Origin of the sequence: Streptomyces sp. NBC_00986 (assembly GCF_045162565.1) — a bacterium.
Taxonomy (GTDB): domain Bacteria; phylum Actinomycetota; class Actinomycetes; order Streptomycetales; family Streptomycetaceae; genus Streptomyces.
Genome location: NZ_CP108733.1, coordinates 7,516,659 through 7,574,329, shown reverse-complemented (window position 1 = coordinate 7,574,329; position 57,671 = coordinate 7,516,659). Strand labels below are relative to the sequence as shown.

Sequence of the window (57,671 nt, the reverse complement as noted above, 5' to 3'; positions counted from 1 at the left end):
GCAGAGACGACTGAACCGAGCGGGTACGCCGACGCGGTACCGGGCGCCCGGTACCGCGTCCGTCCCTCCGGTCGCGTCCGCGGGCGGTCAATTCGGTTGCCGGTACGACCGGGCGCGGCCGAGGATCCCCGGATGAACCTCTCCGCCAAACCCGTCCTCACCGGCGAGAAGACCGTCCTCCGTCCCTTCACCGCGTCGGACGCCGATCCGATGTGGCGGTTGATCCAGGACCCGGAGGTCGTCCGCTTCACCTTCGGGCCGTCGACCGAGCTCACCTTGGAGCGGCTGCGTTCCGTCTACGGTGCCCGGGCCACCCAGTCCGACCGCCTCGACCTCGCCGTCACGGACCCCGCCACCGGTGAACTTCTGGGCGAGGTCGTCCTGTTCGAATGGGATCCCGCCGCCCGCAGCTGCACCTTCCGCACCCTCATCGGGCCCCGTGGCCGCGGCCGGGGCATCGGCACGGAGGCGACCCGCCTGATCCTCGGCTACGGCTTCGAGCAACTGGGCCTGCACCGCGTCCAGTTGGAGGTCTACGGCCACAATCACCGGGCCCGGCGGGTGTACGAGAAGGTCGGGTTCGTGGTCGAAGGCGTGCGGCGCGAGGCTCAGTTGCGGGACGGTGAGTGGGTCGACGAGGTGGTCATGGTCGTACTGGATCGCGGGTGGAGCGTGCATCGCGGGTATCCCGAGCCCGCCCTCAACTCCACGGCTCGATGACCGTCACCCCCGCCCCCGGTGCCGTGCCCATCGCGGCGAGGGCGGCCGGTGTCTCGTCCAGGGTGATGGTGGCAGTGGCGAGGAGGTCGGGGCGGAGTACTCCCGAGCGGACCAGCTCCAGCATGGGCGGGTAGGTGTGGGCCGCCATGCCGTGGCTGCCGAGGAGTTCGAGTTCCAGGGCGATCGCGCGGGCCATGGGGACGGGGGTCGTGCCCGACGGGGAGGGCAGGAGGCCGACCTGGATGTGGCGGCCCCGGCGGCGCAGGCCGTTCACCGAGGCGGCGCAGGTCGCCGGGGAGCCCAGGGCGTCCAGCGACAAGTGGGCGCCACCGCCTGTCAGTTCGCGTACCACCTGTGCCGTGTCCGGGGTGCTCGCGCTGTCCACGCACTCCGCCGCCCCGAACTTCCTTGCCAGCGCGAGTGCTTGGGGGGAGATGTCCACCGCGATGACCTTGGCGCCCGCAGCCGCCGCGATCATCACCGCCGACAGACCGACTCCCCCGCAGCCGTGCACCACCACCCACTCCCCCGGCGCGACCCTGCCCCGCTGCACCACCGCGCGGAACGCCGTCGCGAACCGGCAGCCCAGTGAGGCCGCCGTCGCGAAGGTCATCTCGTCCGGCATCGCCACCAGGTTCACGTCGGCGTGGTCCAGGGCGACGTACTGGGCGAAGGAACCCCAGTGGGTGAAGCCTGGCTGGGTCTGGCGTTCGCACACCTGCTGGTCGCCGGCGGCGCAGGCGGGGCAGGTTCCGCAGGCGCACACGAACGGGACGGTGACTCGGTCGCCGGGGTGCCAGTTCGTCACCCGGGTGCCTACCGTTTCGACCACGCCGGCGAGTTCGTGGCCCGGTACGTGCGGCAGGGTGATGTCCGGGTCGTGGCCCTGCCAGCCGTGCCAGTCGCTGCGGCAGAGGCCGGTGGCTTCTACCCGGACGACTACTCCGTGGTCCGCGGGGTGGGGGGTGGGTACGTCACGTACTTCGGCGGGTTCACCGTATTGCTCGAACACCACCGCTTTCATTGGGGCTCCCATCGCCGTTGTTTTCTGCGGGTACGTCGTGGCTGGTCGCGCCGTTCCCCGCGCCCCTGAAGGGGCGCTCCTCCTCAGCCTCTCTCAGACCGAACCGGTCGTGGAAGCGTCGCAGCGGGCCCGGTGCCCACCAAGTCGCCCTGCCCGTCAGTTTCATCACCGCCGGGACCAGCAGGCTGCGGACGATCATCGCGTCCATCAGTACCGCGAGGGCGATGCCCAGGCCCAGCATCTTGGTGTTGGTGACCCGGGAGGTGCCGATCGCGATCATCACCACCGCGAGGATGACGGCGGCAGCGGTAATCAGGCCGCCCGTGCGCTGGAGGCCGTGGCGGACCGCCTCGTTGTGGTCGCCCGTGCGGTCGTACTCCTCCTTGATGCGGGAGAGCAGGAACACGCCGTAGTCCATGGAGAGTCCGAAGGCCACGCAGAACATCAGGACCGGCAGGGTGGTCTCTATGGAGCCGGTGCTGGTGAAGCCGAGGAGGCCGGAGAGGTGGCCGTCCTGGAAGACCCAGACCACCGCGCCGAACATCGCCGTGAGGCTGAGCGCGTTGAGCAGGACCGCCTGGATCGGGATCAGGACGCTGCCGGTCAGGAGGAAGACCAGGAGCAGGGTGACGACGGCGATGAGGGCGGCCGCCCAGGGCAGGCGGGTGGCTATCGCGTGCTTGGAGTCGACCAGGACGGCCGCCGTGCCGGTCACCTTGGTCGTGAAGGGGGCGTCCGTGGCGCGCAGGTCGCCGACCAGGCGCTGGGCCGCGGCGTCGACCGCCTCGCCCTTGGGCAGCACCGTGAAGTACGCCGAGTCGCCCTTCACAAGGGGGCCGTCCACCCCGGCCACCTCGGGGAGTTGAGCGATCTGGGACTTGAACGCGGTGTACTCCGCCTGTGTCGCCTTCCCCTCGGCGAGCACTTCGAGACCGCCGCCGGGGTTGCCCGGGAAGCCGTCGCGGATGTGCTGCTGCACGACGTGCGACTCGGCGCCCGAGGGCAGTTGGCGGTCGTCCGCGGTGCCGAACTTGACGCCCAGGAAGGGCAGTCCGAGGAGGACCAGCACGGCTGCGGTGGCAAGGGCGAAGAAGGGGGCCCTGCGCATCACCAGGCCCGCTGTGCGGGCCCAGCCCGTGCCCTCCTCGCCGGAGACCTTCGCCGGTCGGCCTCGGCGGAACAGGCCCCGTAGATCGAGGGAGTTGACCCGGTGGCCGAGCAGCAGGAGGGCCGCCGGGAGGAGGATCAGGGCGGCCGCCGCGGCCAGGAGCACCACGGCGATGCCCGCGTAGGCGAAGGAGCGCAGGAAGTACATCGGGAAGACGAGCATCGCCGCCAGGGAGACCGCGACCGTGAGGGCGGAGAAGAGCACCGTGCGGCCGGCCGTGCGCAGGGTGGTGGCGATGGCCGTCAACGGGTCGGCGCCGGTGGCCAGTTCCTCGCGGAAGCGGCGGACGATGAACAGGGCGTAGTCGATGGCCAGTCCGAGGCCCAGGGCCGTCGTCAGGTTCATCGCGAAGACCGAGACGTCCGTGAACTCCGTGAGGCCGCGCAGCACCGCGTTCGTCCCGAGGATCGCGACGATGCCGATGCCCAGGGGCAGCAGGGCCGCGATCGCGGAGCCGAAGACCATCACCAGCAGGAGCAGGGTCACCGGCAGGGCGATCATCTCGGCGCGGGCCAGGTCCTCCTTGATGATCGTCTGCATCTCGTGGCGGACCGCGACGATGCCGCCGACCTTCACCTTTACCGGGCCGTGCGTGCCCCGGAGGGTGGGGGCGATGCGGTCCAGGGTGTCGTTCGTCGCCTTCTCGTCGCCCGTGAGATGGGCGGCGATGAGCGCCTCGTGACCGTCCTTCGCGCGCAGGGCGGGGGACTTGGTCCGCCAGTACGAACCGACACCTGTGACGCCCTGCTCGCTCTCCAGCCGTGCGGTGAGGCGGTCGGCCTCGGCGATGACCGCCGGGTCGTCCACCGAGGCGCTGCCCGAGTCGACGAGCAGCAGGAGGTTGGGCTGCGAGGCCGGGAACTCCCGCTCCAGGGCCTTGGTCGCGTACGTCGACTGGGCGGTCGGGTCCTCCCAGCCGCCGCTGCCCAGCCGGTCGGCGACTCCGCTGCCGGCGACCACGGCGAGCGCGGTGAGCACCAGGGCCACGAGCAGCGACAACCGGGGGCGGGCGGTCACGAAACGCGTCCATCCCCCGAGCCGCGGTGGGCTGTTGACTTCGGTCATCGTGCGGTGCTCCCCTTCACCTTGACCCGGCCTCCGCGCAGAGCGGTGGCATAGGTCGGCACTGCAATAGAATGGGAAACACGAGACACCGCTCGCGTTTCGCCGGAGCACCAGAATGCGAGCGACCACTCGCGTTTGTCAACGCCGTTCGGAGAGCTGGGGATAACTCGTGTCCGTGGACCAGGAGAAGGCCGGCCCCCGCCGCCAGGCCCGCGGCGAGCGCCGCATCGCCCAGCTGCTGGAGGCCGCCGCCTCCGTCTTCTGTACAACGGGCTACACCGCGTCCAGCACCAACGCCATCGCCCGCGAGGCCGGCGTCTCACCGGGCACGCTCTACCAGTTCTTCCCGAACAAGGAAGCGATCGCGATCGAGCTGGGCGACCGGCTGCTGCACGAGATGCGGGACATGTACGGCGAGGCGCTCGCCCCAGTCGACCCGGCGACCCCGCTGGAGGAGGCGGTCGGCGGGGTGGTCGACCGTTTCACCGCCTTCAACTGCCGACACCCGGTGTTCTTCGCCCTGATGCACGGCCCGGACATCCCCGGCCGGCTCGCCGAGGAGCACGACGCGCTGCACGCGAACCTGCTCGCCGGGATAGAGACGGTGATCGCGGCGTTCCTGCCCGGCGCCCCCGCCGCCGACGTCACCCGCACCGCCCGCATGTGCCTGGGCCTCTACAAGGCCGGCCTCGAACTCGTCCTCTCCCACGAGGGCGCCGAGCGCGAGGCCTACGTCCGGGAGTTGAAGAACGTCCTGATCCGCTATCTGGCACCGATGGTCGCGGCGGCACAGGGCACGGCGTGAAGGACAGCAGGGGGCGACCCTGAGGGGTAGCAGGGCACGACCTGAAGCGCGAACCCCGACCCCTCGCACCACGGCCCCGCCCCGCACCCCCAGCCTTACGCCGTAGAGGTCGCCGATCACCCGTACGCCGATGGCCATGGCCAGGACGGCCGTCCCGGACTGCGGCATGCGGCGTATCTACCATAAAGTGCCGGTAAATCTGCCCTGTAGGAGTACGAGGGGATTTGCCGTGACCTACTCTCCGCCGCCCGGTCCGCCCCGGGCCCGCATCCCCGGGCCGCAGCAGCCGCCGCCGACGTACCCCCAGATCCGCACCGGCCTGTGGAAGCACTGCCTGGGCGGCGGGCTGGCGCTGTGGGTGCTGACCGCGCTGGTCACGTACGCGACCAAGAACACCACCCTCCTGCCGACGCTGATCCTGCTCGGCAGCTTCCTGGTGCCGGTGACCTTCGTCCTGTGGGCGTACGAGCGGCACGGGCGGGACCTCGGCGTCAGCGTGATCCTGGGCTGCTTCCTTACCGGTGGCACGCTCGGGGTGCTGGGCGCCTCGGTAATGGAGTACTACCTGCTGCACCCCTCCTTGTGGATGTTCGTCGGCGTCGGCCTCATCGAGGAGGCCGTGAAGCTGGGGGCACTGATGTTCGTGCTGCGCCGACAGCCCCGGCTGCACGGGATGCGCGCAGGGCTGGTGCTGGGCGCGACGGTCGGCTTCGGGTTCGCGGCCCTGGAGAGCGCCGGTTACGCGTTCAACGCGGCCGTCTCCACCAAGGGCATCGACCTGCGGGCACTCCTGGAGACCGAGATCCTGCGCGGGGTCCTCGCCCCCTTCGGGCACGGCCTGTGGACGGCGATCGCGGGTGGCGTCCTGCTCACGTACCGGCAGTTGAACGGGCGCTTCCGTTTCACCGCCCCGGTCGTCGGCACGTATGTCGGCGTCTCCTTGCTGCACGCCCTGTGGGACTCGACGCACGGCATCGCCATCTGGCTGGTGGCCCGGCTGTCGAGCACGGGCCTGGACAAGCAGCTGTTCGCCCAGGGGTACATCCCGAGCCCGACCGACCAGCAGGAGCATCTGTTCACGCTGTTCTCAGTGGGCGGGATGGTGCTCGTGGCCCTGTACGGCATCACCTGGGTGCGGTCGCTGGCCCGGCGCGATCCCTCTTGGAGAAATACCCCCTAGGGGTATAACCTGGGGGCAGAGTGAGCCACCGTGGGCCACTCCCACCCCGCACGCCTCCACGAGGAGAACGACATGACCGCCCAGACCGACACCCAGGGTTCCGTCACCACCGTCTACAAGGTGAGCGGGATGAGCTGCGGACACTGCGAGGGCTCCGTCTCCGGCGAGATCTCCGGGTTGCCCGGCGTCACCTCGGTGAAGGCCGTCGCGTCGACCGGCGAGGTCACCGTCGTCTCCGCCGCCCCGCTCACCGACGAGGAGGTCCGCGCGGCCGTGGACGAGGCGGGCTTCGAGCTCGTCGGCCAGGCCTGAATCACCAGCGCCCCTAAGGGGCGCGGGGAACTGCGCGACCAGCCACGACGGCGCCGCAGACGACCGACGGCACATCGCGGCACTCCCAGTGGAACGCCCCCGCACGACACTTCCGTTTTTCGACCGGGCCGTGCCGACCAGCTGATACTGGCTCCGTGCGGTCCGGTCCGATGTCTGGAGTCCGGACATGACCAGCACCACCACGATCGGTACCACCGCCGAGACACCCATAGCCGCGGCCCCCGAATCCGCCGCGGCCGAGGTCGAGTTGCTCATCGGCGGGATGACCTGCGCCTCCTGCGCGGCCCGTGTCGAGAAGAAGCTCAACCGCATGGACGGCGTCAGCGCCACGGTCAACTACGCGACAGAGAAGGCCAAGGTCAGCTACCCGGCGGGTATCCAGATCGCCGATCTCATCGCGACCGTGGTGAAGACCGGGTACACCGCCGAGGAACCCGCGCCGCCGGAACCGGAGACCCAGGACACTCCCGAGGACGCCCCGGATCCCGAACTCGCCTCCCTGCGCGAGCGGTTGAGCGTCTCCGCGCTCCTCGCCGTGCCCGTCGTGCTGCTCTCGATGATCCCGGCCCTCCAGTTCGACAACTGGCAGTGGCTCGCGCTCACCCTCGCCGCGCCGGTCGTCGTCTGGGGCGGACTCCCGTTCCACAAGGCCGCGTTCACCAACGCGCGGCACGGCGCCGCGACCATGGACACCCTTGTCTCGGTCGGCACGCTGGCCGCGTTCGGCTGGTCGCTGTGGGCGCTGTTCTTCGGCGACGCGGGCATGGCCGGCATGCACGACGAGTTCCGGCTCACCGTCTCGCGTACGGACGGCGCCTCGACGATCTACCTCGAAGTGGCCGCCGGAGTCGTCGCGTTGATCCTGCTGGGCCGCTATCTGGAGGCCCGCTCCAAGCGCCGTGCGGGCGCGGCCCTGCGCGCGCTCATGCAACTGGGCGCCAAGGACGTCGCCGTACTGCGGGACGGTCGTGAAGTACGGCTGCCCGTGGCCGAGTTGGCGGTCGGCGACCGTTTCGTCGTACGTCCCGGGGAGAAGATCGCGACCGACGGCACCGTCGTCGAGGGCACCTCGGCGGTCGACGCGTCGATGCTGACCGGCGAGTCGGTACCGGTGGACGTGGCACCGGGTGACACGGTCACCGGCGCGACGGTGAACGCCGGCGGGCGACTCGTCGTAGAAGCGAGCCGTGTCGGGTCGGACACCCAACTCGCGCGGATGGCGCGGCTGGTGGAGGACGCGCAGAACGGCAAGGCGGAGGTGCAGCGGCTCGCGGACCGGATCTCCGGGATCTTCGTGCCGGTGGTGCTGCTGATCGCGGTCGGCACGTTCGGGGTGTGGCTCGGAGTCACCGGCGATGTGGCCGCCGCGTTCACCGCCGCCGTCGCCGTGCTGATCATCGCCTGCCCGTGCGCGCTGGGCCTGGCCACCCCGACCGCCCTCATGGTCGGCACCGGCCGCGGCGCCCAGCTCGGCATCCTGATCAAGGGCCCCGAGGTCCTGGAGTCCACCCGCCGCGTCGACACGGTCGTCCTCGACAAGACCGGCACGATCACCACCGGCCGCATGACCCTCCAGGAGGTCTACGTCGCCGAAGGCACCGACGAGCGGGAGCTGCTGCGGCTCGCGGGCGCCCTGGAGCACGCCTCCGAGCACCCGGTCGCGCGGGCCGTCGCGGCGGGCGCGGAGGAGCGGGTCGGACCGCTGCCGTCCGCCGAGCGCTTCGAGAACGTGCCCGGGCGCGGCGTCCGCGGCCGCGTGGAGGGCCGTGAGGTGGCCGTGGGGCGCCTCTACGACGATCTCCCGAAGGAGTTGGCCCGCGCCCGCTCCGAGGCCGAGAGCCGCGGACGTACGGCCGTGGTGGTCGGCTGGGACGGAACCGCGCGCGGAGTCGTCGCGGTCGCCGACGCGGTCAAGGAGACCAGCGCGGAGGCCGTACGGCGGCTGCGGGCCCTCGGACTCACCCCGGTACTGCTGACCGGCGACAACCGAGCGGTCGCGGAAGCCGTGGCCGCCGCCGTCGGGATCGACCCCGGGGACGTGATCGCCGAGGTGCTGCCCGAGGACAAGGTCGCTGTCGTACGACGGCTGCAGAGCGAGGGGCGGAGCGTCGCCATGGTCGGCGACGGCGTGAACGACGCCGCCGCGCTCGCCACCGCCGATCTCGGGCTCGCGATGGGCACCGGGACGGACGCGGCGATCGAGGCGAGCGATCTGACGCTGGTGCGCGGGGACCTGCGGGCGGCCGCGGACGCGATCCGGCTGTCCCGGCGGACCCTCAGCACCATCAAGGGCAATCTCGTGTGGGCTTTTGGATACAACGTGGCGGCGCTTCCGTTGGCCGCCGCGGGAATGCTGAATCCCATGATCGCCGGGGCCGCGATGGCCTTCTCGTCGGTGTTCGTGGTCTCCAACAGCCTGCGACTCCGGACATTTCGCTGAAGTTCCGCAAAGTTACCGGGAGTTACGGGAAGCTGAAGTAAGAGTCCCCCTAGAGACCGAGGACGGCCTCACATAAGCTCTTCACAAGGCTCGCGCATCATCCTTACGCTGGGGCCCCGACCACGACATCGGGGCTCTTGCGCACCTAACGGACATATGCAAGAGACGCAGATCACAGTGATGTGAACGTAACCATCGAAGGGGTTCGAAGGTCTAAGTTGACGATGTCAGCAAGCGTCTTGGGGGGCGCGAACTGGCATCTGAGGATGTCTTGGGGGACTTCCTCAGAGATGCGTTGCCGGGGCACGTGCAACGGGGAGCTTTGAGCGGCCCTCCCGACGTGCGATGTCCCGGCAGATCGCACACATCACTGGCTCCACCCAGTAGTACGAGGAGTTTTGCTCGTTCTACTCAACGAGGCTCAGCTTGATCGAGCCTCGGCAGTACGCAGTACAGCGATTCAGGCGCTGGTTCTCTAAGACGCCCGGCCGGATCCCGTGGGGGGAATCCGCACCGGGACATGGGAAGGCGCCCTGTACGCCGGCCCGTGGGGGGACCGTCGGCAGGGCGCCTTCTTCCCCTCTTTTTTCGAGCTCGGTTCGCCTCCGGGGCGCCAAAGCCTGTGTTGAGAGCGCGATCGTGCTCGACCCTTCGGGCCTCCGCGCGTTCGCGCTCTCAACACAGGCGCGCCCCTTCGGCTCACTCGCCGACGTGGGGCGAGGGGGTCGAAAGGGCGCGGTCTTGCTCTGGTCCGGAGCTTTGCCGTGGTGCAGTGATCCGGAGTTGTTGCTGTGCAGCAGCGCCGCGTTCCCTTCGGGACGCCGGGCACTGCTGCTTTTAGGGGCGCGGGGCTGTATCGATGTGCGGCTCCGCCGCGCGGGCGCGACCAGCCCCCACCGGGCCCGCGGTAAACGAACAACGGACCCAGCGGGGTTTTTGGCGTAGCGCTTCAGCGACCCTCGACCGGCACGAAGTCGCGCTCGACGACGCCCGTGTAGATCTGGCGCGGGCGGCCGATACGAGAACCCGGCTCCTTGATCATCTCGTGCCACTGGGCGATCCAGCCCGGGAGGCGGCCCAGGGCGAACAGGACCGTGAACATCTCGGTCGGGAAGCCCATGGCCCGGTAGATCAGGCCGGTGTAGAAGTCGACGTTCGGGTAGAGGTTGCGCGAGACGAAGTAGTCGTCCGACAGCGCGTGCTCCTCGAGCTTCAGCGCGATGTCCAGCAACTCGTCGGACTTGCCGAGGGCCGAGAGGACGTCGTGCGCCGCCGCCTTGATGATCTTCGCGCGCGGGTCGAAGGACTTGTACACCCGGTGGCCGAAGCCCATCAGGCGGACGCCGTCCTCCTTGTTCTTCACCTTGCGGATGAAGGAGTCGACATCGCCGCCGTTGGCCTGGATGCCTTCCAGCATCTCCAGGACCGACTGGTTGGCGCCGCCGTGCAGCGGGCCCCACAGCGCGTTGATGCCGGCCGAGATCGACGCGAACATGTTGGCCTGCGAGGAGCCGACGAGGCGGACCGTGGACGTGGAGCAGTTCTGCTCGTGGTCCGCGTGCAGGATCAGCAGCTTGTCGAGCGCGGAGACGACGACCGGGTCGAGGTCGTACTCCTGCGCCGGCACCGAGAAGGTCATGCGCAGGAAGTTCTCGACGTAGCCGAGGTCGTTGCGCGGGTAGACGAACGGGTGGCCGATCGACTTCTTGTACGCGTACGCCGCGATCGTCGGAAGCTTGGCGAGCAGCCGGATCGTGGAGAGGTTGCGCTGCTTCTCGTCGAACGGGTTGTGGCTGTCCTGGTAGAAGGTGGACAGCGCCGAGACGACCGACGACAGCATCGCCATCGGGTGGGCGTCGCGCGGGAAGCCCTTGTAGAAGTTCTTGACGTCCTCGTGCAGCAGGGTGTGCTGCGTGATGTCGTTCTTGAACACGGTGAGCTCGTCGACGGTCGGCAGCTCGCCGTTGATCAGCAGGTAGGCGACCTCCACGAACGTGGAGCGCTCGGCCAGCTGCTCGATCGGGTAGCCGCGGTACCGGAGGATGCCCTGCTCACCGTCGAGGTAGGTGATGGCGGATTTATAGGCGGCGGTGTTCCCATAGCCGCTGTCCAGCGTCACCAGACCGGTCTGGGCGCGGAGCTTCCCGATGTCGAAGCCCTTGTCGCCGACGGTGCTGTCGATCACCGGGTAGGTGTACTCGCCGTCGCCGTACCGCAGTACTACAGAGTTGTCGCTCACGTCATCCCTCACCGACGTTGTGCCTCTTCTTCGAGGTTGCCCTGACTGTCTCTACCATCCCCCATTTGGCGCAGGAGAGTGCACTCGGGGTCGACCATTGGGCCTATTGGCGGCACTGAGTGCCGCCAACCTGCTCATCCTGCCCCCTCCACCCCGGCATCTGGAAGTGCTGTGTGACCTTCCTGACTCATTTGATCGATCATTTTTTGTGATGAGTCCGGCGGCGAGCCCGAACACCTGCGCTCACGGGCCCGAGAGTCTGAAGTCCAGTGCCGTGCAGCGCCTGCCCGCCGACACCGTACGGACCGCCTGACCGATCGCCTTGCGCGAACCTACGAGGACGACCAGCTGTTTGGCCCGGGTCACGGCCGTATACAGCAGGTTCCGCTGGAGCATGGTCCACGCGCTCGTGGTTACCGGGATCACGACGGCCGGATATTCACTGCCTTGCGAACGGTGAATGGTCACCGCGTACGCGTGCGCCAACTCGTCCAGTTCATCGAATTCGTACGGAACCTCCTCGTCCTCGTCCGTCAGCACCGTGAGGCGCTGGTCCACCGGGTCGAGTGAGGTGACGACGCCTACCGTGCCGTTGAAGACGCCGTTCGCGCCCTTCTCGTAGTTGTTGCGGATCTGAGTGACCTTGTCGCCGACGCGGAAGACCCGGCCGCCGAACCGCTTCTCGGGGACGTCGGGGCGGCCGGGCGTGATCGCCTGTTGCAGCAGGCCGTTGAGGTTGCCCGCGCCCGCCGGTCCCCGGTGCATGGGCGCGAGCACCTGGATGTCCCGGCGCGGGTCCAGCCCGAACTTGGCCGGAATCCGCCGCGCCGCCACGTCCACGGTGAGCCGGCCCGTCTCCTCCGTGTCGTCCTCGACGAAGAGGAAGAAGTCCTTCATGCCGTCGGTGACGGGGTGTTGGCCGGAGTTGATCCGGTGCGCGTTCGTCACCACGCCCGACTGCTGGGCCTGGCGGAACACGCGCGTGAGGCGTACGGCGGGGATCGGGCCGCCGTCGGCCAGCAGGTCGCGCAGCACCTCGCCGGCGCCGACGCTGGGGAGTTGGTCCACGTCTCCGACGAAGAGGATGTGGGCCCCTGGGGGCACGGCCTTGACGAGCTTGTTGGCGAGGAGCAGGTCGAGCATGGAGGCCTCGTCGACCACGACCAGGTCGGCGTCCAGGGGGCGGTCCTTGTCGTACGCCGCGTCGCCGCCGGGCTTGAGTTCCAGTAGCCGGTGGACAGTTGAGGCCTCGGCGCCGGTGAGTTCGGCGAGGCGTTTCGCTGCGCGGCCGGTGGGGGCGGCGAGGACGACCTTGGCCTTCTTGGCGCGGGCCAGCTCGACGATCGAGCGCACGGTGAAGGATTTGCCGCAGCCTGGGCCGCCGGTGAGGACGGCCACTTTCTTGGTCAACGCGAGCTTGACGGCGGCCTCCTGCTCGGGGGCGAGTTCTACGCCGGTACGGGCCTTGAGCCAGGTCAGTGCCTTGTCCCAGGCCACGTCGTGGAAGCCGGGCATGCGGTCCGCGTCCGCGCGGAGCAGGCGGCGGAGCTGGGCGGCGAGGGAGAGTTCGGCGCGGTGGAAGGGGACGAGGTAGACGGCGGTGACGGGGTCGGGGCTGCCGTCGGGACCGGGGACCTTTTCGCGTACGACACCGGGGTCGCCCGACTCCTCGTCCGGCAGGGCGAGTTCGGCGAGGCACTCGATGACGAGGCCGGTGTCGACCTGGAGGAGTTTGACCGCGTCGGCGATGAGGCGCTCTTCGGGGAGATAGCAGTTGCCCTGGTCGGTGGCCTGCGAAAGGGCGTACTGGAGGCCCGCCTTGACGCGCTCCGGGCTGTCGTGCGGGATGCCGACGGACTGGGCGATCTTGTCGGCGGTGAGGAAACCGATGCCCCAGACGTCGGAGGCGAGACGGTACGGCTGGTTCTTCACTATCGAGATCGAGGCGTCGCCGTACTTCTTGTAGATGCGCACCGCGATCGACGTGGACACCTCGACGGTCTGGAGGAAGAGCATGACCTCCTTGATCGCCTTCTGCTCCTCCCAGGCCTCGGCGATCTTCTTCGTCCGCTTGGGGCCGAGCCCGGGAACCTCGATGAGGCGCTTGGGCTCGTCCTCGATGATCTGCAGGGTGTCCAGGCCGAAGTGCTGGGTGATGCGGTCGGCGAAGACGGGGCCGATGCCTTTGACGAGGCCTGAGCCGAGGTAGCGGCGGATGCCCTGGATGGTGGCGGGGAGGAGCGTTGTGTAGTTCTCCACGGTGAACTGCTTGCCGTACTGGGGGTGCGAGCCCCAACGGCCCTCCATGCGGAGGGATTCGCCGGCCTGGGCACCGAGGAGCGCGCCTACGACGGTGAGGAGATCGCCGCCGCCTCGTCCGGTGTCGACTCGGGCGACTGTGTAGCCGTTGTCCTCGTTGGCGTAGGTGATGCGCTCCAGGACGCCTTCCAGGACGGCGAGTTGGCGCTCGCCTGTGGGGTTACCTCGATTTGCCGCCTGGGTGGACATGGTTCGACGGTACCGGCCGGGTGTGACAGGGGGGTGGGGTCAGGGGTGGGAGTGGTGTTTCAGGGCTTCGACGAAGGTGGTGAAAGTGGGGGTGGGGAAGGTGAGGGTGGCTCTGGAGGGGGTTTTCGTGTCGCGGACCGCTACTTGGGTGGGGGTGTTCGCAATCTCCCAGCCGCTGTCCCGGAACGGCAGGCGGGGGAAGCTCGTGTGGTGCGAGCTCGCAGCGGCTTGAGGGGGCTTCGACGTTGAGTGACGTGCGGGGCGCCCAGCCTCAGGAGAGGTAACCCGCAGAAGTGTGACACTCCTGCGGAAAGTGTCACACTTCTGCGGGGAGGGTCCTCTCCGGCGGGGACGGGCCAAGGGCCGCACCGCTCACGTGGCCGTGTTCGGGCTGTGGTCGGGATGCCTGGCATCTCTGTGGGCATGGAGATCAAGGCGCCACGTTTGTTAGCGTGCGGGTCGAGGACACGCGAAGACACGGCCCGGTACGGGTTAGTCCGGGCAGCGCCGAAACGCGCCGAACACCTCACTTCGCCGGCGGCCTCCGTGTACGGGACTGCCAACGCCAGGTGTGACCTGTGTGTCCCTTTCTCTGTCGTTGCGCGAGGAAGGGACGGCCGGCATGCCGTATCCACACGTGATCGTCATCGGCGCGGGGCTGGGCGGGCTCTGTCTCGCACAGGGCCTGCGCCGGCGGGACATCGGATTCTCGGTGTACGAACGGGACGTCGACCTGGTGTCCCGTCAACAGGGCTATCGCATCCACATCGACACCCACGGGGACAGCTCCCTGGCCGACTCCCTGCCCCCGGAGCTGCACCGGCTGTTCCGGGCCACGGCCGGGGTGCCACTGCCGCGCACGCCCGTATTCGACAGCCGGCTGCGGCAGTTGGCCGTACTGGAGGGGGACGGAGGCACTCATCTCGCGGTCGACCGGCTGACGCTGCGTCGGATACTGCTGACGGGGCTGGAGGACGCCGTCACGTTCGGCAAAAGATTCACCCACTACCGCACCGGGGCGGACGGCCGGGTCGTGGCCTGCTTCGGCGACGGGACCGAGGCGAGCGGCGATGTGCTCGTCGCCGCGGACGGGGTCAACTCCCCTGTACGCCGTCAGCATCTGCCGCACGCACGGGTGGTGGACACGGGCCTGCGGCAGCTGTACGGGAAGGTGCCCCTCACGAAGACGACCAGGCCCCTCTTCCGGGAGGAGATGTTTGCCGTGTTCACGCCGGTCATCGGACCGGAAAGGCAGTTCGTCGGCATCGCCCCGGTCGAATTTCCCGAGCCGCCGAGACGGGCAGCCGGCCGTCTCGCGCCGATGGCGGCCCTGGACGACAGCGCGGACTACATGACGGTCTCCTTCGGTTCCCACCGGGATCATCTCCCGTACGACGACGCCCAGTTGCGGACAATGACCGGATCCGAACTGCAGCGGGCAACCCTCCGGCTGATCGAGGAATGGCACCCGCAGGTCCGCCGGATCATCGAACACTGGATTCCCGAAAGCGTCTTCCCCCTGACCTTGCGCACCAGCGTGCCCATCCCCGCATGGCACCCGAGCCGCGTCACGCTGCTCGGAGACGCTGTCCACGCGATGAGCCCGGCAGGCGGGATCGGCGCGAACACCGCCCTGCGCGACGCCGGCCTGCTCGCCGCCGCGCTGGGGAAGGCGGCCCATGGCCGGCCGGTCATCGACGCGCTCGCCGACTACGAATCCGTGATGACCGGATATGGATTCGACGCGGTGCGCACCTCGGCCGACAACGGACGGCGCATGCTCGGCCAGGACCCATTGCCGGGGTCCTGACAGCGTCCGGGCCCAGAGGGCCGTCACGGGCACGATGGCGTCGACGCTCGCGGGTTCTCTGTCGGCGCCGGCCGGCACGGACCACGGGTTCACGTCGGAGGTCGGCTGCACCGGCATCGCGTCCTACGACCTGACCAGCCCACCTGACCAGCCCCTACGGGAGGCCGATCACGTGAGCGACGTATGACCGGCAGCGGTCCTGCACGGGTGGAAACAGCCGCCGCACACCCGACGCTCCGATGAGCAGGGTTCATCACGATCGGGTCTCAGAGGTCGGCCGGGGGCTTGATTTACTCCCGTGTAATCGATTCCAATCCTCCGTGTAATCGATTCCACGAGGAGGTGGAACGGCGATGGCGAGCATCAAGGACGTCGCCGCCGAGGCCGGGGTTTCCGTGGCCACGGTGTCGCGGGTGCTGAACGACCATCCGTCGGTCAGTGACGACGCACGCACGCGTGTGCTGGCCGCCGTAGAGGCGCTGGGCTACCGCCCGAACGCCGTCGCCCGTTCGCTGCGCACCGATCAGACCCGCACCCTCGGCCTGGTCATCAGCGACGTGCTCAACCCGTACTTCACCGAACTGGCCCGCTCCGTCGAGGAGGAGGCCCGGGCGCTCGGGTACAGCGTCATCATCGGCAACGCCGACGAGCGGCCGGAGCTGCAGGACCACCACGTGCGGACGCTGCTGGACCGGCGTATCGACGGACTGCTCGTGTCCCCCGCCGACGGCGGCTCCCCCGGCATGCTGGACGCCGCCCGCGCCGGGACCCCGATGGTGTTCGTGGACCGGTGGATCCCGGGCCTGGACGTGCCCGTGGTGCGGGCCGACGGACGGGCCGCCATCCGGGATCTCGTCGCCCACCTGCACGGGCTCGGACATCGCCGGCTCGCCATCATCGGCGGCCCCGCTGCCACCACCACCGGCAGTGAGCGCGTCGCCGCCTTCCGGGACGCGCTGGCCGAGTACGGGATTCCGCTCCCCGACGTCTACATCGGGCAGGGCGACTTCCAGGCCGAGAGCGGGCGGCGGGTGACTGAAGGGTTCCTCGATCTGCCCGAGCCGCCCGAGGTCGTGTTCGCCGCCGACAACCTGATGGCCCTGGGTGCCCTGGACGCCGTACGCGCGCGTGGGCTGCGGGTTCCGGAGGATCTCGCGCTGGCCGCGTTCGACGACATCCGGTGGTTCGTGCACACCGATCCGCCGATCACCGCGATCGCCCAGCCGACCGGTGACCTGGGGCGGGCCGCCGTGCGTGCGCTCGTCGACCGGATCGAGGGGCGGGCGCCGCAGTCCGTCACCCTTCCCGCCCGGCTCGTCGTACGCCGGTCCTGCGGCGAGCCGGCTGCCGCGCGGTCCCCCGCCCTGCCGAACCCCGCCCAACCTCCTGCTCGGCCGGACCCCGCCCAACCCCCGGGGCCGCCCGACCTCACCTCATCACCTTCTCGGCCGGACCCCACCGAACCTCCCGGCCCACCCAACCCCGCCTCGCCCGCTCCCCGGTCGGACCCCGCGCACTCCCCCACGCGGCCCGACCTCGCCTCATCCCCTCCCGAGCCGAACCCCGACCACCCCCCAGTTCAACCTGTTCGAAGGAGCCAGTCGTGAGCAACCAGGACGAGTTGCTGCGCATCGAGGGCATCCGCAAGACCTTCCCCGGTGTCGTCGCGCTGGACGGCGTCGACTTCGATCTGCGTCGGGGTGAGGTCCATGTGCTGCTCGGTGAGAACGGTGCCGGCAAGAGCACCCTCATCAAGATGCTCTCCGGCGCCTACCGCCCCGACGGCGGCCGGATCGTGGTCGGTGGCGAGGAGGTGCGTATCCACAGCGCGCAGGACTCCGCGCACCTCGGGATCGCCACGATCTACCAGGAGTTCAACCTCGTTCCCGATCTGACGGTCGCCGAGAACATCTTTCTGGGGCGGCAGCCGCGTCGCCTCGGGATGATCGACCGGAAGCGGATGGAGGCCGATGCCGCCGTCCTGCTGGAGCGGGTGGGTGTGAACGTCTCGCCGCGCGCTCGGGTCCGTGAACTCGGTATCGCGCGGCTCCAGATGGTCGAGATCGCCAAGGCGCTCAGTCTCGACGCGCGCGTGCTGATCATGGACGAGCCGACCGCCGTGCTCACCTCGGAAGAGGTCGAGAAGCTGTTCGCGATTGTGCGCCAACTCCGCGCGGACGGGGTCGGGATGGTGTTCATCACCCATCACCTGGAGGAGATCGCCGCCATCGGTGACCGCGTCACCGTCATCCGGGACGGGAAGTCCGTCGGGCAGGTGCCTGCCTCCACGCCCGAGGACGAGCTCGTACGGCTCATGGTCGGGCGGTCGATCGAGCAGCAGTATCCGCGTGAACGGGCCGACGCCGGCGCCGCGTTGCTCTCCGTCGAGGGGCTCACCCGGGACGGGGTCTTCCACGACATCAGCTTCGAGGTGCGGGCCGGTGAGGTCGTCGGTATCGCCGGACTCGTCGGGGCCGGTCGTACCGAGGTCGTACGGGCTGTCTTCGGGGCCGACCCGTACGACCAGGGTGCCGTCACCGTCTCCGGTGGGCTCGTCCCCAGGCACGACGTCAACGCGGCCATGGCGGCCGGGATCGGGCTCGTCCCCGAGGACCGTAAGGGGCAGGGGCTTGTCCTGGACCAGTCCGTGGAGGAGAACCTCGGGCTCGTCACCATGCGGGCCGCCACCAAGGGCGGTCTTGTCGACCTCAAGGGGCAGCGGGTCGCCGCCGCGCGGATCGCGAAGCAACTGGGCGTACGGATGGCCGGACTCGGCCAGCAGGTGCGGACGTTGTCCGGCGGCAACCAGCAGAAGGTCGTCATCGGCAAGTGGCTGCTCGCCGACACCAAGGTGCTGATCCTCGACGAGCCGACGCGCGGCATCGACGTCGGCGCCAAGGTCGAGATCTATCAACTCATCAATGAACTCACCGCCGGTGGTGCCGCCGTGCTCATGATCTCCAGTGATCTGCCCGAAGTTCTCGGCATGAGCGACCGGGTGCTGGTCATGGCCCAGGGGCGCATCGCCGGCGAACTCTCCGCCGAACAGGCCACGCAGGACTCCGTGATGGCACTCGCCGTCAGCACACCCGGCACATCAACCGAAGCGACTACCGCTCAAGCAACTACCGCTGTGGAGGGCCACCGTGGCCACTGACACGCTCAAGAGCACGCCGGGCGCGAGTGGCGCCTCGGGGATCCGCCGACTGCTCCTGGACAACGGGGCGTTGACCGCGCTCATCGTCCTGGTCATCGCCATGTCGGCGCTGTCCGGCGACTTCCTGACCACCGACAACCTCCTCAACGTCGGTGTCCAGGCGGCCGTGACCGCCATCCTCGCCTTCGGCGTCACCTTCGTGATCGTCTCGGCGGGCATCGACCTGTCGGTCGGTTCGGTGGCGGCCCTGTCGGCCACCGTCCTCGCCTGGAGCGCCACGCAGCACGGCGTCCCGGTCTTCCTCGCCGTGATCCTCGCGATCGCCACGGGCATCGCGGCCGGTCTCATCAACGGTTTCCTCATCGCCTACGGCAAACTCCCGCCGTTCATCGCGACGTTGGCGATGTTGTCGGTGGCGCGCGGTCTGTCGCTGGTCATCTCGCAGGGTTCCCCGATCGCCTTCCCGGACTCGGTCTCGCACCTCGGTGACACGCTGGGCGGCTGGCTGCCGGTGCCGGTCCTGGTGATGATCGTGATGGGGCTCATCGCGGCCTTCGTCCTCGGCCGGACCTACATCGGCCGGTCCATGTACGCGATCGGCGGCAACGAAGAGGCCGCGCGCCTCTCGGGGTTGCGCGTCTCCAAGCAGAAGCTCGCGATCTACGCCCTGTCCGGTGTCTTCGCAGCCGCCGCGGGCATCGTCCTCGCCTCCAGGCTCTCCTCCGCGCAGCCGCAGGCGGCCGACGGTTACGAGCTGGACGCGATCGCGGCGGTCGTCATCGGCGGCGCCTCCCTCGCGGGCGGCACCGGCAAGGCGTCCGGCACGCTCATCGGCGCGCTGATCCTCGCGGTGCTGCGCAACGGCCTCAACCTCCTTTCCGTGTCGGCCTTCTGGCAGCAGGTCGTCATCGGTGTCGTGATCGCGCTGGCGGTCCTGCTCGACACCGTGCGCCGCAAGGCGGGCGCAACTCCCGCCTCCGGTACGGGCGGTGGCAACAAGGGCAAGCAGGCGACGACGTACGCGCTCGCGGCCGTCGTCACCGTGGCGATCGTCGGCGCTACCTCCTTCCTGCACAACGACTCCTCCACGTCGACGAAGCCCAAGCTCGGTCTGTCGCTCTCCACGCTCAACAACCCCTTCTACGTGCAGTTGAAGGCCGGTGCGCAGGCGGAGGCGAAGAAGCTGGGCCTGGACATGACGGTCACGGACGCGCAGAACGACGCCTCCCAGCAGGCCAACCAGCTGCAGAACTTCACCAGTTCGAGCTACGGCGCGATCATCGTCAACCCGGTGGACTCGGACGCGTCGAGCAACTCCGTGAAGGCCGCCGACAAGGCGAAGATCCCGGTGATCGCCGTCGACCGGGCCGTGAACAACGCGGCCGTGGACACCCTGGTCGCCTCCGACAACGTCGTCGGCGGTGAACTCGCCGCCAAGACCATCGGCGAGAAGCTCGGCGGCACCGGCAAGATCGTCATCCTCCAGGGCCAGGCGGGCACTTCGGCGGCGCGCGAGCGTGCCGAGGGCTTCGCCAAGGGGCTGAAGGCCTACCCCGGCATCCAGGTCGTCGCCCAGCAGCCGGCCGACTTCGACCGCACCAAGGGCCTCGACGTGATGTCGAACCTGCTCCAGGCGCACCCCGACGTCCAGGGCGTCATCGCCGCCAACGACGAGATGGCGCTCGGCGCGATCAAGGCGCTCGGCTCCAAGGCCGGCAAGTCGGTCTCGGTCGTCGGCTTCGACGGCACGCCGGACGGCCTGACCGCCGTCAAGCAGGGCACGCTGTACGCGTCCGTGGCACAACAGCCCAGCCAGCTCGGCAAGATTGCCGTGGACAACGCGCTGCGCGCGGCTCAGGGCAAGAAGGTGGAGACGACGGTGAAGGTGCCGGTCAAGGTCGTCACCAAGGAGAACGTGGCCGGGTTCACCGGCTGACAACCACCGCCCGACAACGACCGGATCAACACTCCAAGTCACCACTGTGGGGAGTCAATTGATGTACGACTACGACCTCCTGGTCGTGGGATCGGCCAACGCCGACCTCGTGATCGGCGTCGAGCGGCGGCCGGGCGCCGGCGAGACGGTCCTCGGTTCCGACCTCGCCGTCCACCCCGGCGGCAAGGGCGCCAACCAGGCGGTCGCCGCCGCCCGGCTGGGAGCCCGTACGGTCCTGCTGGCCCGAGTCGGCGACGACGCGCACGGCCGGCTGCTGCTCGACTCGCAGCGGGCCGCCGGTGTCGACACGGTGGGCGTCCTGGTCGGCGGGGCGCCGACCGGGGTCGCGCTGATCACGGTGGACCCGTCCGGCGACAACAGCATCGTGGTGTCGCCCGGCGCCAACGGAAAGCTGTTCCCCGTGGACGTCCAGGCCGCCGGGTGCCTCTTCCAGGCCGCCCGGGTGGTCTCCGTACAGCTGGAGATCCCGCTGGAGACGGTCGTGGAGGTCGTACGGAATCTCGCGGACGGCAGCCGCTTCGTGCTGAACCCGTCACCGCCCCGGCCGCTCCCGGCCGAAGTCCTGGCCGCCTGCGACCCGTTGATCGTCAACGAGCACGAGGCGAAGGTGATCCTCGGGGACGCGTGTGTGAGCGAGCGGCCCGAGGACTGGGCCCGGATCCTGCTCGCGAAGGGACCGCGTTCGGTGGTCGTGACGCTGGGCGCGGAGGGCGCGCTGGTCGCGTCCAAGGACGGGATCACCCGCGTACCGTCCGTGAAGGTGGACGCCGTGGACACGACGGGCGCGGGCGACGCGTTCACCGCGGCGCTGGCATGGAAGCTGGGTGCGGGCTTGTCGCTGGCCGAGGCGGCGGAGTACGCGGCCAGGGTCGGCGCGGTCGCGGTGACCCGTAAGGGTGCGCAGGACTCCTTCCCTACGGCGGACGAGGTCGCCGCACTGTGCAGTGCCGGCCCGGGGGACAACCCCCGGACCCCCGGCAGCGAAGACGAGTCGGGCAGCCTGTCCGGGACACCCGTGCGAGGCGAATCCCCGTGAAGAAGGCAGGGATTCTCAACCGTCATCTCTCCGGCGCGCTGGCCGAGTTGGGGCACGGGGACGGGGTGCTGGTGTGCGACGCCGGGATGCCGATCCCCAAGGGTCCCCGGGTGGTGGACCTGGCGTTCCGCGCCGGGGTGCCGTCGTTCGAGGAGGTGCTGGACGGGCTGCTGGCCGAGCTGGTGGTGGAGGGCGCGACGGCGGCGAGCGAGGTGCGCGGCGCCAACCGCGCGGCCACGGCCCTGCTCGACGCCCGCTTCCCCGACGGCCTGGACCTCGTCTCCCACGAGCGGCTCAAGGAGCTGTCGGCGGGTGCGCGGCTGATCGTACGGACGGGCGAGGCGCGGCCGTACGCGAATGTGCTGTTGCGGTGCGGGGTGTTCTTCTAGGGCTCGGGGAACACCAGGGGCACGCCGTAGCGGTGCTCGGCGGCGCGCAGGGCCGGGAGGAGTTTCGTGCGGAGGGCGCGGATCTCGGCGGTGTGGGCGGTGCGGAAGCCGGTGCGCAGGTGCAGGCGGGCGGGGGTGCGGGCGGCCTCGACGGGGCGCATGCAGGTGGCGTAGACGCGGCCCAATTCGGCTTCCACAGCCGGGAGTTCGGCCGCGGTGGCAGACTGTTCGCGGGCTTCGGCCGCCGCTATGAAGGCCTGCTCGTCGCGGGCCTCGACGCCGTGCGCGGACAGGCAGCCGGAGAGTCCGCGGCGGGCCCGGACCGTGGCGGGAGCGCCGTCCACCGGGCCGAGTTCGCCGAACCAGCGCTGCTCCACCGGCAGATAGAAGTCGCTCAGTACGGCCGCGGCCTTCGCCCCCTCGGCGCGGCAGCGGCGTACCTCCGCCGCGGTGCCGGAGCGGGCCGTGGACGGGGCGCTCACGGGGGCCGGGAGCTCCGCGCCGGCACTCAGCCCGTGTTGGGCGATGAAGTCCAGGTCGGGGAGGGCGAAGAAGCGGATGAACGCGAGGGGGATCTCCGCGGGCAGCGCGAATCCGCCCCGGCGGGCGCAGTCGGCGGTGGCCGCGCGGTCCACCTGCTGCCCGAACACGTACAGGCCCTGGGTCCAGCGGGTCTCGGCGCCGGTGGCCGGCAGGACCATGCGTACCGGGTCGGCCGGCAGGGTACGGCCGAGTCGGGCCGGGGTCACCGGAGCGGCCCGGGTGCCGGACGGCCGGCCGACGACGTCGGCGGCCTGGGCGGAACATGCGGTGACGAGCAGGGCGACGGCCACCGCGAGGGCCGTACGCACCGGGGCCGGGCGCCGGAGCATCCGGGGCACTCCTCTCCTCCCGCCGACCGGGGGCCGTCCGGTGTGGACGGCCCCCGGCGGACACGGGACCGGGGTCAGTGGACGACCTTGACGGTGTCGCCACCGTTCGCGGCACTGGCCACGGTGAACAGCGTGTTGTCGGCGACGTTGGTGCACAGCAGCTCGCTGTCGACGGCGTAACTGCCGTCGTAGAGCCAGATGTAGCCCGCGTCGCAGGTTTTCCAGGAGGTGGTGGACGTGTGGTAGAGACGGCCGGCGTAGCCGTCGTAGCCGTAGACCGTCTTGTCGTCGACGTAGACGAGGTTGAGGTCGCTGCAACTGCTGGTCGCCGACTTCCGCACCTGGGTGCCGACGCCCTCGCGCGGTCCGGTGGTCAGCGTGTTGGTCGCACACGCGGCCGGCGCGGCCGGTGCGGCGGACGCCGCGGGCGCGAGGACCACACAGGTGGCCGCGGCGGCGAGCGCGAGCGCGTCGGCCGCGATGGCGTTCTTCATGGGTTTCCCCCTTCGACGGTGGTCACCGGCGGGACTGGTCATCGCCCTGCCGGTGCTTCGCCGCACACGTTGACAGCGCGGGCCCGCCGCGCACGAGCACCTTCGACCTGGCTCGAAAGTCGCTGGCCGGGCGGCGGAGGCCGTTGCTCCACCGGTGCGTGCGGGGTCGGTGGGGCGGGCGGGACGAAGGGGACGGGTGGTGTTCGTCGCACGAGGGGGCCGGGTGACGCGAAAGCGACTGCGCGGGATACGGGACTACGGCTCGGCGGGCAGGGCGGGTGCCGCCGGGACCGGCCGGCGGAGCAGGGCCGCGCCGAGCGGGGTGAGGGTGTGCAGCACGGTGTTGCCGACGCGATGACTGGTGGTCAGGCCGGAGTCGCGCAGGACGGTGGTGTGGTGGGTCGCGGTGGCGGGCGAGACCCCCAGGCCGCGCGCCAGTTCCGAGGTGGTCGCGCCGGACGCGATGCCGCGCAGCGCCGCCGCCCGGGTCCGGCCCAGCAGTGCGGCGAGGGAGGCGTCGGCGGGCCGTACGGGGGCGGGCTGCCGCTTGTACCGCAGGGGGTAGATCAGCACGGGCCGTAGCTGCGGGTCGGCCATGGAGACCGGCGACTGCCAGCAGAAGTAGGTGGGGACCAGGCGCAGTCCGCGTCCGTCGAGATACAGGTCCCGGTCCTCTACGTAGTCGACGTGCAGCACCGGCGGGCACCAGCGCATCGCCGGGGAGAGGCCGGAGAGCAGTCCGCCGACGCCGGTGGCGAGGACCTCGTGGGCGCGCAGGGCGCGTTCGCCGGTGAGTTCCGCGTGGATGCGGTCGTGGTGGGGGGCGACGACGGCGTCGTAGTAGGCGCGCAGGACCTTGGCCAGTTCCTCCCGCGCCGGACGTTCCACCAGGCGTGCGGCCCAGGCGGGGGCGCCGCTCGAACCACGCAGCAGGCTCAGCTCCCGGGCGACCCGGTCGGGCGGGGTGTCGACGACCGCCGCGAGCCCGCGGTCCAGTCCGTCGGCGGACTCGGCGGGGGTGAGGAAGTCGGGCAGGTAGCGCGCCCTGGGCAGCAGCGGGACCAGCACGCGGCGTACGGCCGCGCCGAGCGGGGTGCCGACGAGGGTGGTCCGGGCTCCCTGGTGCCAGTCGGCGTACGCCCAGCGGCCCTGGGTGGTCTGCAGCCGGTGCAGGGTGCAGACGAGCTCCCAGAGCGGGTCGGGGCCGCTCGCGAGGTGGAGGCGCGTCAGGTCCTGGGGAGTGAAGTGGATCCGCAGCACAGGATGGAGCGTGGGCGACGACCGTCACGGGGGCAACCTACGGATTCAGCCGCTCCGTTGCGTCACAACGAACGCACACCCCGCACACAGATGCCGGACAAATTCGAGGGGGCCCGGTCCGTCGACCGTGCCCCCTCGGGTTTTCCCCTCCACATCAGAACCCCCGCGATCCCCCCAGATCCCCCTCCAAGAGTCCTGATGCCAAGTACGACCCACGGACTACGGGGAGGGTTGTACGACATCTTGAGAATTCTTCAAGACGGGTTCCGGGTGCCGACGAATCCGGGCGGACGTAGCGTTTCAGACATGAGCGAAGACTCGGCTACGACCTTCCAGGGCGCCGTCCTCGACGAGCTGGGCGGCGACAAGGTCCAGGAGATCGCGGGGCTGCTGGGCACCGACGAGGCGGGCGCTCGGGAGGTCGTCGGGACGACAGTCTCGGCGCTGTCCGGCGAGGCGGCGGCCGTGGACACCTCGGCTGTCGAGACGCCCCAGGAGGCTCCGCTCCAGGGCGTGGCCACGCTGGGCGGTTTCGCGGCCGGCGGGCTCATGGCCGGGGTGCTGGCGAAGGCGGCCAGGCCGGTGGCGAACGCGGTGGCCAAGAAGACGGGGCTGCCGCCGGCGACCGTCGTGCGGGTCGTCGAGATGCTGATCCCGGCCGTGCTCGCGGTGCTCACGAAGCGGGCGGCGAAGAAGAAGTAACCCGTGCGGTGCGGGTGTTGGGCGGTCGGTACGGCATACTCCTGACCTCCTGCCCCACCCCGGATCGAACGGGGTGGGGCAGGGCTCAGGGGTGTGTCAGGGATGCGGCCGTCGTCAGCGGACGGTGACCGAGACCGCCTTGGACACGGCGGCGCCGTCCTTGACGCGCAGGACCTGGACGCCCTTCTTCTGGAACTTGTCGGTCAGCTTGTAGGTGCTGTGGTTGACCTTGGCGGTCACCGGCAGGGACTTCCAGGTCGCGCCGCTCTTGACCTGGAGCGTCACCTTGCTGCCCTCCTTGAGACCGGTGGACTTGCCGGTGAAGGTGACCACGTCGCCGAGCTTCACGGTGCTGTGGTTGGCCTTGAGGGTGATGCTCGCCGGGGCGGGCGCGGCGACGGCGGAGGTGGCGCCGACGGCGACAAGTGCCGCGGAGACCACGGAGACGGCGGCGATACGCACGTTCACAGATAACTCCTTGTTTTGTTTCTCGAATTACTTCTCTTATGCACCTCTCAGGCTTCTCTCATACAAGAGAAAGCCCGGAAGACCGCGCTTCCGGGCTTTCTCCCGGCCCCGCGGCGAGCACGATCCTACAGACATGACCTGGGGAGATACGGTTCCGGAAAGCTCCGAAAAACCTAAATCGACAGGCTGGTCACAGGAATAGCGCGCACCGCACGGACCCTGATCTGCATTTATAAAAACGAGCTGTGTGAAGGTGACTCTCACATTCCGAGCACGCACCGGACCCGCTACCGGATCACGTGTTCCACGAACCGTGCCGCCGTCTCCGCCAGCACCTCGCGCCCGTCCCGCGCCCACAGCCCGTCGTTGAACAGTTCGACCTCGATGGACCCGGTGTACCCGGCCGCCTCGACGTACGACAGCCACTCCCGCATGTCGATCGCGCCGTCACCGATCTGCCCGCGGCCGTTGAGCACGCCCTCGGGCAACGGGGTGGTCCAGTCGGCGAGCTGGAAGGTGTGGATACGGCCGCCCGCACCCGCCCGGGCGATCTGCTCAGGCGCCCGGTCGTCCCACCAGATGTGGTACGTGTCCACCGTGACGCCGACCTGCTGGGCGGGGAAGCGCTCGGCGAGGTCGAGGGCCTGCGTGAGCGTGGAGACCACGCAGCGGTCGGAGGCGAACATCGGGTGCAGCGGCTCGATGGCCAGCCGTACGCCCCGCTCCTCGGCGTAGGGCCCCAACTCCCCCAGCGCGTCGGCGATCCGCTCCCGCGCGCCGTGCAGGTCCTTCGAGCCGACGGGGAGACCTCCGGACACCAGCACGAGGGTGTCTGTGCCCAGAGTTGCCGCCTCGTCCACCGCCCGGCGGTTGTCGTCGAGGGCTCGGGCGCGCTCGTCCGGGTCGATCGCGGTGAAGAAGCCGCCCCTGCACAACGTTGTCACCGTGAGCCCCGCGTCGCGGACCAGCTTCGCGGTCTCCTCCAGGCCGTACGACTGGACGGGCTCGCGCCAGAGGCCGACGCCGGGGACGTCCAACTCCAGGCAGGCGTCGACCAGTTCGGGCATCGACAGCTGCTTGACCGTCATCTGGTTGATGGAGAAGCGGGCGAGGTCGGGGTTGCTCACTGGGTCACTCCGTACAGGGCGAGCAGGTTCTTCATCCGTTCCTCGGCGAGCTTCGGGTCGGGGAACAGGCCCAGGCCGTCGGCGAGTTCGTAGGCGCGGGCGAAGTGCGGGAGGGAGCGGGCCGATTGGAGGCCGCCGACCATCGTGAAGTGTGATTGGTGGCCGGCCAGCCAGGCCAGGAACACCACGCCCGTCTTGTAGAAGCGGGTCGGCTTCTGGAACAGGTGGCGGGACAACTCGACGGTGGGGTCGAGGAGTTCACGGAACCCGGCCGTGTTCCCGGTGTCCAGGACGCGGACCGCCTCCGCCGCCAGCGGGCCGAGCGGGTCGAAGATGCCGAGCAGGGCGTGGCTGAAGCCCTGGTCGTCGCCCGCGATCAGCTCGGGGTAGTTGAAGTCGTCGCCGGTGTAGCAGCGCACGCCCTGCGGCAGTCGGCGCCGGATGTCGATCTCCCGCTGAGCCTCCAGGAGCGACACCTTGATGCCGTCCACCTTGTCGGGGTGGGCCGCGATGACTTCGAGGAACGTGTCGGTGGCCGCGTCGAGATCCGACGAGCCCCAGTAGCCCTCCAGCGCCGGGTCGAACATCGGGCCCAGCCAGTGCAGGACGACGGGCTCGGTGGCCTGGCGGAGCAGGTGGCCGTAGACCTCCAGGTGGTCCTCGGGGCCCTTGGCCACGGCCGCGAGCGCGCGGGACGCCATCAAGATGGCCTGCGCGCCCGATGCCTCGACGAGCGCCAACTGCTCCTCGTACGCGGCCTGCACGTCGGCCAGGGACGCCGGGCCGGTGAGCTGGTCGGTGCCGACGCCACACGCGATACGGCCGCCAACTGCCTTGGCCTCGGCGGCACTTCGGCGGATCAGCTCGGCCGCGCCCGCCCAGTCCAGGCCCATGCCGCGCTGGGCGGTGTCCATCGCCTCGGCGACACCGAGGCCGTGGGACCAGAGGTGACGACGGAAGGCGAGGGTGGCGTCCCAGTCGACGGCGGCGGCCGAGTCCGGGCTCGTGTCGGCGAAGGGATCGGCGACGACGTGCGCCGCCGAGAACACCGTACGAGAGGTGAAGGGGGTGCCGGAGGTGACGGCGAGGGGTTCCTGTCGGGGCTCGTACGCCCTCAAGGCCCCGCTGCTGTCCGGGAGTTGGATGGTCACAGGGTGATCTCCGGAACGTCGAAGCGGCGGCCCTCGGCGGACGACTTCAGGCCCAGCTCGGCGAGCTGGACACCGCGGGCGCCGGCCAGGAGGTCCCAGTGGTAGGGGGCGTCGGCGTAGACGTGGCGGAGGAACAGCTCCCACTGGGCCTTGAAGCCGTTGTCGAAGTCGGTGTTGTCGGGGACTTCCTGCCACTGGTCGCGGAAGACCTCGGTGGCGGGCAGGTCCGGGTTCCAGACCGGCTTGGGGGTGGAACTGCGGTGCTGGGCACGGCAGTTGCGCAGACCGGCGACGGCCGACCCCTCGGTCCCGTCCACCTGGAACTCGACGAGTTCGTCGCGGTTGACGCGGACGGCCCAGGAGGAGTTGATCTGGGCGATGGCGCCGCTGTCGAGCTCGAAGATGCCGTAGGCGGCGTCGTCGGCGGTGGCGTCGTAGGGCTTGCCGTTCTCGTCCCAGCGCTGCGGGATGTGGGTGGTGGCGATGGCCTGCACGGACTTCACGCGGCCGAACAGCTCGTGGAGGACGTACTCCCAGTGCGGGAACATGTCGACGACGATGCCGCCGCCGTCCTCCGAGCGGTAGTTCCACGACGGGCGCTGGGCGGTCTGCCAGTCGCCCTCGAAGACCCAGTAGCCGAACTCGCCCCGGATGGACAGGATCCGGCCGAAGAAGCCGCCGTCGATGAGCCGCTTGAGCTTCAGCAGGCCCGGGAGGAACAGCTTGTCCTGGACGACGCCGTGCTTGATGCCGGCGGCGTCGGCGAGGCGGGCCAGTTCGAGGGCGCCGTCGAAGTCGGTGGCCGTCGGCTTCTCGGTGTAGATGTGCTTGCCCGCAGCGATCGCCTTCTTGAGCGCCTCCTCGCGGGCCGAGGTGACCTGGGCGTCGAAGTAGATCTCGACGGTCGGGTCGGCGAGGACCGCGTCGACGTCCGTGGAGACGTTCTCGGGGTCCAGCCCGTGCTGCTCGGCAAGCGCCTTCAGCGCGTGCTCGCGGCGGCCGACGAGGATCGGTTCCGGCCACAGGACCGTACCGTCGCCGAGGTCTAGACCACCCTGCTCGCGCAGTGCGAGGATCGAGCGGACGAGGTGCTGTCGGTAGCCCATGCGCCCGGTCACGCCGTTCATGGCGATACGCACCGTCTTGCGTGTCACGTGTTTCCCTTCGTCCACGCACGTTTCCACGTACGTCTCAAGAACGCAGCAAGCGCTTTCTATATATGCAGAAGCTAGCCTTTGCCCACTGGTCTGTACAAGACCGTGATGGGGTCGAGTTGTTCGAGGGGGCGAACAACCGGGGCAGGTGGCCTTATGGTCTGCTCGGACGGGGGCTTCCTTTGAGCAGCCTATGTACAACGGCGTACGACAAGATGCGCGACCGGAGGACGAACAACATGACGGTGACCCTGGCGGACGTGGCGGCCCGCGCCCAGGTCTCCCCCGCGACGGTGTCGCGCGTACTGAACGGCAACTATCCGGTCGCGGCCACCACGCGCGAGCGGGTCCTGCGGGCGGTCGACGAGCTGGACTACGTGCTCAACGGTCCCGCGAGCGCGCTGGCCGCGGCCACCTCCGACCTGGTCGGCATCCTGGTCAACGACATCGCCGACCCCTTCTTCGGGATCATGGCGAGCGCGATCCAGGGCGAGATCGGGGGGCCGGGGGGCCGTGCGGGCGGCGAACGGCTGGCGGTGGTGTGCAACACGGGCGGCTCCCCGGAGCGCGAGCTGACGTATCTGACCCTGCTGCAACGGCAGCGGGCGGCTGCGGTGGTGCTGACCGGCGGGGCGATGGAGAACGCGCCGCACGCGGCGGCGGTCGCGGCGAAGCTGCGGAAGCTGGGCGAGGCGGGGACGCGGGTGGTGCTGTGCGGGCGGCCGCCGGCGCCGGACACGGGGGCGTTCGCGCTGACCTTCGACAACCGCGGCGGTGGCCGGGAACTGACCGAGCACCTGATCGGGCTTGGGCACAGGCGGCTCGGATACATCGCGGGGCCGGAGGAACGGACGACGACGCGGCACCGGCTGGAGGGTCACCGGGAGGCGCTGGCCGCGCACGGGATCGTAGAGGATCCGCGGTGGACTGTTCATGGCCGCTACGACCGGCGGTCGGGGTACGAGGCGACGCTGGAACTGCTGCGGCGGGATCCGTCGCTGACGGCCGTGGTCGCGGCGAACGACTCCGTCGCGGTGGGGGCGTGTGCGGCGCTGCGGGAGTCGGGGCGGCGGATTCCGGACGACGTCTCGGTCGCCGGGTTCGACGATCTGCCGTTCAGTGTGGACGCGGTGCCTTCGCTTACGACGGTGCGGTTGCCGTTGTCGGAGGCGGGGGCTCGGGCGGGGCGGATCGCCATGGGGCGGGAGGAGCCGCCGCCGGGTGGGATCGCCACGGTTCGGGGGGAGTTGATGGTGCGGGGGTCTTCTGGGGTGCCGCGGAAGTAGACGCACGGAGCCGGGGTCGGGTGTGGCCGGTGGGCCGCCCGCTTCTTGGCCAGTGTCGGGATTCCGTGAGCCGAGTAAAGGGCGCTCCGCTGCGCTACGCGTCGGCTCCGCCGATTCCGCTGCGCTCCACCCTTGACTCGGCTCACGGAATCCCGTTTCAGAAGCGAGCGGGCGGCCCGGAAAGACGGTTGCCCAGGCGCGTAAACCCTCGGCCTTGTCATGCCCTCACCCGGCACCGAGGAACGCGCTCCCACCTCGCCAGCACGCCGGGTCGGCTTTGCGGCCAACGCCGAGTGGGGTGGCGCGTCGGCAGGAAGGCGGCACGCCACCTCGGCTCAGCGACTGACGCCGAGTGGTGTGCGTGGTCGATGGTGGGTGATGGGTGGTGGGTAATGGGTGGTGGGTGATGGGTGGTGGGTGGTGGGTGATGGGTGGTGGGTGGTGGGTGGTGGGGGCTTCGCGGCTGCGAGCGAGCGGACGCGCGACCGGGCCGAGCCGGGGGGTGTCGGGAAGCTGTCCGTAAATCAACCCCCTAACCGGCCTTTGACTGGTTAGAAAGACACACAGCTTCCCGGGCACTCGTGACCGGACAGGCCCGACCTGCCACCCGCCCACCCACCACTCGCCACCCACCACTCGTCACTCGCCACTCGCCACCCACCGCCCTCCACATCACCCACGCACACGCACACGCACACGCCCACCACTCGGCGTCAGTCGCTGAGCCGACCCGGCAGGACGCCAAGCCGTGGGCGCGCCAACCCACTTGGCGTTGGCCGCTGAGCCGACGTGGCGTGCTGGCGAGTCGCGAGCGCGCTCCTCAACACCGGCCGGCCACGCAACCGCCGTAGCGGGCCATCTCCCTGGGCAACCGTCTTTCCGGGTCGCCCGCTCGCTTCTGAAACGGGCTGGAGCGGCCCTAGTCAAGGGTGGAGCGCAGCGGAATCGCCGCAGGCGACGCGACCGCAGGGAGCGCCCTTTACTCGGGCCGCGGAAGCCCGACACTGACCAAGAAGCGGGCGACCCAACGCCCACTTGTAACGCCTTGCTCGCCAGGCCAGACCCCCTTTGCGATGAGCCTGACTACGCCTATCCTCCGGGTCCGATCCGGTACGTGCCCGGTGTCTGGCCCATCGTGCGGCTGAACGTGTCGATGAACGCGCTGGTCGTGGACCAGCCGCACTGACGGCCCGTTTCGCTGACCGTCGCTCCTTCCGCCAGGAGGACCATCGCGTGGAAGACGCGGACGTTGGTCCGCCATTGCGGGTACGTCATGCCGAACTCGGTTCTGAACAGCCGGGCCAGGGTTCGTTCGCTCACGCCGATGCGGCGGGCCAGCCAGGTGGCTGTGCGGGGTTGCCGTAGGTCGTCCGTCACCAGTGAACATGCCTGCTGGAGAAGGGAGTTGGTGGGCGTGGGGAGCGTCAGCGGCTCCACCAGGGCGCGGCGGAGCCGGTCCCGCAGGACCGCGCGCAGACGGCGGGACTCCTCCTGCGGGAGGCCCCGTTCGCTGCACGCGATGATCAGTTCGCGGACCAGGGCGTCCACGGCCACCACGACCGGCGTCCGGGAGTCCAGCAGCACGTCATGGGCGGCGAAACCGATGGTGTGCACGGAGCTGTGCCCGTGCACCCGGTGCTGGTGCCAGATGCCCGCCGGAAGCCAGACGGCACGCGCGCTGGACGCTACCCAGGATGCCTCGCCCGTCTGCACCGCCAGCACACCGGCGCTGACGTAGAGCAGCTGGTGGTAGCCGTGCTGGTGACGGCCGATGACGTCACCCGCGAGGTGCGCGTGGGTGGTGTCCCTGGGCTCCGTCGCCGCCTCGTCCACCGCGTCCGGCTGACCGTTTTCCGACATACCTCGGCAGAATAACGGAAGCGCCGCACCTGGCCGTCCTGCCAGCGTGAGGACATGCCCACGACACCCCCCGCCTCCTCCCCGCCCGCCCTGAAGACCCGCCTCGCCGATGGGATGCGCGGTGTCGCGCTCGACACCCGCCCGCTCCAACACCCCGTGTTCCGGCGCCTGTTGATCGGGCAGAGCGCGGCCTACGTCGGGACCATGGTCACCGACGTCACCATCCCGGTGCAGGTGTACGAGCTGTCCCGCTCGTCGCTGTTCGTGGGGCTGACGGGGGTCGCCGGCCTCGTACCGCTCGTGGTCTTCGGGCTGTACGGCGGTGCCGTCGCGGACCGGTTCGACCGCCGTACGCTGTACCTCGCGTCGGCCTGTCTGACCTGGGTGATCACGCTCGCCCTGTTGTTCCAGGCGGTCGCCGGCGTGCGTTCGGTGCCGCTCATCCTCGGCCTCGTCGCCGTGCAGGCCGGCGCTTTCGCCGTATCGTCCGCGGCTCGGGGCGCGATCATCCCCCGTATCGTGCCGCCCCCGCTGGTGCCCGCCGCGAACACGCTCTACTTCACCGCCGGCAACGTCGGACAGGTCGCCGGCCCGCTGGTCGCGGGCGTCCTGATCTCCCTCCCGAACGGCTACAGCTGGGCGTACGGCGCCGACGCCGTGCTGTTCTCGCTCCTGCTGTACTCGGCCCTGCGCCTGCCCTCGGTCAAGCCGACCGGCGAGGGAGCCGGCAACACGGGCGGGCTGCGCTCGGTCCTCGACGGGCTCCGGTTCATCGCCGTCGCGCCCGTTCTCTGGATGTCCTTCGCGGTCGACATCGCGGCGATGACCCTGGCCATGCCGACCGCGCTGTTCCCGGAGGCGGCACAGACGCGGTTCGGTGGCGGGGTGGGGCTGCTGTACTCGTCCATCGCGATCGGCTCGGTCGCGGCGGGCCTGTTCAGCGGCTGGATCGGACGCGTACGCCGCCAGGGCCGGGCACTCGCCGTCGCCGTCGTCGCCTGGGCCGCGGCCGTCGCCCTCGCGGGTACGGTCCATCAACTCCTCGCCGCGGCAGCCCTGTTGGCAGCCGCCGGAGCGGCCGACCTGGTCAGCGCGGTCTACCGCCAGACCATCCTCCAGACCTACGCCCCGGACGCCCTGCGCGGCCGCCTCCAGGGCGTCTTCACCGTCGTCGTCGCGGGCGGCCCCCGCCTCGGCGACCTGCGCGCCGGCGCCATGGCCTCCACCACGGGCCTCGGCCTCGCGTGGACGGGCAGTTCACTGCTGTGCGTGATCGTCGTCATCGCGGGGGCACTGCTGGTCCGGCCGTTCTGGCAGTACGACGTCACCGCGGCGCCGCCACCGTCCTCACGGCCGTAGGGCTCCGGGACGCGCCAACTCCCGTACCCGGCCCTGGCCTACGATCCCTTCATGCCTCGTGCCCTCATCCTCGGTGGAACCGGACTCGTCGGACGGGCGACCGCACAGCGGTTGCTGGAGGCCGGTTGGCAGGTGGAGGTGACCGGGCGGGACCCGGCGCGGATGCCGGCCGAACTGACCGGCGCCGGTGGGCAGTTCATCGCGGCGGACCGGGCTGACCCGGGACAGGGACAGGCCGCCCTCGGAGCCGGTGCCGATCTGCTCGTCGACTGTCTCTGCTTCACCGCCGCCGACGCACGGTCGTTGCTGCCGCTCGCCGCGAACTCCGGTTCCACCGTGGTGATTTCGAGCCGGGCCGTGTATGTCGACGCGGCGGGCCATCACGTCAACTCGGATGTCCCGCCGTACTTCACCGCGCCGATCACCGAGACCCAGCCGACGCTCGCACCGACCACCGACATCGACTACCGCTCGCGCGAAGGGTACGGCGCCAACAAAGTCGCCGCCGAACTCGTCCTGCTGGAGAGCGGGTTGCCCATCAGCGTGCTGCGGGCGTCGCAGATCCACGGGGTCGGGGCGTCCCCGGCGCGTGAATGGGCCGTGGTCAAGCGGGTGTTGGACGGGCGTACGGCTCTGCTGCTGGCCGGTCGGGGCGCCGGAGTCGTCCACACCACCGCCGCCGCGAATCTCGCCGCGCTCATCGAGACCGTCGCCGAGCGGCCGGGCACCCGCGTCCTGAACTGCGCCGATCCGGACGCGCCCAGCGCGCTGGAGATCTGCCGGGCGATCGCGGGACACCTGGGCCATGAGTGGGAGGAGGTCCTGCTGGACGACACGGCACCGGCCGGCCTGGGCCGCACCCCCTGGGACTCCCCGCACCCGATCGTCCTCGACACCTCCGCCGCCACGGCACTCGGCTACCGGCCCGCCGGTACCTACGCGACCGCGATCGCGCCCGCACTCGACCGGCTGGTGGAAGCGGCCAGGAACGGCCAACCTCCCGTCGACGACGGTTACTTCGCGGAGTACTTCGACTACGCGGCCGAGGACGCCTTTCTCGCGGGACGGGTCGGGCGGCCGGGGCGGTGACGGGCTAGGACGAGGGAGGGGGAGAGGCGGGGAAGAGAGGACGTCCGCCTTGTCCCGGTGTCCTTGATGACGGCTGGAGATCCCGGATCCGCCACTCCCCCGGCGCCGTTGTCAGTGCCTCCCCTTATCGTCCCGCCATGGCCTTCCCCCTTCCCACCGAACTGCCCCTGCCCTCCGGCCGCTTCGAGCCGCGAGGGGACGTGGAGGTGTGGTTCTCCGACGAACTGCCCGACGATCTCGTCGAGTTGTGGCCCCGGCTGCTGGAGTCCGCCGACGTCACGGGGCTGTATCCGTTCATCTGCTGGCGGGATGATCCCCACCAGCCCGAGGACTTGAGCGAGGTCGACGCGATTCGGCTCGATGCCGTGCTCGCGGCGGACTTCGCCGAATATCGGCGCCGGCGGCTGCCGTACTGGTCCAATCCGGCGGCGGGCGATGCACGGGATGCACTGCCGGACGACGACGATCCGGAGGACTTCGAACCCTGGCCGCACGACCCGGGGCCACCCTTCGAGAGCTGGCCCGGTCTCGCTGCGGGCGGGCCGGACACGGGTGCGGGTGCCGGGGTGAGCGCGGCGCAGGCCGCCCAGTGGGCCGTAGAGGAGCTGCTCGGGGACGAACCCTTCGTGCGCACTTGTCAGTTGGCTCTTGTGCCCGCGCGCCGCAGCGCCGATGTACCGGCGATCGTCGGGTGGGCGGCCGAGGCGCCGCTTCCCTTGGTGTGTGCGCTGTTGCGGAGTTGGGAGGAGCGGTTCGGGGCGCGGGTCGTGTCGGGGTTCGGGGGTGCGCTGACCGTGTCGGTCGCCCGGCCGCCGCTCGATGTCCCGCACGCGGAGCGACTCGCCCTGGAACATGTGCTGTCGACCGCCGACAACATCGTGGACGATCCGCCGACACCGTTCCCCGAGTACGCGAACGGGCTGGTGGGGCGGCGTCAGTGGCGCTTCTGGTGGGACTAGGCCGCTGCTCGGACAGCCGCGTCGGCTGTCCAGAACCATGGACGCGCGGCCCTTCCCGGTACTACCGTCAGAACCGCAATACCTCTGACTGAGTCAACTACCCTGAGCGAGCACCGGGGACCGATCATGACCGTCCAGGACATCCGCGCCTTCAACCGCTTCTACACGAACGTCATCGGCGCCCTCGACTACAGCCGCCACCTCTACGCCCCGTTCACCCTCACCGAGTCCCGCGTCCTGTACGAACTCGCGCACTCCCCGCGTACGGACGCCGCCGATCTCCGTACCGAACTCTCCCTCGACGCCGGGTACTTGAGCCGGATCCTGAACCGGTTCGAGCAGGACGGGCTGGTCGAGCGGGCGCCCTCGGAGCGGGATCCGCGGCGGCGGCAGGTCACGCTCACCGTGCGGGGGCGGGAGACCGCCGCGCTGTTGGCCGAGCGGGCGGACGAATCCGTCGGGGCGCTGCTCGCGACCGTGCCGGAGGCCGACCGGCCACGGCTCGCCGAGGCGCTGCACACCGTACGGACCATCCTGTCGGGGGACACGGAGGGCTCGGGGGGCTCGGATGACGTACGGCGATCTCGGCCCGAGGACGTCGTGCTGCGGGATCCCGGCCCCGGGGACCTCGGCTGGATCGTGCAGCGGAACGCGGCGCTGTACGCCGCCGAGTACGACTTCAACGCCGACTACGAAGGGCTCGTGGCGCGGATCGTCGCCGATTTCGCCGAGGATCACGATCCGCATCTGGAGCGGGTGTGGATCGCCGAGCTGGACGGGCGGCCGGTGGGGTGTGTGATGTGCGTGCGGGATGATGCCCCGGGTACCGCCCGGCTGCGGCTGCTGCTCGTCGAGCCCGACGCGCGCGGGCTGCGCATCGGGGATCAACTCGTCGCCGCTGTCGTCGAGTTCGCGCGCGGGGTCGGCTATCGCGACCTCGTGCTGTGGACGAACGACATCCTCGGTGCCGCCCGCCGGATCTACCAGCGGCACGGTTTCGTCCTCAGCGCCGAGAAGCCGCACCGCTCCTTCGGCCAGGATCTCGTCGGCCAGGACTGGCGGCTCGACCTGCACCAGCGGCAGTAGTGAGCGGTGACGAGTAGGGTCCGTGGCATGAAGCTCGCCTTCTCCACCCTCGGTGTCCCCGGCCTCCCCGTGACCGACGTCCTGGACCTCGCCGTCACGCACGGCTACCACGGCGTCGAGTTGCGCGCGCATCCCGAGGAGCCCGTGCACCCCGGTATCGACGCCGGCCAACGCGCCGACGTGGTCGCCGAGTTCAAGGCGGCCGGGGTCGAAGTCCTGGGCCTCGCGGGGTATGCGCGGGTGGCGGCACCGGGCGACGACGACGCCGTACTCGCCGAGATCCGTGAACTGCTGGAGCTGGCACGGGACTTGGGCGCGCCCTTCATCCGCGTCTTTCCCGGCGGCGGCACCGAGCAGTCCGTGGAGGAGGCCGACGCCACGGCCGCGCGGCGGCTCGGTACGGCGGCGGAGTGGGGTGCCGACCTCGGCGTACGGGTCCTGCTGGAGACCCACGACTCGCACCGCACCGGCGCGGACGCGCTCCGCGTGCTCGGCCCGGTCGGGCATCGGCAGGTCGGCGCGCTGTGGGACGTCATGCACACCTGGCTCGGCGGCGAACAGCCCTCGGAGACAATCGCCGCGCTGGGCCCGTATCTCGGATACGTCCAGGTCAAGGACATCGCCTCGGCCGCCGACACCACCCCGCTGCCCCTCGGTTCCGGCGTCCTCCCGCTCGCCGAGTGCGTCGAGGTCCTCTCCCGGCACGAGTGGGACGGCTGGCTGTGCTGGGAGTACGAGAAGCGCTGGTACGAGACCGCCGCCCCGCTCCCCGGGCTGCTGGCCGCCGGTCACGATCACCTGGCGCGGCTGCTCAACGACTCCGCGTAAACGACTGGCGGCTCCGGCAGGCCGCGGCTTAGGGTCCCCCGGTGCCTCCTCACCCCGCCCCGCGCCCCGTCATGCCCTCATGAGCTTCACCCGTACGTTGATCGACGTCCGGCCCCTGCGGACGTCCCCGGTGTTCCGGCGGCTGCTGATCGGGCGGACGGTGTCCCTGCTCGGTGGGTTCATGACCATGGTGACGGTCATGTACCAGGTCTGGGACATGACCCACAGCACGGTCTGGACGGGTGCGGTCGGGCTGGCGAACGCGGTGCCCATGGTGGTTGTCGGGCTGTTCGCCGGTTCGTGGGTGGACCGGGGTGACCGGCGGCGCATCTACCTCTTCAACACGGTCGGCCAGGCCGTCTGCTCGCTCCTCCTCGCCGTGCAGGGCTTCACCGGTCACGTCCCGGTGCTCGGCGTGCTCGCGCTGGTCGCCGCGCAGTCGTGCTTCGGCGCGGTGGGCGGCCCGGCGTCGGGCGTGTTCATACCCCGGCTGCTGCCGAAGGACCAGGTGGCGGCGGGTCTCGCCCTCAACACCATGTCGTTCACGACCATGATGCTCGTCGGCCCCGCGCTCGGCGGCCTGCTCATCGGCTGGGCCGGCATCGGCGCCTGCTACCTGGCCGACGCGCTCACCTTCCTCCTCGCGTTCTACGGCGCCTTCGGCCTGCCCGCGCTGCCGCCAGAGGGCGAGCCGTCGCGGGCCGGACTGCACGGTGTCCTGGACGGCCTGCGCTTCCTGGCCGGCCACCGGGTGGTGCGCGGCGCGCTGCTCACCGACCTGGCGGCGACGGTCCTGGCGATGCCGATCAGCCTGTTCCCGCTGATCAACTCCGAGCGGTTCGGCGGTGATCCGCGCACCCTGGGCCTGTTCCTCTCCGCGATCTCGGTCGGTGGCATCACGGCGTCCGTCTTCTCCGGCACCGTCACCCGGCTCGGGCGCCCGGGGCTGGTGATGCTGCTCGGCGCGAGCACGTGGGGCACCACGCTGGCGGCCTTCGGCCTGATGACGAACCCGTGGGCGGGCCTCGCGTTCCTCGTCCTGGCCGGCGCCGCCGACTCCACGTCCGTGATCTCCCGCAGCACGATCATCCAGACCCACACCCCGGACGCCCTCCGGGGCCGCGTCTCCGCCGCCGAACAGATCGTCGGCCAGGCGGGCCCCAACCTGGGCAACCTCCGCAGCGGCCTGGTCGCGGGCTGGACCTCGGGCGCGACGGCCCTGTTCACCGGCGGGCTGCTGTGTGTGCTGGCGGTGGCGGGGGTGGGGGCGAGCACGCCTGAACTGCGGGCCGGGGCGGGGGTCACACCGGACGAGCCGTGAGCGGCGCCGTCCCGTCCAGGCACCAGTCCAGTACCGCGGGCCACGAGCCGTAGCCGGCGACCAGGTCCAAGTGCCCTGCGCCCGGGATGAGTTCGGTGGGGATGCCGAACGGATCGCCGTAGGCGGTGCGGGCGTCTTCCGGGCAGTACGGGTCGTCGTCACCGGCGACGAGACGGACGTTCCCGGGGAGGGTGAAGTCCGCGGCGGGCGGGACGAATCCGGCGACCTCCGGATATCCGGCGACGACGGACGCGGACGGCGGTCCGACCAGCAGCACCCGGTCGACCTCACCGCCCTTGACCAGCCCGCGGGCGACGGCGTGCAGCCAGAGCAGCGCGGAGGCGCTGTGCGCGAGAACGACCCGCTCGGAGTCGGCACCGCCCGGCAACTCGCCGAGATACCGGCCGAGTTCACCCAGCCACACGTCCAGGTCGGGCTCGTCGGGGTCGGGCAGCTGAGGGTAGACGACGTGGTGCCCGAGTTCCCCGAGCCGGTCGGCCAGCCAGTGCTGCCAGTGTTCCTTCGGGCGATGGTTCTGCCAGCCGTGGAGGATGAGGTAGGAGTTCATGAGGGCGATGGTTTCCGATCACCGGCCGATCGGTCCAGCCGGCCGTACCTGGACATCCCTGCGCGAAGTCGCCACCGACGCCTGAGACGGGGCCGGCTGAGGCTAGCGATCAACTCAAGCCGTGCGCGCCTGAGTTGCCCCGCGTCGACCGCGCCCGCACCCGCGCCTCCAACCCCGCCCCGCACTCCCCCCACTCCGCCGCCGTGATCGAGTAGATCGCGGAATCACGCAATCGCCCCTCCTCCCCCGGCGCCCAGGACCGGGACCAGTTGCGCAGTACGCCCTCGAAACGGGCGCCCACGCTCTGGATCGCCGCGCGGGAGCGGTCGTTGCGAGCATCCGTCTTCAGGTCGACCCGGGAGACGCCCCACTCCTCGAACGCGTGCCGGAACAACAGGAGTTTGGCCTCGGCGTTCACACCCGTGCCCTGCGCCGAACCCGCCAGCCAGGTGAACCCGACCTCCACGGCGTCGAGCCGGTCGTCCGTCAGCCAGGAGCGGGGTTCCCAGTAGGCCGTGACACCGACGGCCCTCCCCGTCGCCGTCGACACCTGGGCGTACGGCGCGAGTCGGCCCGTGGCCGCCCTGCCCAACTGGGCGTCGATATAGGCCTGCACCTCATTCGCCCTCGGCACCCAGGTGAACGCGTACGAACCCCGGTCCTCCTCCGCCGCCTCCCCCAGATCGGCCGCGTGCCGCTGCTCGAGCGGCTCCAGGCGCACCAACTCGCCCGCCAGGACGGGCGCCTTCAGTTCGAAACCCACCCGCTGACTCCCTCTCCCGGCAACTGCCCCCGCAGCGCGGCAAACGCCTCATGGAACCCCGGGAAAGTCTTCCGCACGCACCCCGGGTCGTCGAACGAAATACCCGGTACCCGCAGCCCGGTCACCGCGAAGGACATGACGATGCGGTGGTCGCCGTAGGACTTGATCTCCGTGTCCGGGGCGGGAGTTGACCCCGGGCGGATCTCGATCCAGTCCGGGCCCGTCGCCACCTCCGTGCCCAACCGTCGGAGACCCTCCGCGCAGGCCTCAAGGCGGTCGCACTCCTTCACCCGCGTGTTGCCGACGTCCTCGATGCGGACCGGGCCCGAGGCGAAGGGGGCGATCGCGGCCAGTGTCGGCATGGTGTCCGAGATGTCCCGCATGTTGACCGTGAGGCCGCGCAGCTCGCCCGTGCCGCGCACCCGGGTGCCGCTCGCGCCGGTCTCCACCTCCGCGCCCATCCGGCGCAGTACGTCGACGAAGCCCAGGTCGCCCTGGAGCGCGCCCGTGCCGAGGCCGGGGACCGTGACCTCGCCGCCCGTCACGGCCGCCGCCGCGAAGAAGTAGCTCGCGGTCGACGCGTCCGGTTCGATCCCGTAGGTGGTGGCCCGGTAGCCCCCCGGCGGGACGACGTACACACGGCCGTCCCCCTCCCGTAGTACCTCCACCCCGAACTCCCGCATCATCGCGATCGTGATCTCGACGTACGGCGCGGAGACCAGGTCCGTGACCCTGATGCGGAGGCCCTTCCTGGTCAGGGGGCCGAGGAGGAGCAGCGCGGTCAGGTACTGGGAGGACTGGCCCGCGTCCAGGACCACCTCGCCGCCCTCCACCCCCGACGCCTCGATGCGCAACGGGTGGTGGCCCTCCGCCTCCTCGTGGCGCAGGTCGACGCCCAGGTCGCGCAGGGCCCGGGTGAGCGGGAGGAGGGGGCGGCGGCGCATCTGCGGCGACGCGTCGAAGCGGAAGCTGCCGTGCCCGGCCGCCGCCAGCGTCGGCAGGAAGCGGGCCGTCGTCGCGCCGTCCCGGCAGTACACGTCCGCCTCCGCGACCGCCGGACCCTGCGGGCGGCCGTCGATCTGCCAGGCGTCCGGGGTCCGGCCCACGCGGTAGCCGAGCCGGGTCAGGCCCTCGGCGAAGCCCTCGGTGTCGTCCGAGCGGAGGGGGCGCCGGAGGGTGGTGACGCCGTCGGCGGCGGCCGCCAGGAACAGCGCGCGGGCGGTGATGGACTTGGAACCGGGGATGTCGACTACGGGCATGCCCTCATGATCGGGCGGTGGTCGGCCACCCCGCCGGGACGTCCACGGGATGGACGACCACCGTTCGCCCGCGCGTCCCTGTGAGCGGTCGCATCCGTCCCGTTGTGCACGGGTTCACCAACTTCCGGAATCGGCCACCAGGAGGGAACCCGCATCCCCTCCCCTCCGTCCAACCGGCATGCTGCCGGATGAGTCTCCGCGGTACGGCGTCGGCCTCGCTGCTGGCTGCGAAAGCTGACAAACCCTCTCCTCCGTGCCGCGGCCGGCAGCAAGCCGTCATCGGCGCGCCCCCCTCCAACTGCGCCGATGGCGGCTCCCTCGCTGGGTACTGTGCGTTCCCTTGACTGGCAGAAACTTCCCGGATATTCGTGAAGTCTTGGAAGTTTCCTTCAGCGGATCCGATGATCCGAAGTGGAACACCTCCGGAAGGAGCGCACGTGCCCTCCAGACGTACCGTCCTCGCCGCGACCATGGGCGTCACCGCGTCCCTCGCGGTCGGCGGCACCGCCCACGCCGACGACAAGAGACTCCGCTCGCTGATCTCCCGCATGACACTGCCGGAGAAGGTCGGCCAGCTCTTCGTGATGCGGGTCTACGGCCACTCCGCCACCGCCCCCGACCAGGCCGACATCGATGCCAACCTGAGCGAGATCGGCGTCCGCACGGCCGCCGAGCTGATCGCCAAGTACCACGTCGGCGGCATCATCTACTTCACCTGGGCCCACAACACCCGCGACCCCCACCAGATCGCCGACCTCTCGAACGGCATCCAGAAGGCGTCCCTCAGCCGACCCCGAGGGCTGCCCGTACTGGTCGCCACCGACCAGGAACACGGCATCGTCTGCCGTATCGGCGCGCCCGCGACCCTCTTCCCGGGCGCGATGGCGATCGGCGCCGGCGGCTCCCGCGGCGACGCCCGCACCCTCGGCCGGATCTCCGGCGCCGAGCTGCGCGCGATGGGCGTCAACCAGGACTACTCCCCCGACGCCGACGTGAACGTCAACCCGGCCAACCCGGTCATCGGCGTACGGTCCTTCGGCGCCGACCCGGACGCGGTGGCCGGCCTCGTCGCCGCCGAGGTGAAGGGGTATCAGAGCAGCCAAGTGGCCGCTACCGCCAAGCACTTCCCGGGGCACGGGGACACGGCCGTCGACAGCCACTTCGGGTTCCCCGTCATCACCCACAGCCGCGAGGTGTGGGAGGCGCTCGACGCCGTCCCCTTCCGGGCGGCCGTCAAGGCGGGCATCGACTCGATCATGACCGCGCACATCATGGTCCCGGCCCTCGACGACTCCGGCGACCCGGCCACCCTCTCCCACCCCATCCTCACCGGCATCCTGCGCGGCGAACTCGGCTACGACGGCGTCGTGATCACCGACTCGCTGGGCATGGAGGGCGTACGCCAGAAGTACGGGGACGACAGGGTGCCCGTGCTCGCGCTCAAGGCCGGGGTGGATCAACTCCTCAACCCGCCCTCCCTGGACGTCGCCTGGAACGCCGTGCTCAAGGCCGTGCAGGGCGGGGAGCTGACGGAGGCGCGGCTCGACGAGTCGATCCTGCGGGTGCTGCGGCTGAAGGAGCGGCTGGGGTTGTTCGAGGACGTCTACGTCAGCCGGGCGGGCGTCGACCGCACGGTCGGGACCGGTGCTCATCTCGCCGCCGCCGACCGGATCGCCGAGCGGACCACCACCCTGCTGGTCAACTCGGCGGGGCTGCTGCCGTTGTCCCGTCGTACGCACGGGAAGGTGCTGGTGGTCGGCGCCGATCCGGCCTCCCCTACGGGTACCACGGGTCCACCCACCGGTGTGCTCGCGGCGGCCCTCGGGGAGCTGGGGTTCACGGCGACCGCCCTCTCCACCGGTACGGCACCTTCCGCCGCGACCGTCGCGAAGGCAGTGGCGGCGGCGCGTGAGGCGGATGCGGTGGTTGTGGCGACCTACAACGTCACGGCGGCCGATGCGCAGAAGACGCTGGTCGAGCAACTGGTCGCCACCGGGAAGCCGGTCGTGGCCGTCGCCGTCCGCAACCCCTACGATGTTGCCCAACTGCCCTCGGTCACCGCCTACTTGGCGGCCTACTCCTGGACCGACGTCGAACTCCGGGCGGCGGCACGGGTGATCGCGGGCCGGGTCCGGCCGCGCGGGAAGCTCCCGGTCGCGGTGCAGCGCGCGGATGATCCGGCGCAGGTGCTGTATCCCGTAGGGCACGGGCTGTCGTACTAGGGGTACGTTCCCCACCCGCCCCACCCCCGCCAACTGGCCCAAAGCCCCCCGCACGTCTGGCGTGCGCCCGCTGCCGCGGGTCACGCTGGGCGGGGGCAGTCGGGGGGATCGATGCGTGAGCGATGGTGCGTGGGGGCGGTGTGCGCGGTGCTGCTCGCCGCCCTGCCGACGGGCTGCCAGGCCGCGCACGGCTCCGGATCGGGCGAGGGTGACGGACGGCTCGGCGGGAAGGCCGCCGCGACCTCGTCCGCGACCACTCAACCCTCCGGCTACGGCGCGGTGTTCCTCGGCGTCGGCGAGTGCAGTTCCTTCGGTACGACGAGTTTCACCGAGGCGCCGTGCACCAGTGAGCGGGCGGCCGCGCGCGTCATCGCCCGCTACGACGGTGATGTGAGTGACGGTCCGGTGTGTCCGGCGACCACCGACTTCGTGCTGCACATCAGCGCCCAGGGGTCGTCGGGCGCGGGCGGCGACGGTGTCGTACCCAAGGGCTACGCCTGTATGCGGAACCTGGAGCCGCCGCACCCCGGCGACCCGGGCGGCGGGGGCGGGCCCCGCACGATCGTCGGTGACTGTGTCTACGGCTCGGGCAGCGGGCAGGTCCGGGAGACGGCGTGCGACGGCTCGGGGCTGAAGAAGCCGCAGTACAAGGTGGTCAAGGCCGTGCTCCGGCGCGCGAGTTGCCCCGCGTCGACCGCCCTGTATGTGCAGCTCGGCGGCGAACAACCCGTGGGCTGCGCCCGGCCGGTGTAGTCGGGTGACCACCAACAGCCGGGCGCAGTAGGGAAGTTGCCTACGGCCGGAGCGTCGGCTCGCGCTGCACGTCCTGACGGTCCAGCTTCGCGTCGTACGGTGCGAGGGGCTTCGCCTGTGCCGCGGTCGTGGCCGGGACGCCGGCCCAGGCCAGGATGCGGGCGGTGGCGAGCGCCTTCTGGTCGGCGGTCAGGCCGGCGACGTTCGCGCCGTGGTTGAGGCCGGGCGCGGTGAAGACGTACGAGTCCTTCGAGCCCTTGCCGACGGCGAAGCGCTCGGCGCCCCACGGGTCGTTCTGGCCGTAGACGAAGAGCATGTGGTCGGCGTGGTGGCGGACCCAGCTGTCCACGTCCCGCATCGCGCCCGGCTGGAACCTCATCGGGATGGAGCGGGGGACGAAGTTGCGGGGCGGCTGGTAGCCGTAGCGGAGGTACTTCTTCTCGATGTACGGGAACTTGATGGTGGGGGCGCCGAGTTGGGTGCCCGCCTGGTAGTAGTACGGGGTGTACGGGTCCAGGCCCTGGTCCGTGTAGAAGGAGAAGCCGGAGATCGTGTCGACCGAGGTCCAGATCTCGTCGTCGGTGGCGGTCGCCGCGTTCGCGGGGATGCTGTCGCAGTCGGAGAGCAGACTGTACTGCCAGAAGCCCCAGACGTAGTCGAGGACGACGGCTTCGTAGGCCTTGTCCAGGCTGCCGACGGTGGTGAAGGTGAAGCCGTTCTCGGCCGCGTACGCCGCGTACTTCTTCTCCAGCGCGTCCCTGCGCACCAGCGCCTCACGCTGCACGGCGTCCAGACGGTCGCGGCACTCCTTGGTGCCGACCTTCGTGAAGAAGCGGTCGTAGGCCGAATCCTCGTTGTTCACCACGTCGTTGGGGGCGACGTAGGCGACCACGCCGTCCATGTCACGCGGGTAGAACCGCTCGAAGTAGGTGGCCGTCATACCGCCCTTGGAGCCGCCGGTGGCGATCCAGTTCTTGGTGTAGATCGGCTTGAGGGCCTTGAAGACGCGGTGCTGGTCGCTGGCCGCCTGCCAGATGTCGAGCTTGGACCAGTCGGCCGGGGCCGGGCGGGACGGCGTGAAGTAGCGGTATTCCAGGGAGACTTGGTTGGCGTCCGCGATCCGGGTCGGTTCGCTGCGGCTGGGTGTCGTGGAGACGTTGTAGCCGCCGGTGTAGAAGACCGTCGGGCGCGAGACGTCCTTGTGCAGCACGGTGATCCGCTGCTGGAACGTGCCCTTGGACGGGTGCCGGTGGTCGACCGGCTGGGTGTAGTTCAGGACGAAGTAGCGGTAGCCGGTGTACGGCTTCTCCTGGATCAGGCTCATGCCGGGTATCGCCAGCAACTGGTCCTTGATGTCCGCGACTTGACCGGTCCGGCCGGCCTGGGCGGCGGTGGCCGCCCCGGCCGTGCCCAGCGTGCCTATGAGCACGGTGAGCGCCAGCAGCCATCTGAGCGCCTTGCGCATGCAATCTCCCCTGTGAGGCAGTTGTGAACGGGAAGCTATCGGAGCAACTCCCGTCACACCAGGGGTGGTTGTGCGTCCACCGCGCTGACCTGCGGTTCAAGGACTCAGCAGAGGATCCAGCCCGAGCTGACCGAGCCGCTGCCCACCGCGCCCTTCACCAGGACGCACCGGTGACCGGCGTGCACGGTGACCGGGCCGGCCCGGCGCGTGTACCGGCCCCTGTCCACGACCGGGCGGTTGCCGCGGGCCTGCACGCTGACCGACATCGTGCGCTTGGCGCCGGGGTTCTTGGGGGCGGTGTACGCGCAGACGTACCCGCCCCGCCGGAAGACGTGGACGGTACCGGTGGAGAAGGGAAGCGTCGCGGCCTTGCGCCCCGGGCAGACCGCGGCCGCCTGGGCGGTGCCGGGAGCCGCGAGCGCGAGCAGCCCGGACGTGCTGAGCACAGCCATGCCGAGCGCCACCCGCCGTCGAAGCGCACCCATGTCCACAGTCATCCCTCCCGCACAGCACAGCAGCCGAACAGCGTACTGATGTACGGACGCAAGACGTATGTCGCATGGTTGCGCGACCCTCAGCTGGGCGCCGCGACCGGCTCCTCCGTCTCGGGCGCCCCGACGAAGGTGCGCCACAACTCGGCGTAGTACCCGTCCAGCGCGAGCAGCTCGTCGTGCGTGCCGTCCTCGACGACCCGGCCGTGATCCATCACCACGACCCGGTCCGCGCGGGCCGCGGTCGTCAGGCGGTGGGCCACGACGAGGGTGGTGCGGCGGCCTGCGAGGCGGTCGGTGGCCTGGTTGACCTGGGCTTCCGTGGCCAGGTCCAGGGCTGCTGTGGCCTCGTCGAGGAGGAGGATGTCGGGGTCGACGAGTTCCGCGCGGGCCAGGGCGATCAGCTGGCGCTGGCCCGCCGAGAGGTTGCGGCCGCGCTCGGCGACCTCGTGGAGGTAGCCGCCGTCGAGCGTGGCGATCATCTCGTGGGCGCCGACCGCACGGGATGCCGCCTCCACCTCGGCGTCGGTGGCGTCGGGGCGGCCGTAGGCGATGGCGTCGCGGACGGTGCCCTGGAAGAGGTACGCCTCCTGGGGGACGACCCCGAGGTGGTGGCGGTACGACGTGATGTCGAGGGCGCGGAGGTCGGTGCCGTCGACCGTGACCCGGCCGCCGGTCGGGTCGTAGAAGCGGGCGACCAGTTTCACGAGCGTCGACTTGCCCGCGCCGGTCTCGCCGACGAAGGCGACCGTCTGTCCGGCGGGGATGCTCAACTGCACGCCCCCGATGGCCTCTTCGTCGTCGCCGTACGCGAAGTGCACGTCCTCGAAGGCGATTTCGCCGCGGAGGGAGAGGACTTCGAGCGGTTCGTCGGCGGCTCGGGTGGACGTCGGTTCCTGGAGCAACTCCTGGATGCGGCCCAGGGAGACGGTCGCCTGCTGGTAGCCGTCGAAGACCTGGGAGAGCTGCTGGACCGGGGCGAAGAACAGGTCGATGTAGAGGAGGTACGCGACCAACGCGCCTGTCGTCAGCGTCGCGTCGTCCACCCGGCCCGCGCCCGCGATCAGTACGGACGCCGCCGCCACCGACGACAGCAGTTGTACGAAGGGGAAGTAGATCGAGATCAGCCACTGGCCCCGGGTGCGGGCCTCGCGGTAGCTGCTGCTGCGCTCGGCGAAGCGTCGGCTGCCGTCCTTCTCGCGCCGGAACGCCTGCACGATCCGCAGCCCGGACACCGACTCCTGGAGGTCGGCGTTGACCAACGACACACGCTCACGGGCGAGTTCGTACGCCTTCACGCTCGCCCGGCGGAAGAAGAAGGTCGCGATGACCAACGGAGGCAGGGTCGCGAACACGACCAGTGCCAGCTGCACGTCGATCACCAGCAGGGCGACCATGATGCCGAAGAAGGTGACGACCGAGACGAAGGCCGTGACCAGGCCTGTCTGCAGGAACGACGACAGCGCGTCGACGTCCGTCGTCATCCTCGTCATGATCCGGCCCGTCAACTCCCGCTCGTAGTAGTCGAGTCCGAGACGCTGGAGCTGGGCGAAGATCTTGAGGCGGAGGGTGTAGAGGACCCGTTCGCCGGTACGGCCCGTCATGCGGGTCTCGCCGCGCTGGGCCGCCCACTGCACAACTACCGCGAGCAGGGCCAGGATCGACGCCGACCAGACCGCGCCGACCGCCATCTTGGTGACGCCCTGGTCGATGCCGTGCCGGATCATGATCGGCAGCAGCAGGCTCATGCCCGCGTCCACGGCGACCAGGCCGAGGCTGATCAGCAGCGGGGCGCCGAAACCGCGCAGCAGCCTGCGCAGGCCGTACGAGTCCTCGGCGCGGACCGCGCCCGCCTCGTCGATGTCGGGGACGTCGGTCGCCGGGGGCAACGCGTCGACCTGGGCGAGGAGTTCGGGCGTGGCGGGCATCCCGGACAGCGCGGTGTCCTTGGGCTCGCGGTCGCCGGTCCACAGCCGGGGCGTGAGTCCGCGCTCGGCGTCGAACTCCGCGTCCAACTCGTCGCGTACGGAGGTGTCTTCGGCCGGTTCCGCGGCGGGCAGGGCGTGGCCGGGCGATACGCCGCCGAGTTCGTCGGGGTCGGTGAGGAGGCGGCGGTAGAGGGGTGAGCGCTGCTGGAGTTCGTCGTGCGTGCCGATGTCGGCGAGGCGGCCCCCGTCGAGGACGGCGATGCGATCGGCGAGGTTGAGGGTGGAGCGGCGGTGCGCGATGAGGAGAGTTGTGCGGCCCTCCATGACCTGTTTCAACGCCTCGTGGATCTCGTGCTCGACGCGCGCGTCCACCGCCGAGGTCGCGTCGTCCAGGACCAGCAGGCGCGGGTCGGTGAGGATCGCGCGGGCGAGGGCGACGCGCTGGCGCTGGCCGCCGGAGAGGGTGAGGCCCTGCTCGCCGACCGTCGTGTCGTAGCCGTCGGGGAGTTCCGCGATGAACCGGTCGGCCTGCGCGGCGCGGGAGGCGGTGAGGATCTGCTCGTCGGTCGCATCGGGGCGGCCGTAGGCGATGTTGTTGCGGACCGTGTCCGAGAAGAGGAAGGAGTCCTCGGGGACCAGGCCGATCGCGGCGCGCAGCGAGTCGAGGGTGAGTTCGCGGACGTCGTGGCCGCCGATGAGGACCGCGCCGTGGGTGACGTCGTAGAAGCGCGGGAGGAGGAGGGAGACCGTGGATTTTCCGGAGCCGGAGGAGCCGACGACCGCGAGGGTCTCGCCGGGGCGGATCTCGAAGGTGAGGCCGTTGAGGACGGGGCGCTCGTGGTCGTAGCCGAAGGAGACGTCGTCGAACTCGACCGTGGCCGGGGCGTCGGCGGGGAGTTCCTTGGTGCCGTTCGTCATCGAGGGCTCGGTGTCGATGAGTTCCAGGACGCGTTCGGTACTGGCGCGGGCCTGCTGGCCGACCGTGAGGACCATCGCCAACATGCGGACCGGGCCGACGAGTTGGGCGAGGTAGGTGGAGAACGCGACGAACGTGCCGAGCGTGATGTGCCCGCGCACCGCGAGCCAGCCGCCCAGCGCCAGCATCGCGACCTGGCCGAGGGCGGGGACGGCCTGGAGGGCGGGGGTGTACTTGGCGTTCTGGCGGATCGTGCGGAGGCGGCCCGCGTAGAGCCGGCGGCCGACCTCGCGGAGCTTGCCCGTCTCCTGGTCCTCCTGGCCGAAGCCCTTCACCACGCGTACGCCGCTCACGGCGCCGTCGACGACACCGGCCACGGCGGCGGCCTGGGCCTGCGCGTACCAGGTGGAGGGGTGCAGCTTGCTGCGGCTGCGGCGGGCGATGAAGCCGAGGGCGGGGGCGACCGCCAGGGCTATCAGGGTCAGGGGGAGGGACAGCCAGGCCATGATCGCGAGGGAGATCACGAAGAGCAGGACGTTCCCGATGGTCATCGGGAGCATGAAGAGGAGGCCCTGGATCAGCTGGAGGTCGCTGGTCGCGCGGCCGACGACCTGGCCGGTGGACAGTTCGTCCTGGCGGCGGCCGTCGAGGCGGGTGATCGTGCCGTACATCTCGGTGCGGAGGTCGTGCTGAACGTCCAGGGCGAGGCGGCCGCCGTAGTAGCGGCGGATGTACGTCGAGACGTAGACAAGGATCGCGGCGACGATCAGGGCGGCGGCCCAGGGGGCCATGGTGCGGGTGTGGCCGGTGATCACGTCGTCGATGATCACCTTGGTGACCAGGGGGACCAGGGCCATGACCGCCATGCCCGCCAGGGAGGCGCCGAGGGCGAGTATGACGTCCTTGGGGTAGCGCCAGGCGTATGCGGCGAGCCTTCTTGCCCAGCCCTGTGTTTCCCCCTGTTTCGCTGCCACGCGGTGCCTTCCGTTCGCCCCTGATCAGCTGGTCTTACGGAAGGCACCAACGTGAAACGGAGCGGATTTCATCCCTCCGCAACAAACCGTCGGCAGGCGAGGCCGTCAGACACGTACCCGGAGGTAGTAGAAACGGGTCGTCTGGACCGCGTTCTGGTTGTCGTCGCTCACCAGCAGCACCTTGTAGCGGCCCTTCTCCTTCCCCGTGATCACCATGCCCTCGATGTTGTCGAGGAGGGGGTTCGGCTGGGGCTGCTTCGCCGTGGCGCCCAGGGACGGGCAGTCGGCGATGTCCGCGAGGAGGGTCTTCTTGATCAGGCGGACTCCGGGCTGGCCGGTGAGGGTGTCGATCTTGCTGGTGTCCGTCGCGTGGCGGGGGTCGGCCAGGTAGAGGCGGACCGTGTTGCCTACGCCGCTGGTGAAGCCGCGTTCCAGGACGAGGAGGCGGCCGTCGGGGAGTGCCTGCACCTCGGGGACGCCGAGGAAGGAGGCGTCCGGCTTGTACGCGTACTGCGCGGCCAGTTTGAAGTGGTCGCCCTTGGTCCGGGTCCAGGTCTGGAAGCGGACGTCGCCCGAGGTGTCCCCGGCGATCGGGCCCTCCATCGACGCGAGCAGCGTGTGGCCGCCGGGCAGCAGGGTCAGGCCCTCGAAGGTCAGGTTCGAGACGGCCCGCCCGGCCGGGGCGACCAGCAGCGAGGACGGAACCGGGAGGCGGTCGAGGATCTTGCCGTCGCGGGAGTAGCGGCGGATCGACGGCTCGGTCTCGGAGGTGATCAGGCGCGTGCCGTCGCGGTCGATGGCGAGGCCCTCGGAGTCGAGCGCGGCGCCGTTCTCGTCGGCGAGCGGGACGACGCGCTTCGGCTGGAGGGTCTTCGCGTTCAGGTCGAACAGCGAGGAACGGTCCTCCAGGGCGGCGATCGAGCCGTCCTTGTCCACGGCGAGCGCGGAGAAGTTGCCGACGAAGGTGCCGTCGTACGTCGTCTTGTCGAGCGCGTCCGAGAAGCGGTCGATCGAGACGGAGGACGAACAGGCGTTGGTGGTAAGGGAGTTGGTGGTGCCGGTCGTGCCGGTCGTGCTGACGGCGGTCGCGGGCCCGGCGGCGGTGAGGCAGGTGGCCGCCGCCAGGCCGGCGGTCGCGGTCGCTATTACGGTTCTCAGGCGCATGGGCGTCACCGTAGGACGGGTGGATGACGTGCGGGAGACCGCGCAGTAAAGCGATGCCCTTGAGCAGGGGCTTTGGGCGATCGGGCAGGGGCCGGCTCTACGCGAGGTCCTTGTGGATCGCCTTCGCTACACCCTGGATCGTGGTGATGCCGTAGCTCATCGTGCTGTTGTCCTGGGTGAGCACGGACATCATGTAGTCGTGGCCGCCGCCGTTGAAGGTACCCAGGCTGTGGACGCGCCAGCCGTGCGTGGAGCGCTGCAGCCAGCCGTTCTTGACGTGCACGGTGACCGTGGAGGGGGCGCCGGACGGGGTGCCCCAGCGCTGGCTGGAGATGACCTGGTTCATCAACTTCAGGATGTACGCACGGGAGTTGTCGCTCAGCACCGTGTTCTTGGCGGTGACCAGCTTGAGCAGCTTCTGCTCGTCGGTGACCGTCTCCTGGGTCAGACCCCAGTAGTTGTTCGCGCCCGGCTTGGTCTGGGTCATGCCGGCGGCGGACAGGAAGCCCTTGATCTTCGTCAGGCCCAGCTGCCTCCACAGGGTGGAGGTCGCGTCGTTGTCCGACTTGGTGATCATGGCCTTGGTGAGCGTCGTCTCGCGCGACGTCAGCAGGCGGTTGTGCTTCTTCGCGTCCCACAGCAGCGTGGCGAGGACGGTGACCTTGACCGTGCTGGCCGAGTCGTAGGCGCTCGTCGCCCGCAGGGTGCAGGTGGTCTTGGTGGTGCGGTCGTAGAGGCCTACGGCGACGGTTCCCTTACGGGTCGCGAGGGCCGCGGTGATGTCCTTCTTCAGCTTGGCGGCGAGGCCCGCCTTGGCCGACGTACAGCTGACCGTCGGGGTGGCCGCGGCAGCGGGCGTCGCGGCGGCCAGCACGGGTATGAGGAGGCCGGCGCCCACGCCGACGGCCACCGTTCTGGCTCGGCGGGATGTCCAAAGAGACTGAGTCATGCATGAGTTGACTCACAGGAAGGCGTGAAAGGTTGTACGGGTTGGAGAACGGTTGTGCGACGCATTACCCCTCCCTTTGCGAATTCACAGCCGGCCGCCAGGTTCGGCACAGCCGTCACCCACCCTGCTTTCGCACGATGCGTGGGTGACATCTGCCACCGATCCACACCCCCACACCGAACCCGCGTCCGCCGACTGGCCGCCGCCGGCCCCACCCGCCGACGCGCCGCCCGAGAAGGCGCCCCGCTGGTCGCTGCCCGCGCTGATCGCCGTCATGGTCCTGGCCGCGGTGCTGTACTCCTGGAACCTCTCCGGCTCCAGCCTCAACAGCTTCTACAGCAGCGCGATCTACAGCGGCACGCAGAGCTGGAAGGCCTGGTTCTTCGGCTCGCTGGACGCCGGCAACTTCATCACGGTCGACAAGCCCCCCTTCTCGCTGATGGTGATGGGCCTGTCGTGCCGGATCTTCGGCTTCGGCACCTGGCAGATGATGCTGCCGGAGGTCGCCGCCGCGCTCGGCACGATCTGGATCCTGCACACCTCCGTGAAGCGGTACTTCGGCCACGTGGCCGCGGCGATCGCGGCGCTGGTCCTCGCCCTCACCCCCATCACGGTCGCCATCAACCGTGACAACAACCCCGACACGATCCTCGTCCTGCTGATGGTGGCGGGCGCGGCCCTCGGTCTGCGCGCCGTGCGCACCGAGCGACTGCTGCCGCTGATCGGCTCCGCGGTCTGCTTCGGCTTCGCGTTCAACACCAAGCTCCTCCAGGGCTACATCGCCCTGCCCGCCGTCTTCGCCGTGTACCTGTTCGCGTCGAAGCTCGGCTGGAAGAAGAAGGTCGTCCAACTCGCCCTGGCCACGGTCGCGTTGGCCGTCTCCAGCTTCTGGTGGGCCACGGCCGTCTCCCTCGTCCCCGCCTCCGACCGCCCCTACATCGGCGGCTCGACGGACGGCACGGCCTGGGACCTGATCATGGGCTACGACGGCTTCGGCCGCGTGTTCGGCGGCGAGGGCAACGGCGGCGGAGGCGGGGGTGGTGGCGGAGGCGGCGGTACGTTCGCCGGCACCGCGGGCCTCGGCCGGATGTTCAACGACATCCTCGGCGGCCAGATCTCCTGGCTGCTCCCCTTCTCGGCCATCGCCCTGATCGCCGGCCTGACCCTGGTCGGCCGCGCCCCGCGCACCGACCCGACACGCGCCGCGCTGGTCATGTGGGGCGGCTGGACCCTGCTGCACTACGTCACGTTCAGCATGGCCCAGGGCACGATGCACCCGTACTACACGACCGCGCTCGCGCCGGGCATCGCGGCCCTGTGCGGTGGCGGCGGCGTGATGTTGTGGCGCGCGTTCCGTGGCGGTGACGCCCGCTGGTCGTGGGTCCTGCCGGCCGGTCTCGGGGTCACCGGGATCTGGGCGATCGTGGTGCTGCGCCGGGCCTCCGGCTGGAACACCTGGCTGTGGCCGACGATCGGTGTGCTGATGGTCCTCGCGATCGTGGGCCTGTTCGTCTTCCGCTCCGGCAACCGGACCCGGCTCCTCACCGCGTCCATCGCGGCGGCGATCATCGCGGCCCTGGCCGGTCCGACGGCGTACGCCGTGACCCCTGCCGCGTCCAGCGGTACGGGCGGCGGCATGGGCGGCACCAATCCGACGGCCGGTCCGTCGACCGGCGGCGGCATGGGCGGCCCCGGTGGGGGCGGCGGCGGTCGTGGCGGGTTCGGCGGCGGCCAGGGCGGTCCCGGCGAGATGACCGGCGGCACCCAGCAGGGCGGCGGCACGGCGAGCGGCGAGATGCCGGGCGGCGGCACGGCTCCCGGCGGGATGACCCCGGGTGGCGGCGGCACGGGTGAGATACCGCAGGGCGGCGGGGCTCCGAGTGGGGCGCCGACCGGCGGCACGGCCGGTGGTCAACAGGGCGGTACCACCGGGGAGTTCCCCGGCGGCGGTACGGCTCCTGGCGGCACCGGCACGGGTACGGCTCCCGGCGGCACCGGTACGCGCGGCGGCTTCGGCGGCGGGGGCGGCATGGGCGGCACCACGTCCAGCGCGCTCGTCTCGTACCTGGAGAAGCACCAGGACGGCGCCAAGTGGCTGCTCGCGGTGTCCAATTCGCAGAGCGCGGGCCAGCTGATCCTCAGCACCCACAAGCCCGTCATCTCCATGTGGGGCTTCACCGGCTCCGACAAGGCGATGACCCTCGCCAAGCTCAAGGAGCTGGTGAAGAAGGGCGAGTTGCACTACATCCAGCTCGGCGGCGGCGGGATGGGCGGCAACAGCACCCTGAACACCGAGATCACCGCGTGGGTGCAGAAGAACGCGACGGCGGTGAAGGAGAGCGCGTACGACAAGAGCGCGGCGGCGACGGAGAGTTCGGAGTCCTCGAAGACTTCGGAGTCCGGCTCCACTTCTTCGACCTCTTCGACCGCTACGACCAACACGTCGACGCTGTACCGGCTGGACCCGTCGGACGTGAAGTGACGACACCGACGTAGCCGAACGGCCAACTGCCCCCGACCACAAGGTCGGGGGCAGTTTTGGCATGCCAACCCGCCCCGTCACGCTGTCAACTCGCGTAGACACAGGGCAAATTGTCGCTTCAGGTCACCGGATCGACACGTCCCGTTTATTTACTCGACCGCATGAACATGTCACGCTCCCGTTTGCCGCCCCATTCAACCCGCGTAGATGGGACACTCTTTATGTTGGCGACTCGCATGCACCGCTGGAAATCGGTGGCGCTGGCCACCGTGGCCGTCCTGGTCGGCCTCACCGCCCCGACCCTGACCGCGACCCCGGCGTCGGCCACGACCACGGCGTACGACGCGACGTACTACAAGAACGCGGTCGGCAAGACGGGCACCAGCCTCAAGTCCTCGCTGCACACGATCATCAGCACCAACGTCACGAAGATCTCGTACGCGGCGGTCTGGAACGCCCTCATGGCCACCGACCAGGACCCGAACAACAGCAACAACGTGATCCTGCTGTACAGCGGTGTCTCCCGCGCCAAGTCCCTCAACGGCGGCGACGTCGGCGACTGGAACCGCGAGCACACCTGGGCCAAGTCCCACGGCGACTTCGGCGAGGTGACCGGTCCCGGCACCGACCTGCACCACCTGCGTCCCGCGGACGTCCAGGTCAACAGCATCCGCGGCAACCTGGACTTCGACAACGGCGGCAGCGCGGTCACCAACGGCGGCGGCAGCACCGTCGACTCCGACTCCTTCGCGCCGCGCGCGGCGGACCGGGGCGACGTGGCCCGCATGATCCTCTACATGGCCGTGCGCTACGAGGGCGACGACGGCTTCGCCGACCTGGAGCCCAACGAGAAGGTCAACAACGGCAGCAACCCCTACATGGGCAAGCTCTCCGTCCTCAAGGCCTGGAGCGCGGCGGACCCGCCGAGCGCCTTCGAGGAGAAGCGCAACCAGGTCATCTACGACACCTACCAGCACAACCGCAACCCGTTCATCGACCACCCGGAGTGGGTCGAGGCGATCTGGTAGGTCTGCGTGCCGGGTTGGGCTCCTTGCGATCTGCGGGGAGCCCAATCATTGTCGAGAGCCTCAGCCAACTGAAAGGCTACCAAGCGGAGTTGACCGGAGCTTACTTGCGGCCGAACCTGTGGGTATCAAGCTGAGGGCAACAAGTCGGCTGGCCCAGCCTAAACGCCGGCGAGTGAGCGGCCCGGCCGCACACTCAGAACCCGCCTCTCGGCCGCCCCGCGCATCGGGGTCAACCAGCGCCGATCTCAGCCCGGATCAAGATCCACGACCACGGTACGAGTCTCATCCGCGATGCGCAGTCCACCCCAAGGAGGTTCAAGGCTGAAAACAACGCCTTTCTCCTCTGCGAGCCCTTAGCCAGCGGCCTTCAGGACCAGCCTCGGAGGATGAATACCTGCTGTAGTGATGCGGTTGGACTGCACGAGACAGCCGATCATCTCAAGTGTTCGGTCGTAGGCTTCGTCTCGGCGACTATTATAGAGGGCACCCGCGAGTGCAGGAATATCGTCAGTTGTAATCTCGATACCCTGAGCGAGAAGGAAGCAGAGAAGCTCACCATCGAGCACCAGCTTCCATTTAGGGGACAGCTCGTCGACTTGACGGTCGCCTTGCAGCAGGAGATTCTGCACGAGTTCGCCACGACTTATGAAAACTGGCGCCATACTTGCCAGATTAGAAATGAAAGTACGAACCCTTGCCCACGGAAACGGCTTGTTCGTTTTGACCAGTTCGGACGCTTTATGATCGCGGACATACGAGACAGCATCGCGAATCAAGAAAGCAGCGGAACATTCCCCGGCCTGCGCGAGTTTATCAATCTCCTCGTATACCGCCCACCGAACCTCTTGAAATGGCCCCAGGCTCGCTTTCCTCAAAGTCGTGATGAACTGGTCAGAACGAGATTCACCTTCAGCTATTGCAGCAGATGGGGGCACGGACTGCGCATAGCTAGTGCCACTCTCTTTTTCTGCTACGTAAGCTAGACCTCGCTCCGTAAGCTCAATAAAGTTATTGCCATCCCCCAACAGGCTCTCCCTGTGAGCGACAAGCCCCCTTTCCTCCGCGAGCGAGATCAAGACGGACAGAAACCGTGGCCGGGAACTGAATGACCCCGCTGCCTTCTGAAAGCGTGCATCATGAGCTTGCAGCGACTTCCTGAGCTGAGTCATTCGGACAGGAATTTTCGCCCTATTTAGCGCTCGAACCAAGGCATCGACGGCCTCATCGCGAGGCATGAAGTCGTCGTCCCAGGAGTACGACTCCACGGCAGAGCCGTTCCCCGAAGGAGGAGAAAACTGATTAAGGTAAATGTATTCAACATCGCCGAATGCGGCCTCAATAGCCTCCGCAACCTTTTTGACGGCCGGACGGAAAGAGGCAACAGCTACCGCGGTTTCAGCTTGCCTGAATTCGGTGATCGCCCTGAGAACATGAGCACTCACCTGAGAATCTTCTGATCCCCCGCCTGCTTCCAGTGACGTAAAATCAATACCAGGAGCCTTCGGCTCTTCTTGGGATGACAAGAGCAGAACTTCGAGCGTGTCATCACTCTGTTGCGGTCTCGCTTGCAGGAGCCCTTCGAGTACAGGACCCTCGGTCCCGGGATGACACTTAGTGAGATCGGCGATGTAATGCACCCCTGAGACCCCTCCATTGAAGGTTGGGGGCCTCGACCTAAACGGATGCGAGACCCCCAACGTAAGTCATCTGCGGATCAATCCCGCTTGCGAAGCGCCCAAGCTAGGATAGCGCCAGCGAGAAGCGCCCAAGCAAGACTGAAAGTCTGCTCCGGGAACTCCCTCGCGGCCAATACCATCCCAGCGAGCATCGCCGCAAAGAAAAGCACTATGCTTTCGCGGTCC

Annotated in this window: 46 protein-coding genes and 1 pseudogene (1 of these 47 only partly in view); 25 read left to right on the top strand and 22 right to left on the bottom strand. The window is 69.8% G+C overall.

Annotation, left to right across the window (positions count from 1 at the left end; all coding sequences use genetic code 11):
* Nucleotides 1–14: the end of an AlpA family transcriptional regulator gene (locus OG504_RS33885; protein WP_019065707.1), read on the top strand. 187 nt of this gene lie to the left of the window's left edge; 14 of the gene's 201 nt are visible here — the last part of the coding sequence; the start codon falls outside the window, past its left edge; the stop codon is at nt 12–14.
* A 118-nt stretch (nt 15–132) separates the two neighbouring features.
* Nucleotides 133–720: a GNAT family N-acetyltransferase gene (locus tag OG504_RS33880; protein WP_405993201.1), complete on the top strand. Its 588-nt coding sequence runs from the start codon at nt 133–135 to the stop codon at nt 718–720.
* On the opposite strand, the gene OG504_RS33875 is transcribed toward OG504_RS33880, so the two are convergent.
* Entirely contained in the window at nt 701–1,744 is a 1,044-nt protein-coding gene (locus OG504_RS33875; RefSeq protein WP_405993200.1) for a zinc-dependent alcohol dehydrogenase family protein, read from the bottom strand. The two genes, OG504_RS33880 and OG504_RS33875, sit on opposite strands and share 20 nt — an antisense overlap.
* The gene (locus tag OG504_RS33870) at nt 1,713–3,977 is read right to left on the bottom strand and encodes an MMPL family transporter (protein ID WP_405993199.1); all 2,265 of its coding nucleotides are present in this window, start codon (nt 3,975–3,977) and stop codon (nt 1,713–1,715) included. Before OG504_RS33870 ends, OG504_RS33875 begins: the two co-directional genes overlap by 32 nt.
* A gap of 169 nt (nt 3,978–4,146) precedes the next feature.
* On the opposite strand from OG504_RS33870, the gene OG504_RS33865 reads away from it, so the two are divergent.
* The 4 genes from OG504_RS33865 to OG504_RS33850 all read left to right on the top strand — a co-directional run bounded on the left by OG504_RS33865 (nt 4,147) and on the right by OG504_RS33850 (nt 8,735).
* A complete protein-coding gene (locus tag OG504_RS33865) occupies nt 4,147–4,782 on the top strand; it encodes a TetR family transcriptional regulator (RefSeq protein ID WP_405993198.1) in 636 nt (211 codons plus the stop codon).
* A gap of 229 nt (nt 4,783–5,011) precedes the next feature.
* Nucleotides 5,012–5,962 (top strand): PrsW family intramembrane metalloprotease, encoded by a 951-nt coding sequence (locus OG504_RS33860; protein ID WP_405993197.1) that lies wholly within the window; start codon nt 5,012–5,014, stop codon nt 5,960–5,962.
* 72 nt (nt 5,963–6,034) lie between these two features.
* On the top strand, nt 6,035–6,274 hold the full coding sequence (locus OG504_RS33855) for a heavy-metal-associated domain-containing protein (protein WP_405993196.1): 240 nt from the start codon (nt 6,035–6,037) through the stop codon (nt 6,272–6,274).
* Nucleotides 6,275–6,461: 187 nt separating this feature from the next.
* Nucleotides 6,462–8,735, top strand: a complete 2,274-nt coding sequence (locus tag OG504_RS33850; protein ID WP_405993195.1) for a heavy metal translocating P-type ATPase — start codon at nt 6,462–6,464, stop codon at nt 8,733–8,735.
* A gap of 949 nt (nt 8,736–9,684) precedes the next feature.
* On the opposite strand, the gene OG504_RS33845 is transcribed toward OG504_RS33850, so the two are convergent.
* The 3 genes from OG504_RS33845 to OG504_RS33835 form a co-directional block, all read right to left on the bottom strand.
* Nucleotides 9,685–10,974 carry a citrate synthase gene (locus OG504_RS33845; RefSeq protein ID WP_033287238.1) on the bottom strand — a complete coding sequence of 430 codons (1,290 nt, stop codon included), beginning with the start codon at nt 10,972–10,974 and terminating at the stop codon, nt 9,685–9,687.
* Nucleotides 10,975–11,217: 243 nt separating this feature from the next.
* Nucleotides 11,218–13,482 (bottom strand): ATP-dependent RecD-like DNA helicase, encoded by a 2,265-nt coding sequence (locus OG504_RS33840; protein ID WP_405993194.1) that lies wholly within the window; start codon nt 13,480–13,482, stop codon nt 11,218–11,220.
* A 39-nt stretch (nt 13,483–13,521) separates the two neighbouring features.
* Nucleotides 13,522–13,674 carry a DUF397 domain-containing protein gene (locus OG504_RS33835; RefSeq protein ID WP_405996502.1) on the bottom strand — a complete coding sequence of 51 codons (153 nt, stop codon included), beginning with the start codon at nt 13,672–13,674 and terminating at the stop codon, nt 13,522–13,524.
* Nucleotides 13,675–14,062: 388 nt separating this feature from the next.
* Here OG504_RS33835 and OG504_RS33830 point away from each other — a divergent pair, with 388 nt between their 5' ends.
* The 7 genes and pseudogenes from OG504_RS33830 (at nt 14,063) to rbsD (ending at nt 21,831) form a co-directional block, all read left to right on the top strand.
* Nucleotides 14,063–15,292: an FAD-dependent oxidoreductase gene (locus OG504_RS33830; protein WP_405993193.1), complete on the top strand. Its 1,230-nt coding sequence runs from the start codon at nt 14,063–14,065 to the stop codon at nt 15,290–15,292.
* 34 nt (nt 15,293–15,326) lie between these two features.
* Nucleotides 15,327–15,479, top strand: coding sequence for a hypothetical protein (locus OG504_RS33825; protein ID WP_405993192.1), 153 nt, complete (start codon nt 15,327–15,329; stop codon nt 15,477–15,479).
* Between the two features lie 166 nt (nt 15,480–15,645).
* Nucleotides 15,646–16,701 (top strand): annotated as a pseudogene (locus OG504_RS33820) (LacI family DNA-binding transcriptional regulator); the annotation flags it as partial.
* Nucleotides 16,702–16,895: 194 nt separating this feature from the next.
* Nucleotides 16,896–18,449 (top strand): sugar ABC transporter ATP-binding protein, encoded by a 1,554-nt coding sequence (locus OG504_RS33815; protein WP_405993191.1) that lies wholly within the window; start codon nt 16,896–16,898, stop codon nt 18,447–18,449.
* Nucleotides 18,439–20,385, top strand: coding sequence for a substrate-binding domain-containing protein (locus OG504_RS33810; RefSeq protein WP_405993190.1), 1,947 nt, complete (start codon nt 18,439–18,441; stop codon nt 20,383–20,385). Before OG504_RS33815 ends, OG504_RS33810 begins: the two co-directional genes overlap by 11 nt.
* Nucleotides 20,386–20,446: 61 nt before the next feature.
* Nucleotides 20,447–21,442: a ribokinase gene (locus OG504_RS33805; RefSeq protein ID WP_405993189.1), complete on the top strand. Its 996-nt coding sequence runs from the start codon at nt 20,447–20,449 to the stop codon at nt 21,440–21,442.
* Complete coding sequence (gene rbsD, locus OG504_RS33800; RefSeq protein ID WP_019056528.1) at nt 21,439–21,831, top strand: D-ribose pyranase; 393 nt, start codon at nt 21,439–21,441, stop codon at nt 21,829–21,831. The genes OG504_RS33805 and rbsD overlap by 4 nt, the downstream gene beginning before the upstream one ends.
* On the opposite strand, the gene OG504_RS33795 is transcribed toward rbsD, so the two are convergent.
* The 3 genes from OG504_RS33795 to OG504_RS33785 form a co-directional block, all read right to left on the bottom strand.
* The gene (locus tag OG504_RS33795; RefSeq protein WP_405993188.1) at nt 21,828–22,703 is read right to left on the bottom strand and encodes a hypothetical protein; all 876 of its coding nucleotides are present in this window, start codon (nt 22,701–22,703) and stop codon (nt 21,828–21,830) included. The genes rbsD and OG504_RS33795 overlap by 4 nt on opposite strands.
* A gap of 74 nt (nt 22,704–22,777) precedes the next feature.
* A complete protein-coding gene (locus OG504_RS33790; RefSeq protein WP_405993187.1) occupies nt 22,778–23,197 on the bottom strand; it encodes a hypothetical protein in 420 nt (139 codons plus the stop codon).
* Between the two features lie 255 nt (nt 23,198–23,452).
* The gene (locus OG504_RS33785) at nt 23,453–24,457 is read right to left on the bottom strand and encodes a DUF5937 family protein (RefSeq protein ID WP_405993186.1); all 1,005 of its coding nucleotides are present in this window, start codon (nt 24,455–24,457) and stop codon (nt 23,453–23,455) included.
* A gap of 306 nt (nt 24,458–24,763) precedes the next feature.
* Here OG504_RS33785 and OG504_RS33780 point away from each other — a divergent pair, with 306 nt between their 5' ends.
* Nucleotides 24,764–25,159 (top strand): DUF937 domain-containing protein, encoded by a 396-nt coding sequence (locus OG504_RS33780; RefSeq protein WP_405993185.1) that lies wholly within the window; start codon nt 24,764–24,766, stop codon nt 25,157–25,159.
* 114 nt (nt 25,160–25,273) lie between these two features.
* On the opposite strand, the gene OG504_RS33775 is transcribed toward OG504_RS33780, so the two are convergent.
* From OG504_RS33775 to OG504_RS33760, 4 genes are all read right to left on the bottom strand, one after another.
* Entirely contained in the window at nt 25,274–25,627 is a 354-nt protein-coding gene (locus tag OG504_RS33775; protein WP_405993184.1) for a hypothetical protein, read from the bottom strand.
* Nucleotides 25,628–25,914: 287 nt separating this feature from the next.
* Entirely contained in the window at nt 25,915–26,715 is an 801-nt protein-coding gene (locus tag OG504_RS33770; protein ID WP_405996501.1) for a sugar phosphate isomerase/epimerase family protein, read from the bottom strand.
* A gap of 35 nt (nt 26,716–26,750) precedes the next feature.
* The gene (locus OG504_RS33765) at nt 26,751–27,905 is read right to left on the bottom strand and encodes a dihydrodipicolinate synthase family protein (RefSeq protein ID WP_405993183.1); all 1,155 of its coding nucleotides are present in this window, start codon (nt 27,903–27,905) and stop codon (nt 26,751–26,753) included.
* Entirely contained in the window at nt 27,902–29,059 is a 1,158-nt protein-coding gene (locus OG504_RS33760) for a Gfo/Idh/MocA family protein (RefSeq protein ID WP_405993182.1), read from the bottom strand. Before OG504_RS33760 ends, OG504_RS33765 begins: the two co-directional genes overlap by 4 nt.
* Nucleotides 29,060–29,298: 239 nt before the next feature.
* Here OG504_RS33760 and OG504_RS33755 point away from each other — a divergent pair, with 239 nt between their 5' ends.
* Nucleotides 29,299–30,345, top strand: coding sequence for a LacI family DNA-binding transcriptional regulator (locus OG504_RS33755; RefSeq protein ID WP_033283883.1), 1,047 nt, complete (start codon nt 29,299–29,301; stop codon nt 30,343–30,345).
* Between the two features lie 1,089 nt (nt 30,346–31,434).
* Here OG504_RS33755 and OG504_RS33750 read toward each other — a convergent pair.
* On the bottom strand, nt 31,435–32,205 hold the full coding sequence (locus OG504_RS33750) for an AraC family transcriptional regulator (protein ID WP_405993181.1): 771 nt from the start codon (nt 32,203–32,205) through the stop codon (nt 31,435–31,437).
* Nucleotides 32,206–32,259: 54 nt separating this feature from the next.
* Here OG504_RS33750 and OG504_RS33745 point away from each other — a divergent pair, with 54 nt between their 5' ends.
* The 6 genes from OG504_RS33745 (at nt 32,260) to OG504_RS33720 (ending at nt 38,847) form a co-directional block, all read left to right on the top strand.
* Nucleotides 32,260–33,564 (top strand): MFS transporter, encoded by a 1,305-nt coding sequence (locus OG504_RS33745; protein WP_405993180.1) that lies wholly within the window; start codon nt 32,260–32,262, stop codon nt 33,562–33,564.
* A gap of 51 nt (nt 33,565–33,615) precedes the next feature.
* Nucleotides 33,616–34,653 (top strand): NAD-dependent epimerase/dehydratase family protein, encoded by a 1,038-nt coding sequence (locus tag OG504_RS33740; RefSeq protein WP_405993179.1) that lies wholly within the window; start codon nt 33,616–33,618, stop codon nt 34,651–34,653.
* A gap of 137 nt (nt 34,654–34,790) precedes the next feature.
* On the top strand, nt 34,791–35,612 hold the full coding sequence (locus OG504_RS33735; RefSeq protein WP_405993178.1) for a DUF4253 domain-containing protein: 822 nt from the start codon (nt 34,791–34,793) through the stop codon (nt 35,610–35,612).
* A 126-nt stretch (nt 35,613–35,738) separates the two neighbouring features.
* Complete coding sequence (locus OG504_RS33730) at nt 35,739–36,698, top strand: GNAT family N-acetyltransferase (RefSeq protein ID WP_405993177.1); 960 nt, start codon at nt 35,739–35,741, stop codon at nt 36,696–36,698.
* Between the two features lie 27 nt (nt 36,699–36,725).
* The gene (locus OG504_RS33725; protein WP_405993176.1) at nt 36,726–37,526 is read left to right on the top strand and encodes a sugar phosphate isomerase/epimerase family protein; all 801 of its coding nucleotides are present in this window, start codon (nt 36,726–36,728) and stop codon (nt 37,524–37,526) included.
* Nucleotides 37,527–37,605: 79 nt separating this feature from the next.
* A complete protein-coding gene (locus OG504_RS33720; RefSeq protein ID WP_405993175.1) occupies nt 37,606–38,847 on the top strand; it encodes an MFS transporter in 1,242 nt (413 codons plus the stop codon).
* Here OG504_RS33720 and OG504_RS33715 read toward each other — a convergent pair.
* The 3 genes from OG504_RS33715 to aroA form a co-directional block, all read right to left on the bottom strand.
* Nucleotides 38,828–39,415 carry an RBBP9/YdeN family alpha/beta hydrolase gene (locus OG504_RS33715; protein ID WP_405993174.1) on the bottom strand — a complete coding sequence of 196 codons (588 nt, stop codon included), beginning with the start codon at nt 39,413–39,415 and terminating at the stop codon, nt 38,828–38,830. The genes OG504_RS33720 and OG504_RS33715 overlap by 20 nt on opposite strands.
* A 109-nt stretch (nt 39,416–39,524) precedes the next feature.
* Nucleotides 39,525–40,178 carry a GNAT family N-acetyltransferase gene (locus OG504_RS33710; protein WP_405993173.1) on the bottom strand — a complete coding sequence of 218 codons (654 nt, stop codon included), beginning with the start codon at nt 40,176–40,178 and terminating at the stop codon, nt 39,525–39,527.
* A complete protein-coding gene (gene aroA, locus OG504_RS33705) occupies nt 40,163–41,437 on the bottom strand; it encodes a 3-phosphoshikimate 1-carboxyvinyltransferase (protein WP_405993172.1) in 1,275 nt (424 codons plus the stop codon). The genes OG504_RS33710 and aroA overlap by 16 nt, the downstream gene beginning before the upstream one ends.
* Nucleotides 41,438–41,838: 401 nt before the next feature.
* On the opposite strand from aroA, the gene OG504_RS33700 reads away from it, so the two are divergent.
* Both OG504_RS33700 and OG504_RS33695 read left to right on the top strand, forming a co-directional pair.
* Entirely contained in the window at nt 41,839–43,659 is a 1,821-nt protein-coding gene (locus tag OG504_RS33700; RefSeq protein ID WP_405993171.1) for a glycoside hydrolase family 3 protein, read from the top strand.
* A gap of 111 nt (nt 43,660–43,770) precedes the next feature.
* A complete protein-coding gene (locus OG504_RS33695) occupies nt 43,771–44,412 on the top strand; it encodes a hypothetical protein (protein WP_405993170.1) in 642 nt (213 codons plus the stop codon).
* A 40-nt stretch (nt 44,413–44,452) separates the two neighbouring features.
* Here the strand turns inward: OG504_RS33695 and OG504_RS33690 are convergent, their stop codons facing one another.
* The 5 genes from OG504_RS33690 to OG504_RS33670 all read right to left on the bottom strand — a co-directional run bounded on the left by OG504_RS33690 (nt 44,453) and on the right by OG504_RS33670 (nt 52,299).
* A complete protein-coding gene (locus OG504_RS33690; protein ID WP_405993169.1) occupies nt 44,453–45,877 on the bottom strand; it encodes a S28 family serine protease in 1,425 nt (474 codons plus the stop codon).
* A gap of 104 nt (nt 45,878–45,981) precedes the next feature.
* Nucleotides 45,982–46,362 (bottom strand): hypothetical protein, encoded by a 381-nt coding sequence (locus OG504_RS33685; RefSeq protein WP_405993168.1) that lies wholly within the window; start codon nt 46,360–46,362, stop codon nt 45,982–45,984.
* An 89-nt stretch (nt 46,363–46,451) separates the two neighbouring features.
* On the bottom strand, nt 46,452–50,186 hold the full coding sequence (locus tag OG504_RS33680; RefSeq protein WP_405993167.1) for an ABC transporter ATP-binding protein: 3,735 nt from the start codon (nt 50,184–50,186) through the stop codon (nt 46,452–46,454).
* A gap of 105 nt (nt 50,187–50,291) precedes the next feature.
* The gene (locus OG504_RS33675; RefSeq protein ID WP_405993166.1) at nt 50,292–51,350 is read right to left on the bottom strand and encodes an esterase-like activity of phytase family protein; all 1,059 of its coding nucleotides are present in this window, start codon (nt 51,348–51,350) and stop codon (nt 50,292–50,294) included.
* 97 nt (nt 51,351–51,447) lie between these two features.
* The gene (locus tag OG504_RS33670; protein WP_405993165.1) at nt 51,448–52,299 is read right to left on the bottom strand and encodes a serine hydrolase; all 852 of its coding nucleotides are present in this window, start codon (nt 52,297–52,299) and stop codon (nt 51,448–51,450) included.
* A gap of 145 nt (nt 52,300–52,444) precedes the next feature.
* Here OG504_RS33670 and OG504_RS33665 point away from each other — a divergent pair, with 145 nt between their 5' ends.
* Nucleotides 52,445–54,781 carry an ArnT family glycosyltransferase gene (locus OG504_RS33665; protein ID WP_405993164.1) on the top strand — a complete coding sequence of 779 codons (2,337 nt, stop codon included), beginning with the start codon at nt 52,445–52,447 and terminating at the stop codon, nt 54,779–54,781.
* Nucleotides 54,782–55,002: 221 nt separating this feature from the next.
* Nucleotides 55,003–55,809: an endonuclease I family protein gene (locus OG504_RS33660; protein ID WP_405993163.1), complete on the top strand. Its 807-nt coding sequence runs from the start codon at nt 55,003–55,005 to the stop codon at nt 55,807–55,809.
* A 353-nt stretch (nt 55,810–56,162) separates the two neighbouring features.
* Here the strand turns inward: OG504_RS33660 and OG504_RS33655 are convergent, their stop codons facing one another.
* Nucleotides 56,163–57,446, bottom strand: a complete 1,284-nt coding sequence (locus OG504_RS33655; protein ID WP_405993162.1) for a hypothetical protein — start codon at nt 57,444–57,446, stop codon at nt 56,163–56,165.
* Nucleotides 57,447–57,671: the final 225 nt, after the last annotated feature.

Excerpts from the sequence above, each read along its gene's own strand:
- OG504_RS33695 (WP_405993170.1), top strand. The coding sequence starts at position 43,771 with ATGCGTGAGCGATGGTGCGTGGGGGCGGTGTGCGCGGTGCTGCTCGCC.
- OG504_RS33870 (WP_405993199.1), bottom strand. The coding sequence starts at position 3,977 with ATGACCGAAGTCAACAGCCCACCGCGGCTCGGGGGATGGACGCGTTTC.
- OG504_RS33780 (WP_405993185.1), top strand. The coding sequence starts at position 24,764 with ATGAGCGAAGACTCGGCTACGACCTTCCAGGGCGCCGTCCTCGACGAG.
- OG504_RS33825 (WP_405993192.1), top strand. The coding sequence starts at position 15,327 with ATGGCGTCGACGCTCGCGGGTTCTCTGTCGGCGCCGGCCGGCACGGAC.
- OG504_RS33745 (WP_405993180.1), top strand. The coding sequence starts at position 32,260 with ATGCCCACGACACCCCCCGCCTCCTCCCCGCCCGCCCTGAAGACCCGC.
- OG504_RS33685 (WP_405993168.1), bottom strand. The coding sequence starts at position 46,362 with ATGGGTGCGCTTCGACGGCGGGTGGCGCTCGGCATGGCTGTGCTCAGC.
- OG504_RS33750 (WP_405993181.1), bottom strand. The coding sequence starts at position 32,205 with ATGTCGGAAAACGGTCAGCCGGACGCGGTGGACGAGGCGGCGACGGAG.
- OG504_RS33700 (WP_405993171.1), top strand. The coding sequence starts at position 41,839 with ATGATCCGAAGTGGAACACCTCCGGAAGGAGCGCACGTGCCCTCCAGA.
- OG504_RS33735 (WP_405993178.1), top strand. The coding sequence starts at position 34,791 with ATGGCCTTCCCCCTTCCCACCGAACTGCCCCTGCCCTCCGGCCGCTTC.
- aroA (WP_405993172.1), bottom strand. The coding sequence starts at position 41,437 with ATGCCCGTAGTCGACATCCCCGGTTCCAAGTCCATCACCGCCCGCGCG.
- OG504_RS33660 (WP_405993163.1), top strand. The coding sequence starts at position 55,003 with ATGTTGGCGACTCGCATGCACCGCTGGAAATCGGTGGCGCTGGCCACC.
- OG504_RS33850 (WP_405993195.1), top strand. The coding sequence starts at position 6,462 with ATGACCAGCACCACCACGATCGGTACCACCGCCGAGACACCCATAGCC.
- OG504_RS33790 (WP_405993187.1), bottom strand. The coding sequence starts at position 23,197 with ATGAAGAACGCCATCGCGGCCGACGCGCTCGCGCTCGCCGCCGCGGCC.
- OG504_RS33730 (WP_405993177.1), top strand. The coding sequence starts at position 35,739 with ATGACCGTCCAGGACATCCGCGCCTTCAACCGCTTCTACACGAACGTC.
- OG504_RS33670 (WP_405993165.1), bottom strand. The coding sequence starts at position 52,299 with ATGACTCAGTCTCTTTGGACATCCCGCCGAGCCAGAACGGTGGCCGTC.
- OG504_RS33855 (WP_405993196.1), top strand. The coding sequence starts at position 6,035 with ATGACCGCCCAGACCGACACCCAGGGTTCCGTCACCACCGTCTACAAG.
- OG504_RS33770 (WP_405996501.1), bottom strand. The coding sequence starts at position 26,715 with ATGACGGTCAAGCAGCTGTCGATGCCCGAACTGGTCGACGCCTGCCTG.
- OG504_RS33795 (WP_405993188.1), bottom strand. The coding sequence starts at position 22,703 with ATGCTCCGGCGCCCGGCCCCGGTGCGTACGGCCCTCGCGGTGGCCGTC.
- OG504_RS33840 (WP_405993194.1), bottom strand. The coding sequence starts at position 13,482 with ATGTCCACCCAGGCGGCAAATCGAGGTAACCCCACAGGCGAGCGCCAA.
- OG504_RS33880 (WP_405993201.1), top strand. The coding sequence starts at position 133 with ATGAACCTCTCCGCCAAACCCGTCCTCACCGGCGAGAAGACCGTCCTC.
- OG504_RS33740 (WP_405993179.1), top strand. The coding sequence starts at position 33,616 with ATGCCTCGTGCCCTCATCCTCGGTGGAACCGGACTCGTCGGACGGGCG.
- OG504_RS33675 (WP_405993166.1), bottom strand. The coding sequence starts at position 51,350 with ATGCGCCTGAGAACCGTAATAGCGACCGCGACCGCCGGCCTGGCGGCG.
- OG504_RS33725 (WP_405993176.1), top strand. The coding sequence starts at position 36,726 with ATGAAGCTCGCCTTCTCCACCCTCGGTGTCCCCGGCCTCCCCGTGACC.
- OG504_RS33720 (WP_405993175.1), top strand. The coding sequence starts at position 37,606 with ATGAGCTTCACCCGTACGTTGATCGACGTCCGGCCCCTGCGGACGTCC.
- OG504_RS33715 (WP_405993174.1), bottom strand. The coding sequence starts at position 39,415 with ATGAACTCCTACCTCATCCTCCACGGCTGGCAGAACCATCGCCCGAAG.
- OG504_RS33805 (WP_405993189.1), top strand. The coding sequence starts at position 20,447 with ATGTACGACTACGACCTCCTGGTCGTGGGATCGGCCAACGCCGACCTC.
- OG504_RS33755 (WP_033283883.1), top strand. The coding sequence starts at position 29,299 with ATGACGGTGACCCTGGCGGACGTGGCGGCCCGCGCCCAGGTCTCCCCC.
- OG504_RS33690 (WP_405993169.1), bottom strand. The coding sequence starts at position 45,877 with ATGCGCAAGGCGCTCAGATGGCTGCTGGCGCTCACCGTGCTCATAGGC.
- OG504_RS33875 (WP_405993200.1), bottom strand. The coding sequence starts at position 1,744 with ATGAAAGCGGTGGTGTTCGAGCAATACGGTGAACCCGCCGAAGTACGT.